This is a genomic window from Xanthomonas hyacinthi (genome assembly GCF_009769165.1).
GTDB classification, from domain to species: domain Bacteria; phylum Pseudomonadota; class Gammaproteobacteria; order Xanthomonadales; family Xanthomonadaceae; genus Xanthomonas_A; species Xanthomonas_A hyacinthi.
The window spans coordinates 2,775,341-2,833,011 of sequence record NZ_CP043476.1 but is presented as its reverse complement, the minus strand read 5'-3'; the positions used below and the strand labels follow the sequence as shown (position 1 = coordinate 2,833,011).

The 57,671-nt window shown below is 66.6% G+C and carries 46 protein-coding genes and 6 pseudogenes (2 of these 52 running past the window's edge); 21 read left to right on the top strand and 31 right to left on the bottom strand.

Annotated features, from left to right (window positions below; all coding sequences use genetic code 11):
* The 6 genes from FZ025_RS12505 to FZ025_RS12480 form a co-directional block, all read right to left on the bottom strand.
* Positions 1 to 441, bottom strand: partial view of an IS30 family transposase gene (locus tag FZ025_RS12505; RefSeq protein WP_158185509.1) — the beginning only. It extends 576 nt beyond the left edge of the window; the window shows 441 of its 1,017 coding nt (coding positions 1–441); the start codon lies at positions 439 to 441; its stop codon lies beyond the left edge, outside the window.
* Between the two features lie 9 nt (positions 442 to 450).
* Positions 451 to 2,316 carry a hypothetical protein gene (locus FZ025_RS12500; protein WP_146093589.1) on the bottom strand — a complete coding sequence of 622 codons (1,866 nt, stop codon included), beginning with the start codon at positions 2,314 to 2,316 and terminating at the stop codon, positions 451 to 453.
* 146 nt (positions 2,317 to 2,462) lie between these two features.
* Complete coding sequence (locus FZ025_RS12495; RefSeq protein ID WP_208803636.1) at positions 2,463 to 3,740, bottom strand: retropepsin-like aspartic protease; 1,278 nt, start codon at positions 3,738 to 3,740, stop codon at positions 2,463 to 2,465.
* A 49-nt stretch (positions 3,741 to 3,789) separates the two neighbouring features.
* Complete coding sequence (locus FZ025_RS12490) at positions 3,790 to 4,275, bottom strand: hypothetical protein (protein ID WP_146093590.1); 486 nt, start codon at positions 4,273 to 4,275, stop codon at positions 3,790 to 3,792.
* 531 nt (positions 4,276 to 4,806) lie between these two features.
* Positions 4,807 to 6,510: a hypothetical protein gene (locus FZ025_RS12485; protein ID WP_146093591.1), complete on the bottom strand. Its 1,704-nt coding sequence runs from the start codon at positions 6,508 to 6,510 to the stop codon at positions 4,807 to 4,809.
* A gap of 91 nt (positions 6,511 to 6,601) precedes the next feature.
* Positions 6,602 to 7,069: a hypothetical protein gene (locus FZ025_RS12480; RefSeq protein WP_046981304.1), complete on the bottom strand. Its 468-nt coding sequence runs from the start codon at positions 7,067 to 7,069 to the stop codon at positions 6,602 to 6,604.
* An 885-nt stretch (positions 7,070 to 7,954) separates the two neighbouring features.
* Between FZ025_RS12480 and FZ025_RS12475 the strand changes: the two genes are divergently transcribed.
* Positions 7,955 to 8,224, top strand: a complete 270-nt coding sequence (locus FZ025_RS12475; protein WP_046981303.1) for a hypothetical protein — start codon at positions 7,955 to 7,957, stop codon at positions 8,222 to 8,224.
* A 185-nt stretch (positions 8,225 to 8,409) separates the two neighbouring features.
* Here FZ025_RS12475 and FZ025_RS12470 read toward each other — a convergent pair whose 3' ends face one another.
* A complete protein-coding gene (locus FZ025_RS12470) occupies positions 8,410 to 9,168 on the bottom strand; it encodes a GH12 family glycosyl hydrolase domain-containing protein (RefSeq protein ID WP_046981302.1) in 759 nt (252 codons plus the stop codon).
* 388 nt (positions 9,169 to 9,556) lie between these two features.
* On the opposite strand from FZ025_RS12470, the gene FZ025_RS12465 reads away from it, so the two are divergent.
* The 3 genes from FZ025_RS12465 to FZ025_RS12455 all read left to right on the top strand — a co-directional run bounded on the left by FZ025_RS12465 (position 9,557) and on the right by FZ025_RS12455 (position 11,716).
* Positions 9,557 to 10,186, top strand: a complete 630-nt coding sequence (locus FZ025_RS12465; protein ID WP_046981301.1) for a 2-hydroxychromene-2-carboxylate isomerase — start codon at positions 9,557 to 9,559, stop codon at positions 10,184 to 10,186.
* 74 nt (positions 10,187 to 10,260) lie between these two features.
* Entirely contained in the window at positions 10,261 to 11,202 is a 942-nt protein-coding gene (locus tag FZ025_RS12460; RefSeq protein WP_046981300.1) for a DegV family protein, read from the top strand.
* A gap of 175 nt (positions 11,203 to 11,377) precedes the next feature.
* Entirely contained in the window at positions 11,378 to 11,716 is a 339-nt protein-coding gene (locus tag FZ025_RS12455) for a hypothetical protein (protein WP_104558790.1), read from the top strand.
* Between the two features lie 38 nt (positions 11,717 to 11,754).
* Here the strand turns inward: FZ025_RS12455 and FZ025_RS12450 are convergent, their stop codons facing one another.
* Both FZ025_RS12450 and FZ025_RS12445 read right to left on the bottom strand, forming a co-directional pair.
* On the bottom strand, positions 11,755 to 12,690 hold the full coding sequence (locus FZ025_RS12450) for a DMT family transporter (protein ID WP_046981298.1): 936 nt from the start codon (positions 12,688 to 12,690) through the stop codon (positions 11,755 to 11,757).
* Positions 12,687 to 13,478: a PhzF family phenazine biosynthesis protein gene (locus FZ025_RS12445; RefSeq protein WP_046981297.1), complete on the bottom strand. Its 792-nt coding sequence runs from the start codon at positions 13,476 to 13,478 to the stop codon at positions 12,687 to 12,689. The genes FZ025_RS12450 and FZ025_RS12445 overlap by 4 nt, the downstream gene beginning before the upstream one ends.
* Positions 13,479 to 13,606: 128 nt before the next feature.
* On the opposite strand from FZ025_RS12445, the gene FZ025_RS12440 reads away from it, so the two are divergent.
* A complete protein-coding gene (locus FZ025_RS12440) occupies positions 13,607 to 15,016 on the top strand; it encodes an aminotransferase-like domain-containing protein (RefSeq protein WP_046981296.1) in 1,410 nt (469 codons plus the stop codon).
* 879 nt (positions 15,017 to 15,895) lie between these two features.
* On the opposite strand, the gene fghA is transcribed toward FZ025_RS12440, so the two are convergent.
* The 5 genes from fghA to FZ025_RS12415 all read right to left on the bottom strand — a co-directional run bounded on the left by fghA (position 15,896) and on the right by FZ025_RS12415 (position 19,272).
* Positions 15,896 to 16,726: an S-formylglutathione hydrolase gene (fghA, locus tag FZ025_RS12435; protein WP_046981295.1), complete on the bottom strand. Its 831-nt coding sequence runs from the start codon at positions 16,724 to 16,726 to the stop codon at positions 15,896 to 15,898.
* 112 nt (positions 16,727 to 16,838) lie between these two features.
* Entirely contained in the window at positions 16,839 to 17,411 is a 573-nt protein-coding gene (gene gfa / locus FZ025_RS12430; protein ID WP_046981308.1) for an S-(hydroxymethyl)glutathione synthase, read from the bottom strand.
* 68 nt (positions 17,412 to 17,479) lie between these two features.
* A complete protein-coding gene (locus FZ025_RS12425) occupies positions 17,480 to 18,589 on the bottom strand; it encodes an S-(hydroxymethyl)glutathione dehydrogenase/class III alcohol dehydrogenase (RefSeq protein WP_104558791.1) in 1,110 nt (369 codons plus the stop codon).
* A gap of 42 nt (positions 18,590 to 18,631) precedes the next feature.
* Entirely contained in the window at positions 18,632 to 18,907 is a 276-nt protein-coding gene (locus tag FZ025_RS12420) for a metal/formaldehyde-sensitive transcriptional repressor (RefSeq protein ID WP_104558792.1), read from the bottom strand.
* 116 nt (positions 18,908 to 19,023) lie between these two features.
* Positions 19,024 to 19,272 carry a hypothetical protein gene (locus FZ025_RS12415; RefSeq protein ID WP_158185560.1) on the bottom strand — a complete coding sequence of 83 codons (249 nt, stop codon included), beginning with the start codon at positions 19,270 to 19,272 and terminating at the stop codon, positions 19,024 to 19,026.
* Between the two features lie 272 nt (positions 19,273 to 19,544).
* Between FZ025_RS12415 and FZ025_RS12410 the strand changes: the two genes are divergently transcribed.
* From FZ025_RS12410 to FZ025_RS22920, 3 genes and pseudogenes are all read left to right on the top strand, one after another.
* Complete coding sequence (locus tag FZ025_RS12410) at positions 19,545 to 20,261, top strand: response regulator (protein WP_104558793.1); 717 nt, start codon at positions 19,545 to 19,547, stop codon at positions 20,259 to 20,261.
* Positions 20,258 to 20,579: pseudogene (locus FZ025_RS22925) on the top strand (two-component sensor histidine kinase); the annotation flags it as partial. The gene FZ025_RS12410 and the pseudogene FZ025_RS22925, both read left to right, overlap by 4 nt.
* Positions 20,580 to 20,833: 254 nt before the next feature.
* Positions 20,834 to 21,793: pseudogene (locus tag FZ025_RS22920) on the top strand (ATP-binding protein); the annotation flags it as partial.
* A gap of 101 nt (positions 21,794 to 21,894) precedes the next feature.
* Here FZ025_RS22920 and FZ025_RS12400 read toward each other — a convergent pair.
* Both FZ025_RS12400 and FZ025_RS21865 read right to left on the bottom strand, forming a co-directional pair.
* Positions 21,895 to 22,065 (bottom strand): annotated as a pseudogene (locus FZ025_RS12400) (IS1595 family transposase); the annotation flags it as partial.
* Positions 22,066 to 22,537: 472 nt separating this feature from the next.
* Positions 22,538 to 22,672 (bottom strand): annotated as a pseudogene (locus FZ025_RS21865) (IS3 family transposase); the annotation flags it as partial.
* Between the two features lie 24 nt (positions 22,673 to 22,696).
* Between FZ025_RS21865 and FZ025_RS12395 the strand changes: the two are divergent.
* Positions 22,697 to 23,449 carry a DUF2236 domain-containing protein gene (locus tag FZ025_RS12395; RefSeq protein ID WP_167523858.1) on the top strand — a complete coding sequence of 251 codons (753 nt, stop codon included), beginning with the start codon at positions 22,697 to 22,699 and terminating at the stop codon, positions 23,447 to 23,449.
* Positions 23,450 to 23,471: 22 nt separating this feature from the next.
* Complete coding sequence (locus tag FZ025_RS12390; RefSeq protein ID WP_046980236.1) at positions 23,472 to 23,774, top strand: YciI family protein; 303 nt, start codon at positions 23,472 to 23,474, stop codon at positions 23,772 to 23,774.
* A gap of 76 nt (positions 23,775 to 23,850) precedes the next feature.
* Here the strand turns inward: FZ025_RS12390 and FZ025_RS12385 are convergent, their stop codons facing one another.
* Complete coding sequence (locus tag FZ025_RS12385; protein WP_046980235.1) at positions 23,851 to 25,215, bottom strand: glutamate--cysteine ligase; 1,365 nt, start codon at positions 25,213 to 25,215, stop codon at positions 23,851 to 23,853.
* Positions 25,216 to 25,435: 220 nt separating this feature from the next.
* Here FZ025_RS12385 and FZ025_RS12380 point away from each other — a divergent pair, with 220 nt between their 5' ends.
* The 3 genes from FZ025_RS12380 (at position 25,436) to FZ025_RS12370 (ending at position 28,208) form a co-directional block, all read left to right on the top strand.
* On the top strand, positions 25,436 to 26,131 hold the full coding sequence (locus FZ025_RS12380; RefSeq protein WP_046980234.1) for a VIT1/CCC1 transporter family protein: 696 nt from the start codon (positions 25,436 to 25,438) through the stop codon (positions 26,129 to 26,131).
* Between the two features lie 139 nt (positions 26,132 to 26,270).
* Entirely contained in the window at positions 26,271 to 27,101 is an 831-nt protein-coding gene (locus FZ025_RS12375; protein ID WP_046980233.1) for a helix-turn-helix domain-containing protein, read from the top strand.
* A 114-nt stretch (positions 27,102 to 27,215) separates the two neighbouring features.
* On the top strand, positions 27,216 to 28,208 hold the full coding sequence (locus FZ025_RS12370; protein ID WP_046980232.1) for an MBL fold metallo-hydrolase: 993 nt from the start codon (positions 27,216 to 27,218) through the stop codon (positions 28,206 to 28,208).
* Positions 28,209 to 28,623: 415 nt separating this feature from the next.
* Here FZ025_RS12370 and yihA read toward each other — a convergent pair whose 3' ends face one another.
* Positions 28,624 to 29,247 carry a ribosome biogenesis GTP-binding protein YihA/YsxC gene (gene yihA, locus FZ025_RS12365; RefSeq protein ID WP_046980231.1) on the bottom strand — a complete coding sequence of 208 codons (624 nt, stop codon included), beginning with the start codon at positions 29,245 to 29,247 and terminating at the stop codon, positions 28,624 to 28,626.
* Positions 29,248 to 29,376: 129 nt separating this feature from the next.
* Here yihA and FZ025_RS12360 point away from each other — a divergent pair, with 129 nt between their 5' ends.
* The 4 genes from FZ025_RS12360 (at position 29,377) to FZ025_RS12345 (ending at position 32,677) form a co-directional block, all read left to right on the top strand.
* A complete protein-coding gene (locus tag FZ025_RS12360; protein ID WP_046980230.1) occupies positions 29,377 to 30,198 on the top strand; it encodes a c-type cytochrome in 822 nt (273 codons plus the stop codon).
* An 86-nt stretch (positions 30,199 to 30,284) separates the two neighbouring features.
* A complete protein-coding gene (locus FZ025_RS12355) occupies positions 30,285 to 30,926 on the top strand; it encodes a thiol:disulfide interchange protein DsbA/DsbL (RefSeq protein ID WP_046980229.1) in 642 nt (213 codons plus the stop codon).
* A gap of 118 nt (positions 30,927 to 31,044) precedes the next feature.
* Positions 31,045 to 31,881 (top strand): thiol:disulfide interchange protein DsbA/DsbL, encoded by an 837-nt coding sequence (locus FZ025_RS12350; RefSeq protein WP_104558802.1) that lies wholly within the window; start codon positions 31,045 to 31,047, stop codon positions 31,879 to 31,881.
* A gap of 28 nt (positions 31,882 to 31,909) precedes the next feature.
* On the top strand, positions 31,910 to 32,677 hold the full coding sequence (locus FZ025_RS12345) for an endonuclease/exonuclease/phosphatase family protein (RefSeq protein ID WP_104558795.1): 768 nt from the start codon (positions 31,910 to 31,912) through the stop codon (positions 32,675 to 32,677).
* 150 nt (positions 32,678 to 32,827) lie between these two features.
* Here FZ025_RS12345 and FZ025_RS12340 read toward each other — a convergent pair whose 3' ends face one another.
* A complete protein-coding gene (locus tag FZ025_RS12340) occupies positions 32,828 to 35,713 on the bottom strand; it encodes a TonB-dependent receptor (protein WP_046980227.1) in 2,886 nt (961 codons plus the stop codon).
* 509 nt (positions 35,714 to 36,222) lie between these two features.
* Between FZ025_RS12340 and FZ025_RS12335 the strand changes: the two genes are divergently transcribed.
* From FZ025_RS12335 to FZ025_RS12325, 3 genes are all read left to right on the top strand, one after another.
* Positions 36,223 to 38,193: a transglycosylase SLT domain-containing protein gene (locus FZ025_RS12335; protein ID WP_046980237.1), complete on the top strand. Its 1,971-nt coding sequence runs from the start codon at positions 36,223 to 36,225 to the stop codon at positions 38,191 to 38,193.
* A 131-nt stretch (positions 38,194 to 38,324) separates the two neighbouring features.
* Complete coding sequence (locus FZ025_RS12330; protein ID WP_046980226.1) at positions 38,325 to 39,563, top strand: multifunctional CCA addition/repair protein; 1,239 nt, start codon at positions 38,325 to 38,327, stop codon at positions 39,561 to 39,563.
* A gap of 172 nt (positions 39,564 to 39,735) precedes the next feature.
* Positions 39,736 to 40,620: a hypothetical protein gene (locus FZ025_RS12325; RefSeq protein WP_146093594.1), complete on the top strand. Its 885-nt coding sequence runs from the start codon at positions 39,736 to 39,738 to the stop codon at positions 40,618 to 40,620.
* A 9-nt stretch (positions 40,621 to 40,629) separates the two neighbouring features.
* Here the strand turns inward: FZ025_RS12325 and FZ025_RS12320 are convergent.
* Positions 40,630 to 40,801, bottom strand: a pseudogene (locus tag FZ025_RS12320) (IS1595 family transposase); the annotation flags it as partial.
* A 71-nt stretch (positions 40,802 to 40,872) separates the two neighbouring features.
* A pseudogene (locus FZ025_RS12315) lies at positions 40,873 to 41,046 on the bottom strand (IS1595 family transposase); the annotation flags it as partial.
* A 401-nt stretch (positions 41,047 to 41,447) separates the two neighbouring features.
* On the opposite strand from FZ025_RS12315, the gene FZ025_RS21860 reads away from it, so the two are divergent.
* Entirely contained in the window at positions 41,448 to 41,585 is a 138-nt protein-coding gene (locus FZ025_RS21860; RefSeq protein WP_167523857.1) for a hypothetical protein, read from the top strand.
* Between the two features lie 154 nt (positions 41,586 to 41,739).
* Here the strand turns inward: FZ025_RS21860 and nagA are convergent, their stop codons facing one another.
* The 10 genes from nagA to FZ025_RS12260 all read right to left on the bottom strand — a co-directional run.
* Positions 41,740 to 42,885 (bottom strand): N-acetylglucosamine-6-phosphate deacetylase, encoded by a 1,146-nt coding sequence (nagA, locus tag FZ025_RS12305; RefSeq protein ID WP_104558796.1) that lies wholly within the window; start codon positions 42,883 to 42,885, stop codon positions 41,740 to 41,742.
* Positions 42,885 to 43,913, bottom strand: coding sequence for an SIS domain-containing protein (locus tag FZ025_RS12300; RefSeq protein ID WP_046979821.1), 1,029 nt, complete (start codon positions 43,911 to 43,913; stop codon positions 42,885 to 42,887). The genes nagA and FZ025_RS12300 overlap by 1 nt, the downstream gene beginning before the upstream one ends.
* Before the next feature lie 8 nt (positions 43,914 to 43,921).
* On the bottom strand, positions 43,922 to 44,989 hold the full coding sequence (locus FZ025_RS12295; RefSeq protein WP_046979822.1) for a LacI family DNA-binding transcriptional regulator: 1,068 nt from the start codon (positions 44,987 to 44,989) through the stop codon (positions 43,922 to 43,924).
* 42 nt (positions 44,990 to 45,031) lie between these two features.
* A complete protein-coding gene (locus tag FZ025_RS12290; RefSeq protein WP_104558797.1) occupies positions 45,032 to 46,312 on the bottom strand; it encodes a sugar MFS transporter in 1,281 nt (426 codons plus the stop codon).
* Positions 46,313 to 46,350: 38 nt separating this feature from the next.
* Positions 46,351 to 47,073: a GntR family transcriptional regulator gene (locus FZ025_RS12285; RefSeq protein WP_208803806.1), complete on the bottom strand. Its 723-nt coding sequence runs from the start codon at positions 47,071 to 47,073 to the stop codon at positions 46,351 to 46,353.
* A 104-nt stretch (positions 47,074 to 47,177) separates the two neighbouring features.
* A complete protein-coding gene (locus FZ025_RS12280; protein WP_046980514.1) occupies positions 47,178 to 48,332 on the bottom strand; it encodes an acyltransferase family protein in 1,155 nt (384 codons plus the stop codon).
* The gene (locus FZ025_RS12275) at positions 48,329 to 50,683 is read right to left on the bottom strand and encodes an alpha-N-acetylglucosaminidase (RefSeq protein WP_053057318.1); all 2,355 of its coding nucleotides are present in this window, start codon (positions 50,681 to 50,683) and stop codon (positions 48,329 to 48,331) included. Before FZ025_RS12275 ends, FZ025_RS12280 begins: the two co-directional genes overlap by 4 nt.
* Positions 50,684 to 50,687: 4 nt before the next feature.
* On the bottom strand, positions 50,688 to 53,573 hold the full coding sequence (gene galA / locus FZ025_RS12270) for a beta-galactosidase GalA (RefSeq protein ID WP_104558799.1): 2,886 nt from the start codon (positions 53,571 to 53,573) through the stop codon (positions 50,688 to 50,690).
* 111 nt (positions 53,574 to 53,684) lie between these two features.
* Entirely contained in the window at positions 53,685 to 56,384 is a 2,700-nt protein-coding gene (locus tag FZ025_RS12265; protein ID WP_046980516.1) for a TonB-dependent receptor, read from the bottom strand.
* Positions 56,385 to 57,612: 1,228 nt separating this feature from the next.
* On the bottom strand, positions 57,613 to 57,671 hold the 3' portion of the coding sequence (locus FZ025_RS12260) for a VanZ family protein (protein WP_208803805.1). Its footprint extends 361 nt past the window's final position; 59 of the gene's 420 nt are visible here — the last part of the coding sequence; its start codon lies beyond the right edge, outside the window; its stop codon occupies positions 57,613 to 57,615.

The window sequence follows — 57,671 nt, the reverse complement described above, 5'->3', positions numbered from 1 at the left end:
GCCTCGCGTGGGCTTGCTCTGGCGCAATGCATCGACCAGGGCCTGCTTCAGGCCGCCGCGCGGATGCGCGTAGATGGCCGCGTAGATCGTCTCGTGACTGACCCGCTGGCTGGCGTCGTCTGGATGCATGTCCCGCAGTGTGGCCGCGATCTGCTGCGGCGACCAGCGATCGAACACAAGACGGTCGTGGACGAACTCGAACAGCACCGCGCCCGCGATCAGCCTGCGTGCTCGTACGCTGCGCGATCGCCGCGATCGATACACCAGGGCTGCCGCATGCGCCGAGTACACGCCGCTGTCCAGACGCCGGATCTCGCGGCTCAGCGTCGATGCGCTACGCCCCAGGCGGCGACCGATCCCACGAAGACTCGTTCCCCGATCGCGTTCGACCTGAAGCACCGCGCGTTCCTCACTACTCAGATGACTGTACTGTCTTCCCATCGCAACACCCTACGCTCTGTGAGGTGTTGCACTTGGAAGTTGAGTCTGCCGTGCAGCCTCAAAGAGTTCGATATCGGAGGCGGTGTCGCCCCTGAGCAGGCATCCCTCAATCAAATCGTGGCTGAGTACCTCGTCATCACCGAGATACTTCCGAAGGATCACTGAAGCGCACTGGACACTATAAATACCCTTGCCAAGATAGCATCCTGACCCAATCAGGTCGTGGTAGAAATTTGGCGCTGAAGACTGGTATGCCTTGAGGCCGCCTCCGAACGCAGAGATTTTCTGATAGGGCGTCAGACCTTTTGTGAACGCGAAGGTGGTCATCGTCGGCTGGATGACGGCATTTCCCCATTCCACACGACTTCCATCCGCAGCCAGACGTGGTCGATTCAGTGGATGATGAATCGTCGAGATCAGCTTCCCGACGCATCCCCATGGCAGCTCGGTATCCTCATCAACCGTAACCACATAGACGACACCGCGCAGCCATTCGTCCTTTGAATAGACCGTGGCGAACTGCGTACCCCCTCCCTCGTGGAGATATGTACTAAGATCCTTCAGCTTCCCGAGCTTCCGCCCTCGGCCCATCCATCTACCTTCCTGTACACTCCATACGCGCGCACGGTGCAGAAGCGCGAATCCCCCGGTGCTCCACCCATGCTTTGCATTCATGCTTCCCAGGGTGCGGATGAGAGACCCGAGAAGGTTCTGATCATCGGTACTAACCTCCTGCTCCGAGTCGGCCCAGTCCGTCAGCAGGGCATAGCTGACGTGATCAAGTCTGTTGCGAAGGCGGTGCATCAAGATCTGCTCGCACAGCCGATCGACATCGCACAGCGCGCTGAGCAGGCATGGGATAACCACCAGCGTCTTAGCCTCCGGATCCATGCCCGGTTCAAAATTCAGCCTGGGCGTCCGATGTGGCTTTCTAACCAGTAGGGAAAAATGTTTTACGACTCCAAAGACACACGGACCGGCCGAGAATACCAAGAGGATTGAAATTGCCAATCCTGACGCGATGCCGCCCGTGGCGGATGATGCCACTTCCCATGACGCAATAAAGAGCGCCGCTACAAGCACAGCGCCTAGTCCGATGAATCCCGATGCAATCTGCTCTTTTGACCAGCCTGAAGATGATTCTCCAAAGAAGCGCAGTAGCTCCGACTTCCCGGGACCGATGAGATAGAAGCCAACGTGAGTGCGCTCCGGCTGATGGTTGCCGGAATCTGCCGAAGCAAACCTGACTGCAACCTCTGCAACCTCCCGTTCGCTGACACGGGCTTTCAAGCCTATAGCCGCGACCGCTTGCCGGTATGAATCCTTTACCAAAGGATCCATTCGCCCGTAGATGTGACTTGGGTCAGCATCCAGCACCCGTTCAATGGAAGAGATCCTTGGTACAACCCTGATCCACTCGGTGTTCTGAATCTCGGCAAGCAACCTGTGAAGGGATGCAATAGCAGCTGCGGCCTCTCCTTTCCGCTCCAGATATCTCCGACAGAGCTCATTGATCGCGGCGATCGTAAGCGCATTTGGAAGAGCCCAGATGTCGTAGGTCGAGAAATTCAGCTCTTGCGCCCCCTCGCTCAAATGGCTAATGAGCCCGTCGAGCGAGATTGGCCCGATGGTCTGCCTGACAAAGTCGTGCGAGAACGACACGATGCCCGGCTCACGCCCGGATCCGAGAGTGAGTACGTTAGGGCGTTCGCGCCTCAAATCCTGGCGCATCGAATCCAGGCGTGCCTGGACAATATGATTTCCTGCAACCACTTGACGGCCTTCCTCATCGGCCCCGCCATCCTTCGCGGAACTGTAGACACGCCGGTAGAGATTGCGAGCCTGCGCATGGGATGGGCCGAAGCGATAGCTCATCGTCGAAGCGTTCCCGCCAGCACCGTCTGCTGCACCTTCTTCGCGGCCAGCACCTGCCTCACGAACCGCGGCAGCTCGATCATCTCGACGGGTTGAGCTACTGCAGCCCTCTAGCACTAACATCACCTCAGTGGAACAGAAAACGGCTATATTTCCAGACGATCTTCGAAGCAGATCCGACGTGCAGAGAAGTCCAGGAATATGTTTTGGCTCTCCAGCAGGGCCGCACCGACATTGTAGTCAGCGCCATACTCTGATCCCTTCGCGCGTCTTATGGGTGCCGCCTTCTGTCCATTTACCGTGATCTGGCCTGCCTCGGGCACCGGCGCGCGGGCCTCACGGTCCTCATATTCTATGACCAGACTGGGATTGCCCGTATCTATGTCTGACAGAACCGGCCTTCCTTCGATTTCGACGCTGGCCACGAGAAATGAGTTGGTAGCTACCGCGTTTGACGCGACCATGAATTTTGAGTCACAGGACGAAGAGGCATCCATCTCGACCCTGTCTTTGGTCACCCTGAACGGTCTCATGTTTCGCATCACATTCAGGCCAATGACGTTCGGCATCTCTGGATCATCGCTCAGCAGAACCGTCATGTCCCTCGCCTCAAATGAGCCGAATCGCAAGCTCTTCAGGGCAACTAGGCGAGCGGCCACCTTCCGCCCCTGGAGATAGATGTTCAAGTTTATGTTTCCTGCGGCCGACTGCCCTGCGTCCAGGAAAAGCCGTTTCGCCAGCCTTCCACCGATGAGGGTCTGTGCTCCCGTGTCAAATATAAAATCTGCCAGCTCGCCATTTGCGTAGGCCTCAATTGTGAAGGGCCCATTAGGCGTTCCGTCTGAGGATGTCCCCTCATCAAGATATGGAACACGCTTGACAACCTCGCCCTCGTGCCCATACAAAAACGAGGGGGAGCCAGCGTCAACTTCCGGAAGAGTGACGGCTCCGGGAAGCGTCACGCGGGCGTCCGCCGCGAACTTGCCAGGGTACAGCTGATACGCCTGATCCCGGGCAAACTGCTCGACCGCAACCAGCGCGTGACGCATCAGGTCGATCCATCCGGCTGTGTCTCCGGCAAGCAGCCTGTTCCCTGCGAGCACCGAGCGGCACTTTGCTTCGCTTGCGTAGTACTGACGGATGTCCATTTGCGCCAAGTCAGAGCACCTTTCAGCATGGAGGTCTGAATCGGCCAGTCGGAACTCCAGCCTGGCCTTGTAGGCGGAAATGAGCTCACGCCTCACTGGGTCGCCAGCGGATGCGAGCAACGTGTCGAGCGTCTTCAGATCGCCCCTGCCCATCGCGCGGTCTTCCTCGCCTGCGGGTGGCGTCAGGGTGATGACACCCTCCTGGGCGGCTGCGCCTGAAGCGAGCACACAGCACGCCCATAGCATGGGCAATTTCAGGCACCGCAACCGGTCCATCATAAGAGTTCCAGTCGGGGCACCCAGGAATCGAGCGGGCAGCACTCGATCAGAATCCTATGTTAAAAATCGAACCAAATAGCGAATATCCGCTGCCTGAGTTGTAACTTGACGTGATGGCATAGCCCCAGCCACTTCCTTGACCTGCAAAGTTCAAACTCCATACATTGTTGGTATCTAGGCTGCCGGTCAGCTTTCCGGAGTCAAATTGATGCTCGAATCTACCCGTGACTCCATCCGGTGTAACACTGACGCTCTGGCTTCCAAATTTCGCGGTTGCGCTGCCTGTCAGGGCTCCAGAGGTGTTGAATCCCATTGCGAAGTCAAGATCGCCAATGCCCCCGGAGAGCATCGCTCCGATACCGTTGGGATCGTATTTCACCGTGGTCCTCAGAGGAGAATTCTGAACGTAAATCTCCGCCTGATCCGTCTGGGCGCTCGCCCCATAGGTCCATTGGTCGTTCTTTACGGTCACGTTGGAACCGATCGGATTGCCGTATTCATCACGCCTGATACCGGCTGTAACCTCACTCATGGTGCTTCTCCTTGCGTTGGTAAATTTGGTCTCGCCCGTCGTAGAACTTTCAGGAAGGTGGCCTCAGATGTCTGCCACCCGCGCTTACTGCCTTCAGACTGACACGAGAGCCGTCGCCCCTTTCAATGTCGCGTGTGCGCCTGATGCGCCACACTGGACCGTGATTCTTCGGTGCCCGCAATAGCAGGGCATGGTAGATCTCCAGCAGCCCGGACCTGCCAAGGCGCCGACTGCTGACTAAGTCCACTATCACCATTGGGCCATCCTCGCTCCAGTCACTTTCTGACAGTTCCAGCCCCCTCCCCTCAGAAATACGTCCCATCAAATAGGGATGAACAGTGGCCCAGACAAAGAAAGCGATTTCGCCGTGATGTGGTAACTTCAAAAATCCGATCTGACCATGCCTTACCGCGGGCCAGATGACGCGATTCACGTAGTCGAATGAGCGATCCTGGATTCCGCGATCCGCGAGAATGCTGACGGCGAAGCCCACACTTCTTAAATAGTTAGCCCTCCCTCTCGGAAATCTGATCACGCAGCAGTTGCCGTCTCGGCCAGCATCGAGTGCCTTCGGACGATTGCTTGCGTGATGCTCGGAAAACGGCGCGATGACCGCTCAACCTGCTCAAACCTTGTCCCAGCAATCGAGTCGCGCATTACCTGGTACACGATGCTTTCCCGCCCGGCACACAATGTGACATCCGGCGTCGTTCGAGGAGCCAGTGCCGTCTGGCCTTCCAAGACCAGTTGCGCAACGACTGGACCAACCGGGCTACCGCTATCGAGCGCTGCCTCCAGTCTCGAGTTCATTTCATCCGCATCAAGGCCTGGCACGTAGGCGGAGCGACGGGCAGCATCAAGTAACAGTCCCCGCACAGCCAACTCGGGGCTCGTACCACTGTCCGTGTATGAATTAAGGTAAGCGGCGCCGATCTCCAGCAGACTCGATCCGAATTTCTGACCGAGCTGATGCTTGCCCAAACTCTCTGGAGCAGCTATTCCACACATCACCCGGACGGCCTGCTCCGGGATGGTCGCCTCGACAGCATCTTCCTCGCCAGGCTTCCACGCACCGAACTTCTTTCCGGAACGCGCTGCGTCAAGCAGACCATTTCCCACAATCCGCAGATGCTCCATCAGCGGCGGCTTGGCGCCATCCAAGAAGCCGGCCTCGAATCCCAGAAGGCAGCAGGCCTCTCTGGCGAGAGTTCCCATATATTCTTGCCTGAACTTGTCTACAAGGCCGGAAAAAGTTTCCTGTCCTGCTATCAATCCTGTTGAGTGCAGTTCGGCGGAATGACATATATTTCCCAGACCATGAAGGAGATACTCATGCTCATTCCAAAACCCTAGAAGGAAAGCGGGACCGCATGAATAGTGCTCACTGTGTGAGGCCGAGGCAAAATCGATCCAGGCGCCGTCGATACATGCGTTTGAGGAAGATAGAGCGCCATGATTTATGCGTCTCATCTTCGCGCAAGCAAGCTGTTTGGCGTGGCGCAACGCGGATTTCTCCAGGGCTTCGAGCAGGCGCATGGCCACCGCTGGATCCGCGCTTTCGACATCCCCGCCGGCCAGGCGATCGATCCCCTCCTTCGTACGCAGAGAGTCGTGAAGCATGGGCCCCTTCCACTGCGGCTTGAAATGAGTGGCGCGCTCAAGCTGGGCAAGCCGAGCCCTGGATTCCCTTACTACAAGATAGCGACGGAAGCCTGCACCCCTCCTCGGGCAATAATCGATTCCCGTGTCAATGACAGCAAGGACCCGGGCAGAGCCATAGGGAAGAACAGATTCAGCCAGTTGTGACCAAACGTATTCTCTCAAGGCCTCCACTCCGCCCATGGCCCCAGTCCTGTAGGCCGAGGGGGTATCCCGTCCGAGGAGCGGGTTCAGACCAATTCCCTTGACCTGGAACTCGCCGCTTAACCCACATCGAACGCCGCCACCGTTATTGAATATCCCCAGACCGCCATAGCGCTCCGCGAAAAATACTTTTCTGCGGCCTCCCTTTTTTTTCCTATCGACGACAAACGCGAAGTCCCGTAGCAGCTGCTGGTCGTCTGGACCAGCCGCCTCATCCCGAAGGAATATGCGGGCATCCTCCAGCGCAACCATTTCGAAAGGAACGTGCAAGCCGCACATAAGCACTCCAGACAGGCGATGTTCCAGCTTGCGCGGACCGACATGGAGCTTTGCCAGATCGGCGCAGCCAAAAATCTGCCGCGTGGTTTTCAAACACCCCTAGCTGGGTAGCCAGTGCTAGTTGACCAGCATCATCGCGACCAGCTCGTCAGGGCTTCAGGCCGGATTGGCCACTGGCTACCGTTTAGATGGCATCAGTGCCGATCCGGAAGCGCAGCTTTTGATCCTCAAAAGTTGCGATACCGCCAGCGCCGGTCGTAATACTCCCTATGTCCCCACCAAGATCGTCGTAGATGCTTATCTTGAACGACCAATCCTGCGGCAGCGCACTCGGCTTCTCGACATCCAGCGCAATGAATTGGGACGACGGAATCTTCGTGCTGTTCTGAATATTTATGACCTGGTTATAGGGAATATTGACGAAATCTGCACTGTGCTCAATGCCTATTGCCGGGTCCAGAGACTCGATCCGGATACTGACACCGCCGAGTGTTTGTGAGGTTCCCGGGATCTTTCGTGCGACGTCGGCCTGATAGGAAGGCCCCGGTGTTTCGCTGGCCAGCGCGCTGGTGCCGGCACCAAGCATTACCGCCGGCATCACCGAGGCTGCTCCAACAAGCATTTTCCGCCTGGAAATCGAAACGTTTGACATGTCTAATTCTCCTTTCTGTCCCTAGAATGGTGGCATGAACCCGAGCTACACCACATTTACCGCGCTCATCATCAGCAGGAAGCCGATTGGCTAGAGCAAGAGATTCCGCATCAGCACTGCGCCAACCATTTAGTTCAGCTGAAAGTAGTTCAAGCTGGAAGTGAACATATTCAGCAGACAATCACGGTAAAGATTTATGTGCTTCTTTTTTAGCGCTGCGTCGCTGGTCCGACAAGAGGACTTCGTCACAGTTTGGCGATTGACCCCATGTTCAACGGGCTCGTTCGAACCCTAGATGCTGGAGCCTTGGCGCTCTAATTGGCCCAGCACGACGCGATGCTTCATGGCGCTCCTGTTACACTTCGTCTTGGACTCTGAGTCCACCTATGCCGGAAATCTTCCGCCACGCGCACTCCATTTCATCAATCGGGGTCGAGGCTTATGAAGCTGAAAGCGCTAGCTATCCTCTTGCTTTGCTCAGCATTTACCACCGGCTGCGCAATGTTTGATCCACTGCCTGTTTACCCGCCCGGGACGGGCTTCGTGGAGAGTTGCTCTTCTGAATTTTCCGGCGACCGCGGGTGCGACGAAGCGGCGTCAAAGCAATGTGCAAGTGAGCCCGTTCGGCGCGGGCAGTATAGCCAGCAGGACGCTGCGGGGCGTGAGGTCTTTACAATCCGGTATTACTGTCCCTGACCGTAAGATCCCAATGGGGTTCTGACCTCCCGCTGCAGCATCGGAATGGTCAGATGTTTGGCGTGGCCGATCCGCCGGTCGACAGCAACCACTGCATCAGCCCAAAATACCATCCCACATACTTCACCTAGCAATTGCCAGGCCAGCACCGGCTCGCGGCACAGCGCAACGCATCCGCAAGGAGACGACATGGACAGTTCGCGCAGGATCAGCCTGATACTTTCTCTCACGGCTATTGCTTGTTTCCTGCTCGCCGGCTGCGCATATCTTCAGGCGGCCGCTTCCTACACGCTATCGTTCTCCTTCTGCACGGCTCCTGGCACGGCCAATATGGCGACCCTGAGGTGCCGCATGCCGTTGCTCTATGGCGGTGCATTCTGGGCGCTGTTGGCCGGAGGCACCGTGCTCTCAGTTGTCGCCATGGTTCGCGGAAGGCGTCGCCTTGCTGCCATTCGCTGACCGTCCATTCACGTCGCGTCACGCGCCGATGCGCGCAGCCACGACAGCCTACTTCTGCAACGCGCAGCTGATCGCGATATAGGCCGCTTGGCGACGCCATGGCCCATATGCCGCCGGGCAGGCTGCACATGCATGTCCAGCCAACATGCGCTACACACCATGGGGTCACCGCGGACATTGCTCGCTCAATGCGCGTCGATGGTCGCGCCGACCTTGGCCCAGCCGTTGCCGCGCACCACCTCGAAGCCGGCCTCGACCACATGCAGGTACAGCGCGTTGCTGTAGCGGCCGTCCTTGCTGCGGTTGGCCTGCAGCCAGTTCAGGAACGGCTTGACGTCGACGTTGAGGTTGCCGCTGGTGGGCAGGTTGGCCTGGCCGGCGGTGCCGTGCGGAATGAACGTGTAGACGTAGTAACCGGCGGCGCTGTTGTTGCCTTCCCACAGATCGAAGGTATAGCCGCCGGCAGTGATCACGTTGCTGGCGCTGAGCGTGCCGATCGGCCCGGAATTGTGTCCGCCCCAGATCATCACTTCCAGCTGCGGCACGCCCTTGCTGGTATCGCGGCGGAAGAACAGGTCGTAGGCGAAATCGCCGCCCAGGTTGCTGCCGCCGGCGCTGTAGGTGAACTTGACCGGGATCGTGCTCAGCGACGACACCTGGCGCGGGAACAAGGTATCGCTGGTCGGGTTCCAGTCGTAGTGCCAGCCGCGCACGATCGCCGGATACCCGTACAGACTGGAATTGGCGAAATTGAAGGTCACCGTCAGCTCCGGCGTACTGCCGTTGCCGAATGTGCCCTGGATGACGTTGTTGGGATCGTTGAAATTATTGACCCACGCATAGTGGTTGCCGAAGATCTTGTAAGGCCCGGCCAGCGCCATCGGCGCGGCGGCCAGGCACGACACGGCGAACAACGCCTGCAGCAGGCGCCTGCGCAACGGCACCCGATGCGCGGCGGCGCGCAGCTGCGCGGTTCGGCGATCGGAGCGGTTTGGACGTCATGCATTACGGTTCTCCCTGGAAGTCGGCAAGCACGGCAGCGCACGTGCTGCCGCGGCGGACGCTAGCAAGACCCTCGTCGCGCGAGCTATGCAAAGAAGGCGTACCGGCATGCGCTGGGGCAATAGCGGCGTGCGATCGATCCCTGCAGCGTGCGCGCGTTCGCAGTTCCCACAGGCCATCGAGATGGGCGGCGAGGCATTGTCTACCGCAGCGTCCAGCATGCCGGTCGCGCTACGCGCAAGATCGCGCCATGCGCCGCAGTGCAGCACGCTGCGCCGCATGCATAGCGACAGGCGAGTAAGCTGGCGCATGTCCGAACGGAGTCCGCTCATGCGCTTGCGCTGGTATTTCGATTTCGTCTCGCCGTTTTCCTATCTGCACTGGCAAAAGCTCAAGGCGCTGCCCGAGTTCGCGCGGATCGAACCGGTGCCGATCGTATTCGGCGCGGTGTTGCAGCACTTGCACACCCGCGGACCGGCGGAAATCCCGCACAAACGCAGCTTCACCTATCAATTCGTGCAATGGCAGGCGCAGCACGAGGGCGTACCGCTGCGCTTTCCGCCGGCGCATCCGTTCAATCCGCTGGCGGCGCTGCGGTTGTGCATCGCCGCCGGCACCACGCCGCAGGCGATCGACGCGATCTTCGACTGGTTATGGCGCGATGGCCATGCCGGCGACGACGCGGCGTCACTGGCACCGCTGGCGCAGGCTTTGGGCATCGACGATGCGGCCGCCGCCGTCAGCGATCCGCAGGTCAAGGCGCAGCTGCGCGGCAATACCGAACAGGCCATCGCCGCAGGCGTGTTCGGCGTACCCACGCTGCAGATCGGCGAGGCCTTGCTGTGGGGCAACGACGCGCACCCGCTGATGCAGGCGGTGCTGGCCGATCCGCACCTGCTGCAGCGCGGCGAGATGGCGCGGCTGGCGGCGCTGCCGGTCGCCGTGCAGCGCGGCGGCTGAGCCAGCCGCGACGTTCCCGGGCGTCTGCGCTAACCTAGCCGGCATTGACGAAGCGCAACGCCGGAGGGGGCCAGATGCGTATCGGGATCGTGGTGGATTCTGCGTGCGACTTGCCGCAGGACTACATCGCAGGCAACAACATCGTGTTGCTGCCGATCAGCGTGCGCATCGGCGAGGCGCTGCTGGCCGACCACCGCGACGAGGAAGCCACGCTCAGCTTCCTGCACGCGCACGTGGCCGCGCACGGCGCCGAAGCGGAGACCATTCCGTTCAGCGTGGCGCAGATCCGCGAACTGTTCCTGAGCCGGCTGGTGATCGACTACGACCACGTGTTCTGCATGACCATCACCAAGACCCGCAGCCCGATCCACCAGCATGCGCTGCAGGCCAGCTTCGCCATCCTCAACGACTACAAGCCGATCCGGCAGGCCGCCGGGCACGCCTCGCCGTTCGCGCTGCGGGTGATCGACACCCAGAACCTGTTCGCCGCGCAGGCGGTGACCGCAGTGGAGGCGGTGCGGCTGCGCGCGGCCGGGGCCAGCGTGCAGGCGATCCGCGAACGGCTGGAGGCACTGGCCGGCAACGTGCACGGCTACATGATCACCCGCGACCTGTACTACATGCGTGCCCGCGCGCGCAGCAAGGGCGACCGCAGCGTCGGCCTGCTCAGCGCCGCGCTCGGCACCGCGCTGGACATCAAGCCGGTGCTGCACGGCTATCGCGGCGAAACCGCGCCGGTGGCCAAGATCAAGGGCTTCGACGCCGCGGTGCAGAAACTGTTCGAGTTCGTCGGCAAGCGCGTGGCCGCCGGACTGATGACACCGATCCTGTGCCTGAGCTACGGCGGCGAGCTGAGCGAACTGCGCGCCCTGCCCGGCTACACCGCGTTGCGCCAGGTCTGCGAAGCGCACGCAGTGGAAGTGCTGGAAAGCGTGATGAGCCTGACCGGCATGGTCAACGTCGGCAAGGGCGCACTCACTTTGGGCTTCGCCGATGTGCCGCATACGTTCGCCTAGACGTTGCGGATCGCAGGCACCCTCCACCTCTTGTAGGAGCGGCTTCAGCCGCGACATGCGTTACCGGGAAAACCCGGTCGCGGCTGAAGCCGCTCCTACAGGGATCGCGGTGTAGACAGCCCACTCACGACGCCGCCTGCTAGGCTGCGCCGCACCGCTCCACAGAGGAACCGCCATGGCCGTGACCTATTCGATCAGCCTGCCCGACCCCGCCCGCGCACGCGGCAGCGAACCCACGCTCAGCTTCAGCGCCAACGGCGCCGACGCCTTCGCCGAGCAGCTGCAGCAGGCCTTGAGCAGCCCCGCCTGGTTCGAGCGCTGGCGGGCGCTGCAGCCGGAGCCGGACGAGGTGGATCCGTCGCTGAGCATCGTCGATCCGGCAGCCGCGGTCAGCGGCAGGCAGGACGATCTGCGCATCGACCTGGTCGCCACCACCAGCATTCCCGGCGACATCCTCAGGCAGCGCATGCGCCTGCTCGCCGGCAGCGGCTGGGAACTGCGCAACGTGCGTTGAACCGCCACGCCGCCGCGCTTCGCGCACGGCGGCGTGTGCTACCTAGCGCCCGGCGCGCTCCCGGCCGCAGCGCCCGGCGCGCGCCGCGGCCAGCGCCATTTCAGGTTCACCGCCAGCGTGCCGAGCACGATCAACGCCAGGCCCAGCCATTGCACCGGCACCAGCCGATGGCCATACAGCAGGTAGTCCAGCAGCAGCGTGACCAGCGGATACACGAACGCCAGGATCGCGATCGTCGCCACCTGCAGATACCGGTAGGAAGAATAGAACAGCACGTAGACGATGCCGCTGTGGATCACCCCCAGCCCGGCCAGCCACAGCCAGTGCATGCCCGGATGCAGTGCGCTGCCGCTGGAAAATCCAACCAGCAGTAAGGTCCCCACCCAGCACTGCACCGTCACCACCGCCAGCGGCCGCTCGCGGCTGATGCGCCGCGACATCAGCAGCGACGCGCCGCAGAGCACTGCAGCCAGCAAGGTCAGCGCGATGCCGAGCAGATAGCCGCGATCGGCCGTATGCCAGAGCCGCGCCGGATCCGCCGAGCAGGCCACACCGACGAAGGCCAGCAGCGTCCAGCCCAGGTCGCTGCGGCGCGTGCGCTCGCCTTGCAGCAATGCCGCCAGGATCAGCATCACGAACGGAAACACGTGGTAGACCATCGTCGCCACGCCGATCGAGGAGCGCGCCATGCCGGCGAACAGCGCCACCCAGTTCAACACCAGCAGCACGCCGCTGATCGCAGCGTCGCGCAGCAACCGGCGCTCGCGCCACAGCCCGCGTAGCTGACCGCCGAGCAGCCCGCACACGGTGAGGAACAATGCGCCGAACAGGCAGCGGTAGAACACCGCGGTCACCGGGTCCTGGCCGCTCTCGTGCACGAACACGCCGACCGAGCCGATCAGCACCTCGGCCAGCAACAACTGCCACAGCGCGCGCCGCGCGGCGCCGACGGGAACGGCGACGGCCGCGCTCACAAGGCGATCGTCCCGTGCAAGTACTGCACTGCGCTGCCGCGGACATAGACGTGCTGCGCCTCGACCCGGCACCCAAGCTCGCCGCCGCGCGCCGAGGCCTGCAACGCAGTCAGCTGCGCCTTGCCCAGCGCCTGCGCCCACAACGGCGCCAGCGCGGCGTGGATGGAGCCGGTTACCGGATCCTCCGCACCGCCATTGGCCGGCCAGAAATAGCGCGACACGAAATCGTGGCCGCTGCCGGGCGCGGTGACCGCGACATCGCGCGGCGCCAACGCCAGCATCCGCGCCAGATCCGGCACCACCGCGCGCACCTGGCGTTCGTTCGCGTACACCGCGATATACGCCTGCTGGTTGGCATACACCGCCTGCGGCGCGATCGACAAGGCGTCATGCAAGGCCGGCGGCACCGACGCCAACAAGGCCGGCGCCTGATTCGGAAAGCGCATCTCGAAGCTGCCGTCGGCGAGCCGCTCCACACCGAGTTCGCCGACCGCGGCCGCGCGCAAGCGCAGCGGGAACGGCGCCAGCTGTTGGCTGGCGATCACGAACGCGCTGGCCAGCGTCGCGTGGCCGCAGAAGCCGACCTCCTTCAGCGGCGAGAACCAGCGGATCGCGAACACGCCATCGGCGTCGCGTACGAAGAACGCGGTCTCCGACAGGTTGTTCTCGCTGGCGATGGCCTGCATCAGCGGCTCCGGCAGCCAGGCCTGCAGCGGCACCACCGCGGCCGGATTGCCCTTGAAGCGGACCGTGGTGAAGGCATCGACGACGAACACGGCAAGCGGCATGGCCGGCCTCGCAAGGAATGAAGGAAACGCCGACGCGGTGGCCGGCACAGGACCAGTGTGCAGCGCCGCACCCGACCAGTACAGATTCAGATACGCTGTAAATGGACCGATACAGATGAGGCGCCCGCATGCTCTTGTACGAATCGCTCGCCGTGCAGCTGCGCGAGCAGATCGCGCACGGCACGCTGCGCGCCGGCGAGCGCCTGCCGTCGATCCGGCAGCTGGCGGCGAACCACGGCATCAGCACCGCCACCGCGGTGCAGGCCTGCCTGCAGCTGGAACGCGAAGGCCGGGTGCAGGCGCGGCCGCGCTCGGGCTATTTCGTGCGCGCGGCCGCGGCGCCGCTGCCGGCGGCCACCGCGCCTGCGCGGCGGCGCACGCCGGGCGCGGTCGACAACCCGGCGCTGCAAGGCGTGCTCGACATGCTCACGCGCTCGGACCTGGTGCCGCTGCACACCGCCACGCCGGCGCCGGCGCTGCTGCCGGGTGCGCAGCTGGCGGCCGCGCTGGCGCGGCAACTGCGCCGCCATCGCGGCGTCGCGCTCGACTACGCGCCGCCGCAAGGCCACGCCGCGCTGCGCCGGCAGATCGCGCTGCGCTACGCGCACTGCGCCACCACGGTGGCGGCGGACGAAGTGGTGGTGACCGCCGGCGCGATGGAGGCGATCAGCCTGGCGCTGCGCATGCTGACCGCGCCCGGCGACGTGGTGCTGGTGGAAACGCCGACCTACCACGGCATCCTGCAGGCGGTCGCGGCGCTGCGGCTGAAGGTGCTGGAAGTGCCCACCCGCGCCGGCCACGGCATCGACGCGGTGCGCCTGGAGGCGCTGCTGCAGCGCACCCCGGCGCGCGCGGCCGTGCTGATTCCCAACTTCAACAATCCGCTCGGCAGCCTCACCCCCGACAGCGCCAAGCGCGCCCTGCTCGACAGCTGCGCACGCCACGGCACCGTGGTGATCGAGGACGACATCTACGGCGAGCTGGATTGGTCCGGACAACGCCCGCGCCCGCTGCGCCACTTCGACACCCACGGCAACGTGATCACCTGCGGCTCGTTCTCCAAGGTGCTGGCGCCGGGCCTGCGCGTGGGCTGGCTGCTCGGCGGCGAGTGGACCGACGCGCTGGTCCGCGCCAAATACTTCTCCACCGTCGGCGGCGCCAGCCTGCCGCAGCTGGCGTTGGCCGACTACCTGGCGCAGCACGACCTGGAACGGCACCTGCGCAAGCTGCGCCGCACCCTCGCCGACAACGGCCAACGCCTGCGCGAGGCGATCGTGCGGCATTGGCCGGCCGGCACCCGGGTCGGCGATCCCGCCGGCGGGCTGTCGCTATGGCTGCAGCTGGCCGACGCCGGCAGCGGCCAGGCCTTGTTCGAGGCGGCGCTGGCCGCAGGCATCGGCACCTCCCCCGGGCACCTGTATTCCAGCCGCGGCGACTACGCCGACCACCTGCGCCTGACCTGCGGCCAGCCGTGGAGCGAGACCCTGGAACGGGCGATGCGGCGGCTGGGCGCATTAGCCGCGCGGCTGCCGCGCTGAGCCGCCGGTCGCCAATCCGGGCCGGGCCGGACTATAGGATGTAGCCGTGCCCTAGGGCAGGCGCGGCCGCGCGCTGAAAATCGCGCCGGAACGCCGCAGGCAGTGCACTCGATACCGGCGATCGCATCCAACGCAGAGTGGAGGCCATCGCATCGCTGGGTCAGGCCAGCGATGCGCCAAGCGTTTCTCTCGTCCAGTCGCAGGCGGCCAGCGCGGTGGCAGCAACGCGCGCGGGCCTGCAAGCGCACCGGATCGCCCGAGCCTGGGTCCTGCTTACGGCGTCGCCGCGCCGATCGCCAGTGCCGCACAGGCGCCGAACAAGGTACAGGCGAGCATGGCCAATGCGCTGAGCGGACTGCGCCAGCGCTGCCGCCAGAACAACGATGCAGGTTTGCGGCAAGCGCGCATGGCGCGACTCCAGTCCGGAAAGACACGATGGCGAAGGCCGGGGAATCTAGCGGCACCCCGTCTCAGCCGACGCGACGGCAATCGCACAACCGCGCATTGGACGATGCGCCGCGCATTTGTTTACGCGCGGCGCCAGCGCGCGAGCGGGATCGACATGCAACTGCCACTGCGTCGTCATCGTGCAGCAGCGATCGCGATGGCTCGGTGGCGGCGAGCGCTGGACGGTGCCGCAATGCCAGCGGCACAGCAACACGGCGCCAGAGCGGTTCTCTGTCTACTTACAGGCAACGTAACCTTGTGTGCGACTTCAGTCGCGACGGGCATTACCGGTAGAGCCCGTCGCGACTGAAGTCGCTCCCACAAGGATGCCCCGGCATGTACCTCGCCATCGTCTCCAATGCGGAGCACGCTGCGCTAGCGCATGCAACCGCCGGCGCTCGGCATGACCGGGGACACCGCCGCATTGCGCACTCAGCCCTGCAGCGCGCGCGCGTGGTGGGCGATGTGCTCGCCGATGAAGCTGCCGATGAAGTAGTAGCTGTGGTCGTAGCCGGGCTGCAGGCGCAGCGTCAGCGGATAGCCTGCGGCATCGGCCGCGGTCTGCAGCAACTGCGGCCGCAACTGCTTGTCGAGGAACTCGTCGCCGCCGCCCTGGTCGATCAGCAAGGGCACACGCTCGCTCGCCTCGGCGATCAGCGCGGTGGCGTCGTAGGCCTTCCAACTGGCGCGATCGTCGCCGAGATAAGCCGAAAACGCCTTCTCGCCCCACGGCACCTGCGACGGCGCCACGATCGGCGAGAACGCCGACACGCTGCGATAGCGGCCCGGATTCTTCAACGCGATCACCAACGCACCGTGCCCGCCCATCGAATGGCCGCTGATCGCGCGGCGGCCGTTGTGCGGGAACTGCGCCTCGATCAACCCGGGCAGTTCCTGCACCACGTAGTCGTACATGCGGTAGTGCCTGGCCCACGGCTCGTGGGTGGCGTTGACGTAGAAACCGGCGCCCTTGCCCAGGTCGTAGCCCTCGGCATCGGCGACGTCGTCGCCGCGCGGGCTGGTGTCGGGTGCGACCAGGATCACCCCGTGCTCGGCGGCGTAGCGCTGCGCGCCGGCCTTGGTGATGAAGTTCTGCTCGGTGCAGGTGAGCCCGCTGAGCCAGTACAGCACCGGCAGCGCGGCGTGCTCGGCCTGCGGCGGCAGGTACACGGCCACGTTCATCGTGCAGCCGAGCACGGCCGAGTCGTGGCGATAGACGTCCTGCCAGCCGCCGCAGCAGGCATGGTGTTCGATGCGTTCCATGGAGTGGATCCCGGAGTGGGGGGATGCGGCCGGGCAGACGCCGGCCGCATCCGGAGACGCTGCCTACCGCGCGCCGCCAGGCGGCACGCGGCGGGCAGCAGGCTTTCAGGCTTTATTGCAGCACGCCGCTCTTGCGTGCGACGTGGGTGGAGAGCGCATCCATCAGCGCCGGCGACAGGCAGTCGTACGGCTCCAGCTTCAGTTCGCGCAGCCGGCTGCGTACCGCGTCCATCGCTTCCGGGCGGGTGCCGCTCTCGATGATCGAGGACACGAATGCGGCGAAGCCCGGCGCCGACCAGCCCTGCTGCGGCGACAGTTCGGTATGGATGAAATCCAGCCCGTAGAACGCATGCTCGGTGTTCTCGATGCGCCCGTACATGTGCACGCCGCAGCCGCTGCAGGCGTGGCGCCGGATCGTCGCGCTCTCGTCGACCACCTTCAGCTTCTCCTCGTGCGCGGTGACCTTGACCTTGTCGCGGCTCACCACCGCGATCACCGAGAAGGTCGCCCCTTTCGGCTTCCAGCATTTGGTACAGCCGCAGGCGTGGTTGTGCGCGGTCTGCGCCCCCACGTCCACGGTCACCTTGTCGCTGGCGCAGTGGCATTCCAGGGTGCCGCCCTGGAAATTCTCCGCGCCTGTGCGCACCCCGCCGTCCACCGACGGATGAATCGTTACGGTACTCATCATGCCCTCCCGGGTTCGTTGCGTACCTGCATGCGCGGAAGCGGCCGCGCGCCGGACTGACCGTCAGGTCAGAAATGGATCACGGTGCGGATCGACTTGCCTTCGTGCATCAGGTGGAAGGCTTCGTTGATCTCTTCCAGCGGCATGGTGTGGGTGATGAACGGATCCAGATCGATCTCGCCATGCATCGCCTGCTCCACCATGCCCGGCAATTGGGTACGGCCCTTGACGCCGCCGAACGCGCTGCCGCGCCACACGCGGCCGGTGACCAGCTGGAACGGACGCGTGCTGATCTCCTGGCCGGCACCGGCCACGCCGATGATGACGCTCTCGCCCCAGCCCTTGTGGCAGCACTCCAGCGCCGAGCGCATCACGTGCACGTTGCCGATGCACTCGAAGCTGAAATCCACGCCGCCATCGGTCAGCTCGACGATGACCTCCTGGATCGGCTTGGTGTAGTCCTTCGGGTTGATGCAGTCGGTGGCGCCCATGCTGCGCGCCAGATCGAACTTGCCCGGGTTGGTGTCGATGGCCAGGATGCGCCCGGCCTTGGCCTGCACCGCGCCCTGGATCACCGCCAGGCCGATGCCGCCCAGGCCGAACACGGCCACCGAGTCGCCCGGCTTGACCTTGGCGGTGTTGTGCACCGCACCGATGCCGGTGGTGACGCCGCAACCGAGCAGGCACACCTTCTCCAGCGGCGCTTCCGGATTCACCACCGCCAGCGAGATCTCCGGCACCACGGTGTATTCGCTGAAGGTGCTGCAGCCCATGTAGTGGAAGATCGGCTGGCCGTTGTAGGAGAAGCGGGTGGTGCCATCGGGCATCAGGCCCTTGCCCTGGGTGGCGCGCACGGCCTGGCACAGGTTGGTCTTGCCGGACAGGCAGAACTTGCACTTGCGGCATTCGGCCGTGTACAGCGGGATCACGTGGTCGCCGACCTTGACGCTGGTCACGCCCTCGCCGATCGCCTCGACGATGCCGCCGCCTTCATGGCCGAGCACGGCGGGGAAGATGCCTTCCGGATCGTCGCCGGACAGCGTGAACGCATCGGTGTGGCACACGCCGGTGTGGGTGATGCGGACCAACACCTCGCCCTGGCGCGGCGGTTCGACGTCGATCTCCACGATCTGCAGCGGCTGGCCGGCTTCGAAAGCGACGGCGGCACGGGATTTCATGAGATTTCTCCTGGAATAACGGGTTGGGTCGTGGGGTTCGGGTCACTTGAGATAGGAGCGCACCAGCATGCCCATCTCGCGCACGCGCACGGCGCGCTGCGTGTCCGAGGCGGCGGCGTGGCCGAATTCTTCGCGGATATGCGCCTGCATCACTTCCGACATCAGGCCGTTGACCGCACCGCGGATCGCGGCGATCTGCTGCAGCACCGCAGCGCAATCGGCGCCGCCTTCCAGCGCGCGTTCCAGCGCCTCGGCCTGTCCGCGCACGCGGCGGATGCGGGCCAGGACGCGTTTTTTCTCGTGCGGGGTATGCGGCATGCGGTGCGACCTGGGAACTATACTGGGGGACAGTATATTCCTCCGCCCGGAAAAGAAAACGCCCGCGCCATCCTGGAGCGGAGATGGCGCGCGCGGGCGGCAGCGCGCCGCAGGACTCAGCGCTGCGCGGGCGGCGCAGCCGGAGATGGCGCGGCGCCGTCCTGCCGCGGACCGCGCCACGGCGGCGGCGCGCTGCCCTTGCCGCGCAGGCAGGCGTCGAGCTTGGCGAAGTTGGCGCGCATCGCCGGGTCCGGCCTGGCATCTGCCGGCCGCGCGGCCGTCGCATCGCGCGGGAGGTCGGCAGCGGCAGCGGACGGCGGGTCGGGTCGGGTCGGGTCGAGCCGGGCGGCGGCAGCGGCAGCCATGGCGGCAGGAACCATTCCGGATGGCACCGGCAGCTTGCGCTCGGCCGATGCGCCAATGCCAGGCAGCTCCGATGGCACGCCAGTCAATTGTGCCAACACATGTCGCAATACGGCACAAACCGGCCATGAGGCCGCCGTCGCCACTGCCTATCATGGCCCTGCGATCACGCGCCCCGCCTTGCACCCAGCGGCGATAGCCTGCACGCACCAGTTCCAAGCGGCAGCGGCCGCGTCTAGACTGGCTGAACTCCGAGCGGCCGCCCTTCAAGACCATGGATATGCAATCCTTCATTCTTGTCGTCGACGACGACCCCGATCTGCGCCGGCTCATCAGCGAGTTCCTGCAAGAGCACGGCTACCAGGTGGAAGCCGCGGAGAACGTCGCCGATATGCGCCGGTTGATGGTCGTGCGCCAGCCCGACCTGGTGATCCTGGACGTGATGATGCCGGGCGAGGACGGCCTCAGCGCCGCGCGGCAACTGGCCAGCGAGCGTGGCGCGCCGGCGGTGATCATGCTCAGCGCGCTGGGCAGCGACACCGACCGCATCATCGGCCTGGAAGTGGGCGCCGACGACTACCTGGCCAAGCCGTGCAATCCGCGCGAGCTGCTGGCGCGGGTGCGCGCGCTGCTGCGCCGCAGCCAGGCGGCGACGCTGCCGCCGGAAGCGCGCGGCAACGTCTACGAGTTCGCCGGCTGGCGCCTGGACGTGATCCGCCGCGACCTGCGCGACCCCACCGGCATCTTCATCAACCTCTCCGACGGCGAGTTCGCCCTGCTGCGCACCTTCGTCGAACATCCGCAGCGGGTGCTCAGCCGCGACCAGTTGCTGGATTACGCGCGCGGCCGCGACACCGAAGTCTACGACCGCGCGATCGACAGCCAGATCAGCCGCCTGCGCCGCAAGATCAACGAACGCCTGCAGACCGAACTGATCCGCACCGTGCGCAACGAGGGCTACATGCTGTTGCCGAGCGTCGCCCGGCTGTGAGTGCGCCCAAGCGGGATCGCCGCGGCGTCTCGATCTTCGCCCGCACCTTCCTGCTGCTGGCCGCCCTGCTGACCGCACAGCTGATCGGCATCGCCCTGCTGGTATTGCGCACGCCGGTCTACGAAATGCCGGTGCATCCGCCGGAAGTGATCGCGCTGCTGACCACCAAGATGCCGGCTGGCACGCAGACCTTGAAGGTGCACGACTCCAGGCAGGCGCCGCTGCCGGCGCCGGGACAGGTCCGCGACCGCTTCGCCGAGTTCCTGCTGACCAACTGGCTGGACGTGGCGCCGGAACGGGTCCGTTTCTATCGCAGCAGCGACGAGAAGCCGCCCGGCCCGAATTTTCCGCTGGAAGACCAGCCGCGCCTGCAACCGCAGGCCGGACCGCTCGGCGACGCGCGTTTCCTGAGCGAGGCGCCAACGCCGTTCGCCGATGCCGGTACTCCGCCGCAAGCCGCCTTCGGCGACGCCGCGACCCGGCAGCAGCCTCCGCTGCCCACGGGCGATGCCGGCAGGTTCGCCGCAGCGGTGCGCGCGGCGGGTTCGCGCTGGCGCGAGCGCGGACTCGCCCCCGCAGCGCCGCTGCTGGGCGGTTTCACCGCCGCCTTGCAGCAACCCGATGGTCGCTGGCGCAGCGTGGTGTCGCCGCCGCGGCGTTTCTCCACCGCGTTCAAGACCCAGGTCGCACTGCTGTTCGTCGCCGGCCTGCTGGCGATGCTGCCGCTGGCGTGGTGGTTCTCGCGCGCGCTGGCCGCGCCGATCCGGCGCTTCGCCGAAGCCGCCGACCGGCTCGGCCGCAATCCCGATGCGGAGCCGCTGCAGCGCAGCGGCCCCAGCGAAATCGTGCAGGCCGCCGACTCGTTCAACGCGATGCAGGCGCGCCTGAACCGCCTGATCAACGAGCGCACGCACATGGTCGCGGCGATCGCCCACGACCTGCGCACCCCGCTGGCGCGCCTGGCGTTCCGCCTGGAAGGCCTGCAGCCGCCGCTGCGCGACAAGACCATCGCCGACATCGACGAGATGAAGGCGATGATTTCCGCGGCGCTGGACTTCATCCACAACGACAGCCGCCGCGGCACCCGCGCGCCGCTGGATTTCCGCCTACTGGTGGAAAGCGTGGTCGACGACGCCGGCGACACCGGCGCGGACGTGGCGTTCGTCGCCGGCCAGGCCATCACCCTCGATGGCGACCCGCTGTCGCTGCGGCGGATGGTCATGAACCTGCTCGAGAACGCACTGAAGTACGGCAAGCGCGCGCGCCTGCAACTGCAGCGCGACGGCGCCGACTGCGCGCTGTGGATCGACGACGACGGCCCCGGCATCGACCCGACCCAGCACGAGAAGCTGTTCCTGCCGTTCTTCCGCGGCGAGAACTCGCGCAACCGCGACACCGGCGGCATCGGCCTGGGCCTGTCGGTGGCGCACAGCATCGTGCTCGCCCACGGCGGCGAGATCGCCCTGACCAACCGCCCCGAAGGCGGCCTGCGGGTGTGCGTGGAACTGCCGTGCCAGGCCGCGGCTGTCTGAGATAGCGGCGGCGTTGCGCGGCACCGAGTGCCGCGCGGCGGCGGCGCCACCCGATGCGCGAGCCGCTACCCAGGCTCCGTTGCGGCTCCTGCAAGCGGGACTTGCTTATGCTTGTGCTCGATCCGCCACGCCGCCGGGTCGCTCACACCCAAGTGCCGCATCAACGCCAGCGCCGACAGGGTGGTCTTGCGCTGTCCGAGCAGATACATCGCCAGCAGCCAGGTGCGCAACGGCACTGTGCTCTGCTCCATCGAGGTGCCCGAACGCAGGTTCATGGCCATCGGACGATCTCCTGTGGGTGAGATCGCATCCTGTCCCCTGCCGCGCTCAGCCGCTGCGACCGCGCTGAACCTTCGTGCCAATCAGCAAAGACGCTCTGCGAGACGCTAACTCCGATCCCGCTTCACGGCGCCAAGGCAATGCGCGATAAACAGCTCACTACGCCTTGTAAGACCACCATGTCGTCGCTGCACCAAAATCAAGCGAATGTTTGCGGCTGGTTCCGTGACCGGGCGTATTTCCAACCGGCCAGCCCACGACGCCGTCTCCATCGCCAGCGGCTGCGCGTAGAGGAGACATCCGAAGCTTTCTGCCACCAAGGCTCGGGCATGCTCGAAACGCAATGTGCGAAAACGGATGTTCGGTTCCACTCCCCCGGCTTCGAAAATCGAACGTGCGAAGGCCTCTCCCGGGGCGGCACTGAGGTGAACCGCCCCGGGTTTTCCGGAGGCCCCTTGGCTTGAGTCACGCCGACATGACGGACTCAGGGGAGTGCGAATAGTAGTTGGCCTCAGCCTCGGTGGGCGGGATATTCCCGATCGGCTCCAGCAATCGGCGGTTGTTGAACCAGTCGACCCAGGTGAGCGTGGCCCACTCGACCAGCCCTCGCTTGGCTCTGCGACATTGAATTACACCCGAAAGCTTGAATTGAAACCCCATCGGCGCTTTCAGGATGGTAACGACTATTTCATGGCCTGGATGGTGGACGGTCCGTCGAGTTCGAAAGGGAGAGAAGCCATCTCGCGGCTCAACCATATGCACATGGCTATTGCCAAGGCGACACCGGGCCTGCCTGGCAATTTCGATGACGTCGACGACTTCATCTTCCCATTGGCCATGCTCGCCACATTCGGCCATAACCTACAAAAGTCCCTCGGCCTTCCCGGCCTGCCAGGCTACATGCAGGTGGCCTGGCACCACTGGGCGGCGGCCGTTTTCCGGCAGTTCGAACGGGAATCGGGTCCCTTGACCAATGCGGCATTCCCACGAGACTTTGCCGCTCTGCAGGCGTTTTACCGTCAGTTCGACGCACGGGCGTATGAACAGACAGAAACCGGCCATATCGTTGCTTCCGCGATGTTGGATTTCTTTGCCGAGCGGTGGTTCCCAAGGCCTTTGCGCTGGCTCGGACGGGATATCTGCAGATATCTTGCCGGGGAAAGGGTATGCAATCTTCACCGGATAGGATGGCTGTCGCCCGGTCGGCGAAAGCTGGTGGAGCTTATCCTGAAACGTGCGTTAGCACGCCAGCCACGCGCGTCGGATGAGATCGTTCCGTTAACCGAAAAACTCGAGAAAACCCGGCTTTCAAACGATCAGTTGAAGGCGCTGGAGCCCTATCAGCCTGCTGTCAAACGCGCCGCATGTCGAGGTTAAGAGCAAGGACTACAACTACAAGATGAAACTTTACATTCTCTCGGTGAGCTACACGAAACCCTTTAGCGTCGTAGAAACGCATTTCCCCGCTCATGTCGAGTGGCTTCAAGAGCGTTATCGATCCGGCATGATCCTGGCGTTCGCCAAAAAGGTACCGCTGACGGGTGGAATAGTCATTGCAGCCGCGACAGACTTGGAGACCTTGCGCGGCGAAATCGAGAAAGATCCCTTCGTCATCGGCGCAGTCGCGGCGTATGACATCACGGAGATCGAGCCGACGCGCATCAATCCGCGCTTACTCGATTTTGCGCAGGACCGAGATTGACTATTCCAACCATCGCCGCACTTTCTAGCCACACCATCCCATCCGCAGCCGGCGCACACTGACCGGCGCACACCGATCAATAAGCGAACTCGCGAAACACCGGATCCACATCGCCCTGCCAGGCACCGTGGTACAGCGCCAGCTTGCGCTCGGCCGCGGTCTCGCCGGCGTGCAGGATGTCCACCAGCGGTTCCAGGAAGCGCGATTCGTCCTGGCCGTCGCCATTCAGGCGTGCGCGGCGGCGCAGGCCGTCCAGGGCGATCTTCACCGACTCCTCCGCCAGGTCCTGCAGCGTGCCATTGCGGAACGGCAGCTTCAGCGCCTGCCGCGGCACGCCGTCGCGCAAGGCGTGGCGTTCGATCAGGCTGAAATCCTTGACCAGGTCCCAGGCCGCGTCCAGCGCCGCATCGTCGTACAGCAGGCCGACCCAGTACGCCGACAGCGCACACAGCCGGCCCCAGGGGCCGGCGTCGGCGCCGCGCATCTCCAGGTATTTCTTCAGCCGCACTTCCGGGAACGCCGTGGTCATGTGATCGGACCAGTCGCGCAGCGTCGGCAGCGCGCCCGGCAGCGCCGGCAGCTTGCCCTGCATGAAGTCGCGGAAGCTCTGCCCGCTGGCATCGACGTAGCTGCCGTCGCGGTAGGAGAAGTACATCGGCACGTCGAGCAGGTAGTCGACGTAGCGCTCGTAGCCGAAGCCGTCCTCGAACACGAAGTCGAGCATGCCGGTGCGGTCGGCGTCGGTGTCGGTCCAGATGTGCGAGCGGTAGCTGAGGTAGCCGTTGGGCTTGCCCTCGGTGAACGGCGAGTCGGCGAACAGCGCGGTGGCGATCGGCTGCAGCGCCAGCGACACGCGGAACTTCTTGATCATGTCCGCTTCGCTGGCGTAGTCCAGGTTGACCTGTACCGTGCAGGTGCGGGCCATCATGTCCAGGCCGAGCGAACCGACCTTGGGCATGTAGTGCTTCATGATCTGGTAGCGGCCCTTGGGCATCCACGGCATCTCGTCGCGGCGCCACTTCGGCTGGAAGCCCATGCCCAGGAAACCCAGGCGCAGTTCGTCGGCGACCTGCTTGACCTCGTTGAGGTGGCTGCCCACTTCCACGCAGGTGTCGTGGATGGTCTCCAGCGGCGCGCCCGACAGTTCCAGCTGCCCGGCCGGCTCCAGCGTCACCGAGGCGCCGTCGCGCAGCAGCGCGATGGTGCGCCCGCCTTCGCGCACCGGCTCCCAGCCGAAGCGGGTCAGCCCGTTGAGCAGGGCTTCGATGCCGCGCTCGCCGTCGAAGGCGGGCGGGCGCAGGTCGTCCAGGCGGAAGCCGAATTTCTCGTGTTCGGTGCCGATGCGCCACTGCGCTCCGGGCTTTTCTCCGGAGGCCAGCACCTCGACCAGTTCAGCGCGGTCGGTGATCGGCGTCTCGGCAACGTGGCTGGGGCTCGACAAGGGCAGGCTCGCACGGAAGAGGAGGCGATGTGGGGATGGCCCGCCAGCATCGCAAGGGCCGCACTATAGCGTGACCGGCGCGAAGCCCACATCGCTACCGGCGGTGCTGCAGCATTCCACGATCCGCCCGCTTGGCAGCGGCGAGAGTGAGACGCAGCAGCGCCGGCCGCGCCGCGCTCGGCTAGGCTGCAGGCCTGTTCCCCAACCGTGCAGGCGTCCGATGCGTCCCACCCATTCCGAACTGCATCGCGGCGACCGCGCCGGCTGGCTGCGCGCCGCAGTGCTCGGCGCCAACGACGGCATTCTGTCGGTGGCCGGCCTGGTGGTCGGCGTGGCCAGCAGCGGCGCGCCTGCACCCGTCGTGCTGGCGACCGGCGTCGCCGGCCTGGTCGCCGGGGCGATGTCGATGGCCGCCGGCGAGTATGTCTCGGTGCAGTCGCAGGTGGATACCGAGCGCGCCGACCTGGCGATCGAGCGCCGCGAACTGCGCGAGGATCCGCACAGCGAACTGGACGAACTCGCCGCCATCTACCGCCAGCGCGGGCTGGATGCGGCGCTGGCGCGCCAGGTCGCCGAGCAGTTGACCGCGCACGATGCGCTGGGCGCGCATGCGCGCGACGAACTCGGCATCACCGAGACCCTGCGCGCGCGGCCGCTGCAGGCCGCGCTGGCGTCGGCGGCCGCGTTCTGCTGCGGTGCGGCACTGCCGATCCTGGCCGCGCTGCTGGCGCCGGCGGGCCTTCAGGTGTGGGTGACCGTGGCGGCGACGCTGCTCGCGCTGTCGCTGACCGGCGCGCTGGCGGCACGCGCCGGCGGCGCGTCCGGCCTGCGCGGCGCGGTGCGCGTGATGTTCTGGGGCGCGGCGGCGATGCTGGCCACCGCGGCTGTGGGCCGCTTGTTCGATGTGCAGGTCTGAGGCAGTCGCACGAGGGCAGTTTCCTTGCGCCATCGCTCGCGACGGCTTTATCGAGCAATGCCCGGTCGCGACCGATGGCCCGAGGCCACCCGGAGGCGCGCCCACAGGTGACGCGAATGCTGCTGTAGCATCGCCACCGATGGCCGACACCCACGACCCCGAATTCCTGCTGCTCGCGCAATTGACGACGCTGGCCGAGTGCGAGCGCGCCGAGGGCTACGCCTGCATCGCCGCACGCCGCGAACACGGGGCGCGCTCGGTCGATATTCCGCGGCCGCAGCTTGCGATCCTGCTGCAGGGCCGCAAGCAGGTGCGTACCGCGACGCAGGCGCTGGAGTTCGTGCCGGGCGATCTGTTCCTGGTGACCCGGCGCTGCCGCATCGACGTGGTCAATCGTCCCGACCCGCACAGCGGCCTGTATCTGAGCGCGGTGATCCCGCTGTGCGAGGAAGTGCTGAGTGCCGCACGCATGCTGTGGAACGAACCGTTGCCGGCCGCCGGCGCGGAACTGGCGCGGCTGCGCGCAATCGAGTTCGGCAGCGCCTTGCTGCAGTGGCGGCAGGCGCTGCAGGACGGCCACTACCCCGAAGCCAGGCTGGCGCTGGCGGCGCTGGTGGTCGCGTTCTGCCGCCGCGGCCATGGCGGCCTGCTGCTGCCGCCGGCGCCCAGCATCGCCGCGCAGGTGCGCGAACTGATCGCGGCACAGCCGCAGCGCGCATGGCGGTCGCACGACGTCGAGGACAGCCTGAGCCTGAGCGGTGCGACCTTGCGCCGGCATCTGGCCGGCGAGCACACGTCGTTGCGCGAGCTGATCACCGATGCGCGTCTGGCGCATGCGATGGAACTGCTCTACACCACGCGCTGGCCGCTGAAGACGGTGGCCGCGCGCGCCGGTTATCGCTCCACGCGCAGCTTCAGCCAGCGCTTCCAGCAGCGCTACGGCCTGGATCCGGCGAGCATCGGCAACTAGCGCCTGTTCGCGACATGGCGAGCGCCGCGCGCAGCCGAATGAGCGAATCGCGCCGCGCCGCCCGCGCAGCATGCAGGCACCGCGGCGAACGCCGCTTTGCGCTGGAACCTGCCGATGCCCGTTTCCGTCTCACGCCCGCTGGCCCTGCTGGCACTGGCCGCCGCCATTGCCCTGCCGCTGCCGCCGGCCGCCCATGCCGCCGCGCCTGCCGCGCCCGTGCAGCAAGTCCCCGGCGTCTACCGCCAGGCAATCGGCAGGCTGCGCGTCACCGCGCTGTTCGACGGCACGGTGCCGCTGCCGCGCGCGCAGTTGTCCAATCTGGACAGCGACGCGATCGCGCGCCTGCTCGACCATCGCTACGTACCGGAAACCGCGAAGGGCCTGCAGACCACGGTCAACGCCTACCTGATCCAGGACGGCACGCACCTGACCCTGGTCGATACCGGCACCGCCACCTGCTTCGGCCCGGGCCTGGGCCAGGTGCTGGCGAACCTGCGCACGGCCGGCTACGCGCCGGCGCAGGTGGACGACGTGCTGCTGACCCACGCCCACCCGGACCACATGTGCGGCCTGCTCGATGCGCAGGGACAGCTCGCCTACCCCAACGCCACGGTGTGGCTGAGCGCGGCCGATGCCGGGTACTGGCTGGATCCGGCCAGCGAGGCCGGCGCGCCGCAAATGCTGAAGTTCGCGTTCCCGCTGGCGCGCGCGGCGGCGGCGCCATACCAGGCCAGGGACCGGCTGCGCCGCTTCCACCCCGGCGATGCGCTGCCCGGCGGCGCGGTAGCACTGGATACGCACGGGCATACCCCCGGCCACGTGTCCTATCGTTTCGACGGCGGCGACGGCCAGCAACTGCTGGTGTGGGGCGATCTGGTGCACTACCACGCGGTGCAGTTCGCGCAGCCGCAGGCGTCCTACGAGGCCGACAGCGACCGCAGCGCGGCGATCGCCGCGCGCAAGCGGACCATGGCGCAGGCCGCCGACGGCGGCTGGTGGGTGGCCGGCGCGCATCTGCCGTTCCCGGGCCTGGGCCATGTGCGTCGCGAGGGCGACGCGTTCGCCTGGGTCCCGGCCGAGTTCGCGCCGTTGCCGACCACGCCTTGAGGGCGGTCTTCTCCCGATGGGAGAAGGAAGAACAGCCGCGGTGCGCCTGAGCCCCTCTCCCCTCGGGAGAGGGGTTGGGGTGAGGGTACGGCGCGAAGCGTCTCGCGGAGTTTGGATGCACGAGGCTGCGCCCGTACCCTCATCCGCCCCTGCGGGGCACCTTCTCCCGGCGGGAGAAGGGAACAGCCGCTAGCCCCTCTCCCCCCGGGAGAGGGGTTGGGGTGAGGGTACGGCGCGAAGCATCTCGCGGAGTTTGGATGCACGAGGCTGCGCCCGTACCCTCATCCGCCCCTGCGGGCGCTCGGCATCGCGCATGCGATGCAGCCAAAGCGGACAGGACGACCGCGTCCGCTGCTTGCGATCGATCGCAAGCAGCGTCGGCGCAGCAGATGCCAGAACTCCGCCTCCGCCGCGCTCACTGCGCGGCGGTCGGCTCCGCGTCCAGGCCCAGCCAGCCGCCGACGATGGCCCGCGCCTCGTCCACGCCCTGGCGGGTCTCGCCGGAAAACAGCTGCACGCTGACCGTGTCGCCGAAGGAGCTGGACAGGTCCTTGCGCACCTGCTGCAGCGCCTGCGCCTGCTGGCCGCGGCCGAGCTTGTCGGCCTTGGTCAGCAGCGCGTGCGCCGGCAGTCCGCGCTGCACCGCGTAGCCGAGCATCTGCCGGTCGTAGTCCTTCAGCGGATGGCGGATGTCCATCACCACCACCAGGCCGCGCAAGGCCTCGCGGGTGCGGAAATACTTGTCGATGAACGACTGCCAGTGCGCCTGCAGCTCCAGCGGCACCTTGGCGTAGCCGTAGCCGGGCAGGTCCACCAGATAGCGTTCGGGCTGGATCTGGAAGAACACCAGCTGCTGGGTGCGGCCAGGGGTCTTGGACACGCGGGCCAGCGCATTCTGCCGGGTCAGCGCGTTCAGCGCGCTGGATTTGCCGGCATTGGAGCGGCCGGCGAAGGCCACCTCCCAGCCCCCGTCCTCCGGCAGCTGCCGGGGGGTGTGGGCGGAAAGCAGATACTGGGCACGTTCGATGAGGAGCGACATGGCGCTAGGATCGCACGTCCGCCGGCCCGGGCGGGGTTCGTTGACCGGCAGGGCGCCGCACGGGGATAATCGCGCGAATGCGGTCGCCGGCCCGGCAGCCGCGGGTTGGGTCACACGGAGCTTCAGCTAATGCGCCACGCTCGCGTTCTTGCCTTTGCCGGTCTAGCCGTTTCCATCGCCGCCGCCGTCGCGTTCGCGCAGACCTCGGTGGTTCCCATTCCCGACAACGCGCCGGTCAGCACCGCGCCGCTGGAGGGCGACGTCGGCAAGCTCGCCTGGGGCGATGCCAAGGCCGGCCAGGCCAAGGCCGCAGCCTGCGCCGCCTGCCACGGCGCCGACGGCAACCCGGCGATCGCGATGTATCCGCGCATCGCCGGCCAGAGCGAGCGCTACAGCGCGCGGCAGATGGCCTTGATCGCGCACGGCGAGCGCACCGCCGGCGCGGTCGCGGCGATGCTGCCGTTCGTGCAACCGCTGAGCGCGCAGGACATGCGCGACATCGGCGCCTACTTCGCCACGCAGAAGGCCGGCGCCGGCATCGCCGACGACGCGGTGGTCAGCGAAGGCCCCTACGCCGGCATGAAGTTCTACGAGGTCGGGCAGCAGCTGTACCGCGGCGGCGATGCGGCGCGCGGGATTCCGGCGTGCATGGCCTGCCACGGCCCCACCGGCGCCGGCAACCCCGGCCCGGCGTATCCGCATCTGGGCGGCCAGCACGCCGACTACGTGGCGCGGCGCCTGCAGGAATACCAGGCCGGCACCACCCTGGAACGCGACCCGACCCTGTTCAAGATCATGGCGCAGGTGGCCAAGCCCTTGACCGAGCAGGAGATGAAGGCGCTGGGCAGCTACCTGCAGGGCCTGCACGATCGCGCCGACGATGCGGCCGCGGCGCAGGCTGCACCAGCGCAAGCCGCGCCACAACAGGCCGCGCCTGCGCAACAATCCTGAGCGTGCGCCGCCGCCGCGGCGCCGGACCGCTTCCCCCTTCGCGCCGGTCGTCACGACCGGCGTGCGTTTTTTGCCATGGAGATCGCATGAACCGTCTGCCCCGTCTGCTGCTGTGCCTGCTCACCCTGCTGCCGCTGAGCGCCTGCGCGCAGTCCAAGACCGCCGCCCTGGTCGAAGGCGAGGACTACACGCTGATCGCCAAGCCGCAGCCGTTCGCGCCGCTGGCCGGCAAGATCGAGGTGGTGGAAGTGTTCGGCTATACCTGCCCGCACTGCGCGCACTTCGAGCCGATCCTGGAAGAATGGACGCGCAAGCAGGGCAAGGACGTGCGGGTGACCCTGGTCCCGGCCGCGTTCGGCGGTTTCTGGGACAGCTTCGCCAGCGCCTTCTATGCCGCGCAGAAGCTGGGCGTGCAGACCCGCAGCCATCACGACCTGTTCGAGGCGATCCACGACAAGCACAGCGTGCCGGTGCAGAACGTGGCACCGGAGGAACTGGCCGCGTTCTATGCCGCGTACGGCGTCAAGCCGCAGGACTTCATCGCCGCCTACAACAGCCCGCAGGTGGCCGCGCAGGTCAAGGCCGCGCGCGACTTCGCCGCGCGCAGCGAGATCCCCGGCACCCCGGCGCTGGTGGTCAACGGCAAGTACCTGGTCAAGGGCAAGAACTTCCAGGACATGCTGCGCATCGCCGATGCGCTGGCCGCGCGCGAGCGCGCGGGCAAGTAATCGCGACCGGGGTCGCAGCACGGCGCTTCATCTGCGCCATGGCATCATGATGGGGTTGCCTGCCGCGCTGTTCGGCGCAGCCGGCGTTTTGCCCCCAATCCTGCTGGAGATGCCGCCGATGAAGACCCGCTTCGCCCTGACCCTGATGGCCCTGCTGCCGATCCTGGTCGCATGCAAGGCCCAGGACGGCACTGCCGACACCGTCGCCCCGGCCGCCGACGCGCCCGCCGCAGCGCCGGCGGCGCCCGCAGCCAGCGCCAGCGAAACCGCACCGGCTGCCGCTGCCGAGAACCCCTCCACCGCGGCCGCCGACGCCACCGCGCAGCCTGCCGCCGACACCCCGGCTGCACCGGTCGCGGCGCGGACCCCGAGCGGCGCCGAACCGGTCGCCGGCACCGACTACGTCGACATCGCGGGCGGCCAGCCGTTCCAGCCGACCAATGGCAAGATCGAAGTGGCCGAAGTGTTCGGCTACGTGTGCCCGGCCTGCGCGCGCTTCCAGCCGCAGATCGGCCCGTGGAAGGCCGGCCTGCCTTCGGACGTGCACTTCGTCTACGTGCCGGCGATGTTCGGCGGCACCTGGGACGACTACGCGCGCGCGTTCTACGCCGCCGAAGCGCTGGGCGTGCAGGAAAAGACCCACGAGGCGCTGTACAAGGCGATCCACGTCGACGAGACCCTGAAGGGCGAGCGCGGCCGCGACTCGGTGCAGGACATCGCCGGCTTCTACGCCAAGTACGGCGTGGATCCCAAGCAGTTCGCCGACACCATGGGCAGCTTCGCGGTCAGCAGCAAGACCAACCGCGCCAAGCAGTTCGCCACGCGCAGCGGCGTCACCGGCACGCCGTCGCTGATCGTCGACGGCAAGTACCTGGTCAAGGGCAAGAGCTACGACGACGTGCTGCGCATCGCCGATCACCTGATCGCACGCGAGCGCGCCGCGCTGGCCAAGTAAGCTCCCGCCCCCACCAGGCCGCGCCGCCGTGACTGCCCCCGCCACCCGCACGCTGCGCGTGCTCACCGCCAATATCCAGGCCGGCTCCAGCACGCGCCGCTACAGCGACTACGTGACCCGCAGCTGGTCGCATGCGCTGCCGGCGGGGCGCAAGCGCAGCAGCCTGGATGCGATCGCGCAATTGGCCAGCGAGCACGACATCGTCGGCCTGCAGGAAAGCGATCCGGGCAGCCTGCGCTCGGGCTTCACCAACCAGACCCACTACCTGGCCGAGCGCGCCGGCTTCAACTACTGGAGCCACCAGCCGAACCGGCGCATGGGCGGCGTGGCCTCCAGCGCCAACGGCCTGCTCAGCCGGCTGGAACCGGTCGAAGTGCAGGACCATCCCCTGCCCGGCCGGCTCGGCGGGCGCGGTGTGCTGCTGGCCAAGTTCGGCGACGGTGCGGAAGGATTGGCGATCGCGGTGGCGCATCTGTCGCTGGGCGCCAACTCGCGCGCATCGCAGTTGGCGTTCATCGCCGAATTGCTGTCCGATCACCCCAACGCGGTGCTGATGGGCGACTTCAACTGCGTCGCCGACCGGCCCGAGATGCAGGCCCTGTACAAACGCACCCGGCTGCAACCGCCGGGCTGCGTGGTGCCGACCTTCCCCAGCTGGCGCCCGCAACGCGCGATCGACCACATCCTGGTCAGCGACGGCCTGCGCTGCAACGAGCAGCGCGCATTGCCCGCCGCGTTCTCCGACCACCTGGCGGTGGCGACCGAGATCGAAGTGCCGCAGGCGATGCTGCGCTAGCTGCTGCGTTCCCTACCGCTGCATTCCCTGTAGCGGCTTCAGCCGCGACCGGGCGTTATCGGTAAAGCGTCGCGGCTGAAGCCGCCTACAAAAAAAGCGCGACGGCTTGCAGGAAATTGTGCGAGCGCCTTCAGGCGAATCGAAAGCGCGCTAGAACTTCAGATCCGCACGCACGTAAAGATAACGGCCGCCGGGGATGTCGTAGGTGGACGCGTCGTAGCCGTTGAGCGAGCACGACAGGCAGATCGGCGGATCCTTGTCGAAGACGTTGTTGACGCCGCCGCTGACGGTCAGGCCCTTGAGCCAGTCGAAGCGGTAGCCCAGTTGCACGTCGTGGTAGGTGATCGCGTCCAGCGTGTTGGTGCCTGCGGCCTGGTTGCTGCACACCGCGAACGCCACCGCGTCGCCGCACTGCTCGGTCAGCTCGGAAATGTGCCGCACCGTCCACGAGGCGTTCCAGCGGTTGAGCGACCAGTCCAGGGTCAGGTTGCTGGTCCACTCCGGGATCGCGCTGTCCACCACTTCCACGCCCGGTTCCTGCGGCTGCACCTGGCCGGCGGCGCCGGTGGCGACGTAGCGGGTGACGAAGGTGTTCTGCCAGCCGATCTTGAAGCGCCCGGCCGCGGTCTCCGGCGAGGTCCAGAACAGGTCCACGTCCCAGCCGTCGGTCTTGATCGAGCCCAGGTTGGTCAGGCGGTTGTTGAAGCCGTTGATGCCGCCGGTGGAGGCGCGGGTGATGCCGTCGCAATAGATCGCGTCCAGCGTGTCCACGCACAGGTCGAGCTGGGTCTGCGCGTTGATCGCCTGGATCGCGCCGTCGATGTCGTGTCGATAGAAGGTCACTTCGACATCGAAGCGATCCGACCAAGGCACGTTGCTGGCGAACCACGGGCTCCACACGAAGCCGGCGCTGAAGCTGCGCGCCTTCTCCGACTGCAGCGCGCGGTTGCCGCCGGTGGTCACCGAGATCTGCGAGTTGGCCTGCTGGTAGCCGGCCGGCACGCCGAGCGCGGCGCAGTTGGCCGCGCTGCCGCGCGGCGCGGTGCCGCCCAGGCCGATCGAGCACGGATCGGACAGGGTCAGGTCGGCGCGCGCGGCCGAGCCGTACAGCTCGCCGATGGTCGGGGCGCGGAAGCCCTGGGCATAGCTGGTACGCAGCACGACGTCCGGCGACACCTGCCAGCGCAGGCCGTACTTCGGGGTGAACTTGCCGCCGAAGGTGGAGTAGTCGGAATAACGCCCGGCCAGGCTCAGGTCGAGTTTGTCGCCCAGCGGCGAGTCGGCGAAGATCGGCACGCTCAGTTCGAGGTAGGCCTCCTTGACGTTGTAGCTGCCCTCGGTCGGCAGCGACGGCACGCCGTTGTAGTGGCCTGCCACGGTCAGCGGATCGGGCTGGTACCAGCCTTCGTACTTGCGGTACTCCACGCCGGTGGCGAAGGACACCGCGCCGGCCGGCAGGGTGAACAGCTCGCTGCTGAGGTTGGCGGTGAACTGGGTCAGCTCGTTCTGGCTGCGGTCGTGCACCACCGGCTGGATCCAGCGCAGCATCTCCGGGGTAATGCTGCCGGCACCGCCGAAGATGTCCAGCGGCACGCAGCCGGCCACCGCCGCGCAGGCGGCCGGGTCGCCCAGCGCCAGGTTGATGTTGTAGAGATTGTAGCTGCCGTAGTTGGTCTGCTCGGCCTTGTTCTTGCTGTAGGCGCCATTGACGTCCCAGAACCAGGTGCGGTCGGCGCTCTCGAAACTGCCGATGAAGCCGGTGCCCACGTACTGGGTGTCCACGCGCTGTTCGAACACGCGCGCGCCGCCTTCCACCGGCCGTCGCCCGATCATGATCAGGTTGCTGGACGAATCCAGGTCGAAGCCGAACGGGTTGTACGGATTGGCCGCGGAGATGACGATGTTGTCGGCCAGCGGATTGCCGGTGCCGGCATCCGGGCCGAGGAAGATCGGTTCCGGCGCGGCCTGGTTGGTCGACTCGCGGCGATTGCCGAGCAGTTTCAAATACCACTGCACGTCGTCGTTGAAGAAGTAGCGAAACTGGCCGAACACGCCCTTGCGCTCGGACGGGGTCAGCAACAGGTTGGAGGCGGCGAAGTTGTAGCGGTCGCTGGTGCCGAAGCAGTGGTAGTCGTCGCTGCGCGTGCAACCGGCGCTGCCGTCGTAGCTCGGGGTGCCGGCGCCGCTGTTCGGGGTCAGGTCCTGCTCGGCGCCGGTGACCGGATCGACGAAGATGAAGCGGCCGTCCGGCGTGGCCGAGCTGCCGAAGCTGAGCCCGGTGCCGGGCACCGGATACAGCGACTGCTTGCGGTCGCGCGCATACACCGGATCCTGTTTGGTGTAGCTGGCGCCGAGGAACAGGCTGGTGCGCTCGGTGCTGTGGCCCCAGGCCAGGTCCACGCCCTTGCTGGCGCCGTCGCCCTTGTCGTACTGGCCGTAGTTCAGCGTGACCTGGCCGCCGTCGAACTTGCGCCGGGTGATGATGTTGACCACGCCGGCGATGGCGTCGGAGCCGTATAGCGAGGAGGCGCCGTCCTCCAGCACCTCGATGCGCTCGACGATGGCCAGCGGGATGGTGTTGAGGTCGGTGGCCGCGCCCACGCCGGACGCCGAGGACTCGTTGACCCAGCGCATGCCGTCGACCAGCACCAGCACGCGTTTGGCGCCGAGGTGGCGCAGATCCACCTGCGCCGAGCCGGCGCCGACGCCGCTGCCGTCGGGCGGGAAACCGAAGTTGCCGGAGGAGTTGAACTTGGTGTTCAACGCCGAGCCGGAGGCGGTCAGTTCCTGCAGCACGTCGCCGATCGAGGTCAGGCCGGTGCGTTCGATGTCGGCGCGGCTGAGCGTCTGCACCGGCACCTGCCCCTCCAGCTCGGCCTTGCGGATGCGCGTGCCGGTGACCTGGACGCTGTCCAGGGTGGTGGCGGACGCGGGGGCAGCGGGCGCGGCCTGCTGGGCGACGGCCAGCGCGGGCGAACCGGCCAGCAAGGACAACGAAACCGCGAAAACCAAAGGATGGCGGTGCAGGCAATTCATCCGTCTCTCTCCAGAAAGGATGTGGGTCGGCCGCTGCGACCCCCCTGCACCGCGACGGCGTGGCCTACCTTGTAAACAAAACGTAAACCCTAAGCAAGCAATCGGACCGGGATTCGGAGAGTCCTGGACCGACTGGACGATTTCGTAGACGGGCTGCGGCCAGACCGGTCGCATCTGTGCCCGGCGCGGGACAGCTCGCACCCGACGTTACGCGGCCAGCGTTGCCGGCCGCGCGACGCATTGCCGTCTTGCGGCGCGTCGCCGGATACGCGCGATGCAGCACGAAGATCGTGGCGAGCGGCGCAGCGCCGTCGGCCCACGCCACCGATTCGCATACGCCGCCGGCAAATCACCTGGCGCCCGCCGCTATCGACGCCTCCGCCCGCGCCCGCGTTCCGGCCGCAGGCGGCCACAAAGCGCCCGCGCAAGGCTGCCCGCCGCTGCGCACGACAGCCGCGCCGCAGCGCCCTTGCCACGTCGATTCATCGGCGTTCGGTATAGTCCCGCGCATGAAATTGCGCATGTCCCTCCTGCTGCTCGCCGCCGCGTTGTGCGGCCCCGCTCCTGCCCTCGCTCAGACCCTGGATGCCCAGCGACCGGCGCTGCGCGCGGCGATCGACGCCGCCGAGCGCGGCCAGTTCGATCCCGCGCAGGCGGCCGCATTCAAGCAGCATCCGCTGTACGGCTGGCTCGAATACGCCAACCTGCGCCGCACCATCGACCGCGTCTCCGATGCGCAGGCGCAGGAGTTCCTCAAGCGCTACGCCGGGCAACCGGTGGCCGAGAGCTTCCGCACGCTGTGGCTGCCGGCACTGGCGCGGCGCCAGGATTGGCCGGCGCTGCTGGCCAACTGGAAGCCCACCGACAACACCGGCCTGCACTGCGCCCAGCTCAACGCGCGCCAGGCCACCGGCCGCGCCGATGCGCACTGGATCGACGAGGCGCAGGCGCTGTGGCGCAGCAGCGGCAAGTCGCTGCCGGATGCCTGCGATGCGGTGTTCGCGGTGCTGCAGGCACGCGGCGGCATGACCGATGCGTTGCGCTGGACGCGCGTGGAAGCGGCGGCCGATGCGCAGCAGCCGGCGGTGATGCGTAGCGCCGCGCGCGGCCTGCCCGCCGCCGAGCTGGCCTTGGCCAACGACTACGCGGCGTTCCTGGACGCGGTGCACGCGCGCGCGCTGTCCTGGCCGAAGAGCGAGCGCAGCCGCAAGGTGGCGGTGGATGGCCTGGAGAAACTGGCCAAGACCGATCCGGACGCGGCCGAGCGGCAGCTGCCGCAGTTCGCCCAAGCGCTGCAGTTGAGCGAGGCGCAGCGTGGCGAGGTGCTGTACCAGATCGCGTTGTGGACGGTGGCCTCGTACGGCCCGGATTCGGCGCGCCGGCTCAACGCCGTGCCCGAGTCCGCCTACGACGAACGCCTGCACGAATGGCGCGCGCGCGAGGCGATGGCGCGCGGCGACTGGCCGGCGGCGCTGGCCGCGATCCGCAAGATGGCGCCGGCGCAGCGCAACGATTCGCGCTGGCAGTATTTCGAGGCGCGGCTGGCGGAGAAGACCGGCAATGCCGGCGAGGCGCAGCGGCTGTACCGCGAGGCGGCCAAGTCCGCCACCTTCCACGGCTTCATGGCCGCCGACCGGCTCAAGCAGCCCTACGCGCTGTGCCCGTGGGAACCCAACGACAGCGCGCAGGCGCAGGCCGCCGTGGCCCGCGATCCGGCGCTGGTGCGCGCGCTGGAACTGTTCAAGATCGACCGCGCGTCCTGGGCGGTGGCCGAATGGAACGATGCGCTGACCCGCTTCGACGACAGCCAGCGGCGCATCGCGGTGGAAGTGGCGCGCGACAACGGCTGGTTCGACCGCGCGGTGTTCGCGCTGGGCAAGCTGCCCGACGAGCAGCGCCTGTATTCGCTGCGCTTCCCGCTGCACCACGACGCCACCATCCGCCGCGAAGCGGGCAGGAACGCGCTCGATCCGGCCTGGGTCGCCGCCGAGATCCGCGCCGAGAGCATCTTCAACCCGAACGCGCGTTCGCCGGCCAATGCGATGGGCCTGATGCAGGTGCTGCCGGCCACCGGCGCCAGCGTGGCCAGGAACCTCGGCCTGGCCGGCTACGGCGGTGCCGCCAGCCTGTACGAGCCGGACACCAACATCGCCATCGGCACCGCCTACCTGCGCCAGCTGTTGAACACCTACGGCCTGCCGTACCTGACCATCGCCGCCTACAACGCCGGCCCCGGCCCGGCCGCGCGCTGGCAGACCCAGCGTCCCGGCCACGACGCCGACTTCTGGATCGAGACGATCAGCTACAAGGAAACCCGCGAATACGTCGCGCGCATCCTCGCCTTCAGTGTGATCTACGACTGGCGCCTCAACGGCGACGCGTTGCCGGTCAGCGCGCGCATGCTCGGCAAGCTGGATGCGCCGCGCAAGACGTTTGTGTGTGCGACCGCGGCTGGGGCCGCGGCCGGGAATAGGGAATAGGGAATGGGGAATCGCAACGGCGCACCGCGCGAGATCGTGCCGGGCCTAGCATCCACACGCCCCGGTGGCATCCGGCCAAGCGAACCTGCTTTTACCATTCCCGATTCCCGACTCCCCATTCCCGGCCCCCAATGAACACCTACCTCGTCGGCGGCGCCGTCCGCGACAGCCTGCTCAAGCAGCCGCCCGGCGACCGCGACTGGGTCGTGGTCGGCGCCACGCCGCAGCAGATGCTGGAGCTGGGCTACAAGCAGGTCGGTCGCGATTTCCCGGTGTTCCTGCATCCGCACAGTGGCGAGGAATACGCGCTGGCGCGCACCGAACGCAAGTCCGGGCGCGGCTACCATGGCTTCGTGGTCGATGCCGACCCCTCGGTGACGCTGGAAGAAGACCTGCAGCGGCGCGACTTCACCATCAACGCGATCGCCCGCGACGAGGACAGCGGCGCGCTGGTGGATCCGTATGGCGGCGTACGCGACATCGAACGGCGCGTGCTGCGCCACATCGGCCCGGCCTTCGGCGAAGACCCGCTGCGCGTACTGCGCGCGGCGCGCTTCATGGCACGGCTGGCGCCGCTGGGTTTCAGCGTCGCGCCGGAAACGCTGGCGCTGATGCGCGCGATGGCGGCCAGCGGCGAACTGGACACGCTGGTGCCCGAGCGCGTGTGGCAGGAGCTGCGCCGCAGCCTCGCCTCAGCGCAACCCTCGGCGTTCCTGCGCACGCTGCACGACGCCGACGCGCTGCGCAGCGTGCTGCCGGAACTGGACGCGCTGTACGGCGTGCCGCAGCGCGCCGACTACCATCCCGAGATCGATACCGGCCGCCACCAGGAACTGGTCAGCGACATGGCCGCGCGGCTGGCGCCGGGCGATGCGCTGATCGGCTTCGCCGCGCTGACCCACGACCTGGGCAAGGCGCTGACGCCGGAAGCGGAATGGCCGCGGCACGTGATGCACGAGCAGCGCGGCGTGGGCCCGCTGCGTGCGCTGTGCGAACGCCTGAAACTGCCTCAGGAACATCGCCAGCTGGCCGAGATCGCCTGCCGCGAGCACTTGAACGTGCATCGCCTGGCCGAACTGCGCGATCGCAGCGTGCACGAACTGCTGCAGCGCTGCGACGGCTTCCGCAAGCCCGAACGCATCGCGCAGTTGGCGCTGGTGTGCGAGGCCGACAAGCGCGGCCGCCTCGGCAGCGAAGACGCCGACTACCCGCAAGGCCGCGAACTGCAACGCCTGCACGCCGCCGCGCTGGCGGTCAACGCGCGCGACCTGGCCGCGCAGGGCCTGAGCGGCCCGCAGATCGGCGAGGCGCTGGCGAAGGCGCGGATCGCCGCGATCGCTGTAGCGCGCAGCAAGACAGCAATGAACTGAAGCAATTGCGAAGAAAAGCGAATAAAGGCGTTTTGTCTACGAAAAAGACCACGCGGCGCATTGACTATGATGAGCCCATCACAATACGCTAAAAGACATTAAAGGAGCCGTTGAAATCCGAGCGACAGCAAGCGCTTGAATTTCACTCTTTATTCCACTCCGAAGGGCCGAGATGAAAAAATACTTAATCCCCGTCGCAGTGGGAAGTTCGATTTTTTTCGCTGCAATCTATTTTTCCGCATTCCACCTAAAAAAAATAAACAATGAAACCCATCCAGACAAAAAGAGCGCTGACCTAGCGATTTCATCCCCCATCCAAAATACAGAAAAAAAGAAATTTGATTCAGGCAATGCCAACCAAATCAAAGCATCGCGCTCCACAGAATATTACCTGAAATTCGAAAGCATAAAAAATAAAGCAACCGAAGGGGATCCCAAAGCGCAGTTCGAATTATCTAAAATTTATGACCGATGTTTTCCGGTAAGTATTTCATCAACGAAATTCTTATCCAGTATAAAAGCCATGGCCGCCCAGGCCGGCAATGCTGCAAGCGCGATGAACGCAACGGCAAAACGCATTGCAGATGACTGTGCGCTGATCGAAGGGGGATCAATAATTCCGCTGGAAGCACAGAAAGAATGGCTGAAAGCCGCTGCCGCATCAGGAGATATTTCCGCAAAAATCAAGCTGCGCAATATATACCCTGCCGAATCGAAAGAAAATATATCTGAACTGATAAATGAATCCATAAAAAGCAAGGATCCCGAAGCAATATTCGAACTCAGAGAGTTACTCTCACAACCACAGGAATCGGACCTTGGAGAATTTGAATCGGTTTCCGGCGATGCCATATCAGCATATGCCTGGGGCATCGTTGCATGCCAAATGGGTGCGGAATGCGGAGCTGAATCTGCGATCGTTGATGGGTATTGCTTAAATGGTGCTTGCGGCTCCAATTATGAGCAATTGGTTCGCAATTATTTACTCCCAAACGGCGCAACAAATAAACTAAACGAAAAGATAGATTACATTAACCGCATAATTAGACCTGATTAGCCCTGACTCTCAGCTGTGGAAATTGCTCGCCGCACGCAGAACCGGCTCTGGACAGGGTTTGCACCGTCATCGCCGTGGCGAGTCGTGGCAGCATCTCGCGCAGGCAGAATCGGCGATTGAAACGGTAGGCCGCCTCGGCCAGATAACGTCTTGCGTAGTTGCCTTGCGCGATGGCGTGATAAGCGCAGATCCTGCGACTGCTGGCTGAAGGTCAGGGCTAATCAGATAATTAGACCTGATTAGCCCTGACTCTCAGCTGTGGAAATTGCTCGCCGCACGCAGAACCGGCTCTGGACAGGGTTTGCATCGCATCATCGCCGTGGCGAGTCGTGGCAGCATCTCGCGCAGGCAGAATCGGCCATTGAAACGGTAGGCCGCCTCGGCCAGATAACGTCTTGCGTAGTTGCCTTGCGCGATGGCGTGATAAGCGCAGATCCTGCGACTGCTGGCTGAAGGTCAGGGCTAATCAGATAATTTAGATAACAATGGGGATTTTGATATGCTCACTGCAAAGCGCACTTGGCTTTCCATCTTTCTGTTGACCGCAAGCCTTACAGCAATAGCAGCAATCGTTAGCATAGACTCAAGAAAGGCACCATATAATCAAGTAGCTCCGGCGCAAGGGGTCGGCGCATCTGATATTCCCGAAGTACGTCAAGCTGGCATGTTGGGCTTGGTGGGAATGTATCGAATTTCCAAAGGCATTACTTCATTGCCGAATGGATCTACTGTGACAGTAATCTGGAATGATGGCTCCACTGAAAAAGCAACCATCGTTTGCCAATCGGGCACACCATGTGTGCAACCCATTCCTGGCTCTTTGACGGGTGGTGGCGGTGGCGGTGGCGGTGGCGGCGGTGGCGGCGGTGGTGGTGGCGGTGGCGGTGGCGGTGGCGGTGGCGGTGGTGGTGGTGGTGGTGGTGGTGATCTATCGCCAGGCTGCATCGGCAATTGCGGTGTTGTGACTGTCGGTCAGTCTTGACCAACGTATAGTCAATTACAAAATTAAGCCGCATGCATATTTGTCGGCTTACACATAGGAACCACGCCCACTTAATCCGCGCGCATGCGCGGATTAGTTTTTGCTTGCACTCAAGCTATATGCTTGGCGCATCCAGGCTACTCCACCGCCCCACCAATCCAGGTCTGCCGCACCTGCAGCGCGTCGTCGAGCAGCACCAGGTCGGCCTGGTAGCCGGGCGCGATGCGGCCGTAGCGATCGTCCAGGCCCAGGCATTGCGCCGGATACAGCGAGGCCATGCGGGCCGCCTCGTCCAGGGTCACGCCCAGCCATTGCACGCTGTTGCGCACTGCGCTGGCCATGTCCAGCGCCGAACCGGCCAGCGCGCCGGCGGCATTGCGCACCACGCCATCCACCGCGGTGATGGTTTCGCCGTACAGGTCGAAGCTGGGGCTGTCGGCGCCGACCATCGGCATCGCGTCGGTGACCAGGAACAGCGTGCCGCGCGGCTTGGCCGCCAGCGCCACGCGCAGGCTGGCCGGATGCACGTGCACGCCATCGACGATCAGCCCGCACCAGGCGTGGCGGTCTTCCAGCGCGGCGCCGACCGCGCCGGGATCGCGTCCCTGCAGCGGCGACATCGCGTTGTACAGATGGGTGAAGCCGCACACGCCCGCATCCAGGCCGGCACGGATCTCGTCGTAGCTGCCGGCGGTGTGGCCGGCGAACACGCGCGCGCCGGCAGCGGCCAGGGTGCGGATACTCGCGGCCGGCAGCCGTTCCGGCGCCAGCGTGATCAGGGTGACGCCGTTGTCCAGCGAGGTGGCCAGCGCCAGTTCGGCGGCATCGGGCACGCGGAACTTGTCCACGTTGTGGGTGCCCTTGCGCGCCGGCGCCAGGTACGGCCCTTCCAGGTGGATGCCGAGCACGCCCGGCACGCCGGCGGCGATGGCCTGGCGGGTCGCGGCGATCGCCACGCGCATCACCTCCAGGTCGTCGCTGATCAGCGTCGGCAGGTAGCCGGTGGTGCCGTAGCGGCGGTGCGCCTGGCCGATGCGGCGCAGCGCCGCGACGTCGGTGCGGTTGTTGAACAGCACGCCGCCGCCGCCGTTGACCTGCAGGTCGATGAAACCCGGCAGCAGCGTGCCGCCGCCCAGGTCCAGTTGCGTCGTCGCCGCAGCCACGCGCGCGTCGCCGTCGTCGAGCAGCGCGGCGATGCGCCCGCCGTGCAGCAGCACGCTCACGCCATCGAGGAAGCCGTCCTCGCCGAGCACGCGCGCATTGCGCAGCGCCGTCGTGGTCATTACACCGTCTCCGTCACTTTGTTCAGATGCGGCGGCAGATCCGGGTTGTAGCCGCGGCGCAGCGCCAGCGCGTTGATCGCGCGGTAGAAGCTCTGGATGGTCAGCAGCGGCGCGCACACCGGGTGCGGCGCGGCGACCAGCGGCAGATCGCCGTCGGCGCCGGCCAGCCAGACCTGCGCGCCACGGCCGCGGAATTCCTCGGCCAGGCTGCGGGTGCCGGCGCCGGTTTCGTCGGGCTGGGCGAAGGCCAGCGCCGGGAAGCCGGGGCCGACCAGCGCCATCGGCCCGTGCTTCACTTCCGCCGAGCTGTAGGCCTCGGCATGCAGGCCGCAGGTTTCCTTGAACTTCAGCGCCGCTTCCTGCGCCGCGGCCAGGCCCAGACCGCGGCCGAGCACGAACAGATTGTGCGCATCGACCAGGCCGTCGGTGAGTGGCCGCCAGTCCGCCTGCCAGGCCGCGCGCAGCGCCGGCGGTAGCGCGTCCAGCGCGGCGTACAGCGCCGCATCGTTCTTCCAGTGCGCGCCGAGCTGCAGGATCGCCGCCAGCGAGGCCAGGTAGCTCTTGGTCGCCGCCACGCTCTTCTCCGGGCCGGCGCCGAGCGCGATCACCGTCTCGGCCAGTTGCGCCAGCGGCGAATCCTCGACATTGACCAGCGCCACCACGCGCGCGCCGGCAGCCTTGGCGGCCTCGGCGTTGCGCAGTAGATCCGGGCTCTTGCCGGACTGCGAGATCACCACGTACAGCGCGCCGCGCAACTGCAGCGGCGAGGCGTACACCGAGCCCACCGACGGCGAGGCCGAGGCGGTGACCACGCCGAGCTGGGTCTCGAACAGGTACTTGGCATAGGTCGCGGCATGGTCGGAACTGCCGCGTGCGCAGGTGACCACGAACGGCGGCGGATCGGCGCGCAGCGCCGCGGCCAGCGCGCTGACCACGGCATGGTTGCGCGCGAACTGCGCGGCGACGACATCGGCGGTTTCCGCCGCTTCGCGGAACATCAGGGTTTCGGTTTCGGTGGGCAATGCCATGGGCAGGGTCATGTGGGATCGGGGGAAGGAGGGCGGCGGGAATGCGGCTGCATCGGCGCGGTGGAGCCGCGCACCACCAGCTGCGGCACGAAGCCCCGGTTGTGCATCGGCGCCGGATGCTCTTCGTAGGCGTCGCTGCGCAGCTGGCTGATCAGCAGCCGTGCGGCGTGGCGCGCGATGTCTTCGGTGGCCTGCTTGGCGGTGGTCAGCGCCGGCCACGACTGGCGCGAGAACGGGCTGTCCTCGAAGCCGGCGATGGACAGGTCGTAGGGCACGTTCATGCCGGTCGACTTGGCCGCGGCGAGCACGCCGGCGGCGATCTCGTCGTTGGAACCGAAGATCGCGGTCGGCGGCTCGCGCAGCGCCAGCAGCCGCCGCGCGCCGCGGAAGCCGTCGTCGAAGGTGTAGTCGCCGGGCACCACCAGGTGCTTGTCCAGGGTGATGCCGTAGTCCTTCAGCGCCGCCTCGTAGCCGGCGTAGCGCTCGCCGCTGGAGCGGTGCGAGGTGCCGCCCCACAGGAAGCCGATGCGCTGGTGGCCGAGCTGGATCAGGTGCTCGGTGACCTCGTAGGCCGCATCGCGGTCGTCGACGTAGACGCAGGGGCCGTCCTTCGGATCTTCGGTGGCGGCGATGATGCGCACGGTCTTGATCCCGCGCGCGGTCAGCGCCGCGACCAGTTCGGCGCGCTCGGACATCGGCGCGGTCAGCACCAGCCCGGCCAGGCGCGAGCGCTGGGTCCATTCGGCCAGTTCCTCGGCCAGCATCGGCGAGGTCGAGTCGCAGGGATGGATCTGCAGGCCGAAGCCGGTCTCCCGGCACGCCGCCAGCACGCCGTTCTGCACGCCGATGATGTGGTATGGATTGGGGTTGTCGTACACCAGCCCGATCACGAACGGGGTGCCGCTGCGCAGGTTGCGCGCCGACGGATCCGGTTCGTAGTCCAGCTCGGCGATGGCGTGCAGCACGCGCGCGCGCGTGGCCTGCATCACCGACGGTTCGTTGTTGATGACCCGCGACACGGTCTTCAGCGACACCCGCGCCCGCTCGGCGACATCTTTGATGGTGGGTCTACGCATACTGCGGTCCTGCACGTCGGGAAGTACGCCCATGATGCGCGATCACGCGCGGGCGGAGGCTTGACCGGCGCGGTGGCCGACCAGGGAATAGAACAGGATGTACAGGTAGCACGGCACCATCAGCAGCAGGAACACCAGCTGGAAGTCGAAGTGCTGCTTCAGCACCGCGAACAGCTGCGGGATGATCGCGCCGCCGACGATGCCCATCACCAGCAGCGCCGAACCGATCTCGGTGTGCCGGCCCAGGCCCTTGATCGCCAGCGGGAAGATCGCCGGCCACATCATCGCGTTGGCGAAGCCCAGCGCGGCGACGAAGCCCACCGAGACGTAGCCGTGGGTGAAGTAGGCGCCCACGCAGAACAGCACGCCCAGGCTGGCGGACACGCTCAGGTAGCGCGCCTGCGAGATCAGCTTGGGGATCAGCAGCAGGCCGGCGACATAGCCGGCCAGCATCGCGCCCAGGGTGAACGAGGTGAACAGCTTGGTCTGGTCCAGCGGCAGGTGGAAGCCGTTGCCGTAGGTGCCGATCGCATCGCCGGCCATCACTTCCACGCCCACGTACACGAACAGGCACAGCACGCCCAGCCACAGGTGCGGGAACTGGAAGATGCTGGTCTTCTGCGCGGGACTGCCGGCACCGACCGGGGCGGCGTTGACCTCCGAGGCCTTCAACTCCGGCAGCGGCGAGAACAGCACGCCGATCGCCACCAGCACCAGCACGCCGGCCATCACCAGGTACGGCAGGTGGATCTTGGCGGCGAACGCGGTGAGCAGCGCTTCCTTGGCCACCGGGTCGGCGGCCTGCACCTGCGTGGCCAGGTCGCCGACGCCGTGCAGCACCAGCGTGCCGATCAGGAACGGCGCCAGGATGCCGGCGATCTTGTTGCAGATGCCCATCACCGCGATGCGCCGCGCCGCGCTCTCGATCGGGCCGAGGATACTGATGTACGGGTTGATCGCGGTCTGCAGCAACGCCAGGCTGCTGCCGATCACGAACAGGCCGGCCAGCGCGCCGGGATAGAAGCGCTGCGTGGCGAACTGACCGAACGCCGCCGCGCCCGCCGCCATCACCACCAGGCTCAGCGCCAGGCCCTTCTTCATGCCGGTGCGCTTGAGGATCCACGACGACGGCAGCGCCAGGAAGAAGTACGACAGGTAGAACACCATCAGCACCAGGAACGCATTGACCTCGTTGAGGTCGAATGCCAGCCGCACGAAGGTGATCAGCGGGCCATTGATCCAGGTGAAGAAGCCGATGATGAAGAACAACAGCCCGACGATGGCGATCGAGGCGTAGGGACTGGCAGGCCGTGCGGTGGTCATGGGCGGGCGGGCTCCGGAAGGGCGCGTGGGTCGGTCGATCAGCGTCGCAGTTCGGCGACGAAGTCGTAGTAGTCGTTGTGGCAATAGGTATCGGTCAGCTCGATGGCGCTGCCGTCGCGGGTGTAGCCGACCCGCACCACGTGCAGAATCGCCTCGCCTTCCTTCATGCCCAGGTGCCCGGCCAGCCGCGCCGGCAGGTTGATCGCACGGAAGTACTGCAGCGCGCGCACCACCGGGGTGCCCTGCGCGTCCAGGTAGGCGTACAGCGAATCGCCGATGGCCAGCGGATCGGGCACGGTGCGCTGCGGCAGCACCGCTTTTTCGTAGGCCATGACCCGGCCGTCGGCGCTGCGCAGGCGGGTCAGCGCCGCCACCACGGTGTCCGGCGACAGCCCCAGGCGCAGGATCTCTTCGCCGTGCGCCGGGCGCACGCGCCGCTCCAGCCAGCGCGTGCCCGGCTCCAGGCCCTTCATGCGCAGGGTCTCGCTGAAGCTGGCCAGACCACTGAGCTGATGCTGGATATGCGAGGTGATGAAGGTGCCGGCGCCCTGCCGGCGCGAGACCAGGCCCTGTTCGACCAGCGCATCCACCGCCTGGCGCAGGGTCACCCGCGACACCTGCAGCTGCTCGCACAGCTGGCGCTCGGCTGGCAGGGCCTCGCCGGGCTTCCATTGGCCACCCTTGATCGCCTCGACCAGCTTGCTCGCCAGTTGCAGGTACAGCGGGGTCGGCGCGCTCGGGTCCACGGCCAGGCCGGCCAGTCTGGGGTCGGCTTCCGGCTTGGGCTTGGTCATCGTGCTCCCTCCGGACCGTATGGATTCATTATGTCCAATATAGTACCAATCTGCGGCCTATGCACGCCGGGTCAGAGCCGCAGGTACAGGCGCCGCCGGTCCATCCACCAGCCCACCGCCCAGCACAGCAGCGTGTACGCCACGGCGCAGGCGAGGCTGCCCCAGGGGCCCGGCAGCAGCCGCTGGAATACCGCGATGCCCACCCATTGGTACGGGTCCATTCCACTGGCGCCGACCTGGACCAACCGCAGGCTGATCACGAACAGTTCGGAGAACAGGTAGATCGCCAGCGGATTGCGCCCGAGCACGGTGAAGAAGCCGCTCCCGGCCTGCCAGCGGCGCACTTCGATCGCCCATAGCAGCGCGCCCAGCAGCAGCTGGTCCAGGCCGACCGTCAGCAGCACGAACGAGCCGGTCCACAGCTTCTTGGCCAGCGGGAACCACGGTTGCCAGGCCAGGGCCAGCAAGGTCAGCGCGATGCCGGCCAGCAGCAGCCAGCGCACCGTGCGCGCCTGCTTGCCGACGCGGCGCACGTACAGGCCGGTCAGATAGCCGGCGATGACATTGACCGTGGCCGGCAGCGTGCCGAGCAGGCCTTCCGGATCGAAGCCGCCATCCTTGCGGTACAGCTGCGCCGGATCCAGCAGCCACAGGTCCAGGCGCGTGCCGGCGTTGCCGAGCTTGCTCAGTTCCGCGCCCGGCTGGCCCCACAGGTACAGCGCCGCCCAGTAGCCGAGCAGCAGCGCGACGCAGGCGGCCAGCAGGCCGCGCGGCGGCAGCCAGCGGCACAGCAGCGCGGCCAGCGCGTAGCACAGCGCGATGCGCTGCAGCACGCCCGGCACCCGGGTCTGGTCGATCGCGGTGAAACTCCAGGCGCCGTCGACGCCGTGGTGCACGAACGGAAACCAGTACATCAGGAAACCGAGCAGGAAGATCAGCGCGCTGCGCTTGCCGACCCGGCGCAGGAACGCGCCGAGCGGCTGGCCGCGGTCCAGCGCGAAGCTCATCGCGTTGCCGACCGCAAACAGGAACGACGGGAACACCAGGTCGGCGGCGGTGAAGCCGAACCACGGCGCGTGCCGCAGTTGCACGAACGCATCGGCGCCGGCACCCGGCGTGTTGACCAGGATCATCAGGAAGATGGTCAGGCCGCGGAACACGTCCAGCGACAGGAAGCGTTCGCGCGACGGCGCCGCGGCGGGAAGGCTCACGGAGGCGGCGCTCATCGGGCATCCACCTGTTGCAGCAGGCGGCGCACCGCGGCGACCGGATCGGCTGGCGCCTGCCGCGTGTAGTGCATGTCACGCGCGACCCAGGCCTGCTCCCACGCGCGCAAGCGCTGCTGCAACGCGGCCTCGTCCACAGGGCCGCCGCCGACCGCCGCCTCGCGCAACGCCTGCAGCGCCAGCGCCCAGCGCGGCAGGTAGTAGTCGGCGTACATGCCCTGCCAGGCCTTGGACGCGTAGTCGCCGAGGTTGCCCTCGCCGCCCCACACGCTGACCTGCGCCTTGGCGTCGCGCCGGTAGTAGGCCGCGTCCTGCGGCGTCTTCGCATAGCCTTCGGCATCGCCGAGCCAGCTCGACAGGGTTTCCTGCTGGCCGCCGACTAGGCCGTCGAGCTGCTGCACCGCCACCTGCACGCGGGCGAAGGCGGCATCGCCGGCGGCGACGTCGCCGCGCTTGTACGCGGCCACCGCCTGCTGCAACTGCGCATCCACGCGGCCAGTGGCGTAGTGGCGCGCGAAGTCGACCAGGTCATAGCGGTACAGCGGCGCGTCGGCGTACTCCGGCGCCAGCGCCAGCAGTTGGTCCAGCGCGCGGCGCAGGCGCGGCGGATCGCCGGGCGCGCCTTCGAATTCGCCGATGTCCAGCGTCGGCCGCTTGAACAGCAGGTAGGCGCCGGCACGGCTGCGCCACCAGCGCGGCGTCCAGTAGCGCGTGGACAGCACCGAGACCTGCAGGTCGTCCCAGGCCGCGCGCAACGCCGGCGAGGTATGCCCGTAGCGGGCGCGGGTGTAGTCGCCGAGCCAGTCCTGCAGCGGGCGCTGCTGCGCGCCCCAGGCCAGCGCGTACATGTATTCGTAGACCACCGAGTTGGTGTGCAGGCCTTCCGGAAATGCGCCGAAGCCGACCAGCTGCTGTTTGTCCTTGTCGGCAAGCAGCGCGCGCAGATCGTCGCGGTAGAACGCCAGGTCGCCGTACACCGGATTGCTGCCGCCGTAGTTGTGCACGTAGCCGTAGATCCACTGCTTGCCGTCGAACGCGTCGGACAGTTTCCAGGTACCCGGGTAGCGATCGTTGCCGATGTCCAGCACCAGCAGCTTGTCGTTGGGCACCTCGCGCAGGAACGCGGCGATCGCCTGCGGCGTCCAGAAATGGCGGTCGGCGCCGAACAGCCAGCCCTGCATCACCCACACCGCGTCGGGGTTGGCGCGATGGATCGATGCGTACAGCGCACGTCCGTAGTCGGCCAGGCGCTTGTCGCGCTGTGCCGGCGACACCTCGGGCGGTACGGTCTTGGCGGTGTTGGCGGTGCTGTCGCCATAGCTGGCCAGGCGCGCGTCGCTGCCGTCGGCGGCGATCGGCGGCAGCATCTCGTTGAACGCATCGGCCAGGTAATAGGTGCCCTTGCCGTAAGTGCGGTCGTAGAGCTGGATGAAACGCTGCGCGATCTTGGCGAACAGCGGATCGGCCGGATCCAGCCAATAGGTTTCGTGGAAGCCTTCCCAGGCGCGCATGCGGTAGATGCGCGCCTGCGGATGCGCCTGCGCGAACGCCTTCGGCACGTAGCCGGCGAAGGCCGGCAGCACCGGCTTCATGCCCAGCGCGCGCATGCGCTGCAGGATGCGCTGCTGCAGCGCGTGCTTGTCCTCGATCCACTGCTGCGGCAGCGGCGCGTCGTAGCCTTCGATATTGCCCATGCGCTGCCACGGCGCGAACGCCGGACCGGAGAAATGCTGCGCCAGGTCCGCGTCGGCGACGCCGAACTCGCGCCACAGCATCTGCCACACATAGTCCTGGCCTTCCATCGCCAGCGGCATGTCGATGCCGTGCAGCGCCATCCAGTCGATCTCGCGTTCCCAGCGCGCCCAGTCCCACCACGGCGTGGTGTAGCCGTAGGTGCACACATTGAGATAGGCGCGGTAGGCGAACGGCGTGACCACACGCTGCCCGCGGAAATCGGCATAGGCCGCAGGCAGCGCGACGCGGCTGCCCTCCCAGCTCACCGAGGCGGCGCCGATCGATTGCAGATAGCTGTAGGCGCCGTGCGCCAGCGCCACTTCCGAGGAACCGGACACGCGCAGCGTGCCGGCGTCGGCGGCGATCTGGTACCAGTCGTTGCCGCTGCCGCGCGGCTGCCGTTGCAGGGTCAGCGCAGCGGCGCGCGGGCCGAGCGTGCGCAGCAGCACGCCGCGTGCGGCGTCGCCCTGCGTGTCCTGCGCCGCCGCGGCGAACGCGCCCGGCGCCAGCAGCACGCAGGCCAGCAGCAGTGCGACCTGCACACGCAGCGGCAACGCGCACACGCGGCGCAGCCAGGCATGGCCGTGCGGGACGGCATGGCGGAAAGCTCGTTTCATTCGATCAATACTCCACTATCGCGACATCGTCGAAGCCGAAAGGCATTCCGGCCGTCACCTGCATCACCACCGCCAGCACCCGTTCGCCGTCCGCAGGCGGCAAGCGCAGTTGCGCCTGCTGCCCCTCGGCGACGTTGGCGACCAGCTGCCGGTCCAGATACACCTGCGCCGCGCCGGTCGCGCGGCCGAGCCGCAGCCGGCCGCCGCGCTGCTGGATCCCGGCCCAGGGCGTGAACGCGGTGCGGTACAGCACATAGCCATCGCGCTCGGCGCGCGTCTCCAGGTTGCCCGGCTGGCAGAAGCTCCAGCTGTTGTTGTCGTTGGGCGCGCGCGGCAGCGCCGGATCCGGCGGCGCGGCGAACGGCAGCGTGCGCCGCCAGCCGGGCACCACCATCGCCGCGGCGGCCGGCGGCAGCGACGGCGGCAAGGCCACCGCATCCAGGCCGATCGTGGCCTGCGCAGATCGCAGGCCCGGCGCGCGCGCCTCGATGCGCAGCCGGCGCTGGCTGGTGCCGGCCTCGACGATGGCCTGCGCCAGGCCGTTGAACAACTGCACCTGCGGCACGTTGTCGGCCGCGTGCCGGTTCGGATCGCCGTTGCCGACGCCGAGCAGGCGACCGCCTGCGACCTGCAGCGCGATCTGCGCATCGGCGAACGGCACGTGGCGGCCTTGCGCATCCACCGCTTCCAGGGTGATCGGCTGCGCGTCGCGACCATCGCCGCGCATCCGCGCGCGGTCCGGCGTCAGCCGCAGCGCGACCGGCGCGCCGACCGTCTGCACCCGCTGCCGCGCCACCTCGCGGCCATCGCGATACGCCACCGCCTCCAGCACGCCGGGCGCGTATGCGACCTGCCAGGCATTCATCTCGATCCGGTCCACCGCCTGCCGCCCTTGCGACTGGCCGTTGAGCCACAGCTCCACCTGCTGCGCGTTGCAGAACGCCATCACCTTGATCGGCGTGCCCTCGCGGCCCGGCCAATTCCAGTGCGGCAACAGTTGCAGCACCGGCGCAGCGTCGATCCACTGCACCTGGCGCAGCCAGTAGGCGCCCTTCGGGAAGCCGCACAGATCCATGATGCCGAAGAACGAGGACACCGACGGCCACTCGAACGGAGTCGGCTCGCCGCGATAGTCGAAGCCGGTCCAGACGAAACTGCCGGCGAGATACGGGCGCTCGTTCACCAGCTTCCAGGACGTGCGATGGGTGTTGCCCCACGGCGCGGCGACCGAATCGTCCTCGGCGATGACGTGCGCGTCCATGTCGGTGAACCAGGCGCCGCGGGTCTGGAACGCGCTGGTGTCCTCGCTGGACAGCAGCGGCGTGTGCGGCATCGCCGCGCGCACCCGGTCGTAGTTGAACTGGCGGTAGTTGAAGCCGACCACGTCCACCGCATCGGCGGCATTGCGCTGGGTCAGCATGCCGTCGTTCATCGCCGCGGTCACCGGGCGGCTGTCGTCCAGCTCGCGCACCAGCGCCACCGCGCGGCGCACCATCTGGTAGCCGGCGGCGGTGCCCTGCATCGGCTCCTCGTTGAACACCGACCACAGGAACACGCAGGCGCGGTTGCGGTCGCGGCGCACCAGCCAGCGCAGCTGCGCGGCGTAATCGGGCGCCGGATTGAACACGCGGTTTTCGGCCATCACCAGCATGCCCAGGCGGTCGCAGACATCGAGCAGTTCGCTGGCCACCGCGTGGTGCAGGCGGATCGCATTGCAGCCCAGCGCCTTGAGCCGGCGGATGCGGAATTCCAGCAGGCTGTCCGGCACCGCCACGCCGACCCCGGCATGGTCCTGGTGCAGGCAGGCGCCCTTGATCTTCAGCGGCCGCTCGTTGAGGAAGAAGCCCTGCTGCGCGTCGAAGCGCAGCGTGCGAAAGCCGATCGCGCACTCGCGCCGATCGCGCTCGCGGCCATCGCTGCGCAGCACCGCCGCGACCCGGTACAGATGCGGCGCGGCCACGTCCCAGCGCTGCGGCTGCCGCACCTGCAGTTCGACCTGCGCCACCGCCTGCGCCAGCGCGCCGACCTGCAGCGCGCTGCTGCCCTGCGCCATCAGCGTGCCGTGCGCGTCGTACAGCGCCACCTCCAGCAGCGCCGCGTCGGCCTGCTCGCCGGCATTGGCGACGGTGACCGCAACCGGCAGCGTCCAACGTTCGCCGTCGCCGATCCGCGGCACCGCGTGCACGCCATCGCCGACGATATGCAGCGCATCGCGCACCGCCAGCCAGGTGTGCCGGTAGATGCCCGCGCCTTCGTACCACCAGCCGTCCATCGCCTCGGCATCCACGCGCACCGCGATGCTGTTGAGGTCCTGGCCGTAACGCGCGATCGCGCTCAGGTCGATGGCGAAGCCGTCATAGCCGCTCCAGCTGCGCGCCATCAGCAAGCCGTTGACCCACACCGTGGCGCGGCTGGAAATGCCGTCGAAACGCAGTTCCAGCGCCTTGCCGCGCTGCGCCTCGTCCAGCCGCAGGCTGCGCCGGTACCAGCCGATGCCGCGGCGGCGATAGCCCTGCGCCACGTTGGCGCCGGCCTCGATCGGCTGCTCGATGGCGAAATCGTGCGGCAGCCGCAGCTGCCGCCATTGGCTGTCGTCGTAATCGCCCGCGGCCGCGCCCCAGGCCTTGCCGGCCTTGGCGTTGTCGTAGCTGGCGTCCTGGCCGACGATCGGCGGAAACGGGATGTCGCCTTCGTGGAAGCGCCAGCCTTCGTCCAGGCACAACAGGCCGGGATCGACCGCCAGCGTCAGCGCCGGCACCGCAGCTGCGGCGGTGCCGGTGGCGGTGGCGGCGATGCCGGCATCCGCCGCGCTACCCGCCCAGCTCAACCGCGGCGCCGCCAGCAGCAGGCCGGCGCCCGCGCCGCCTGCCAGGAATTCTCGTCGTTGCATGCGCTCGCCTTAAAACCTGTGAATGCGATCGGGATAGGCCACGTTGCCATGCCCGGCGCCAGCGCGGCGCCGGGCAGGCTGCGGACTACCCTGCAAGCGACCGTACCGCCCTCACAGGATGTCCCACTGCATCGACACGTAGAAACTGCGGCCGGTGACGCCGGTCATCTGCCAGCGGCTGCTGATGTCCTTGTACGCCTCTTCCTTCTTGTCGGTCAGGTTGAGTCCGCCGAGCTGGAAGCTGAGCGTGTCGGTGGCCTGGTAGCCGAGCACCGCGTCGAGCTGGGTGCGCGCCTTCATGGTGTGGCCTTCGCGGGCGAAGAAGCTGTCGCTGCTGTCCTGCTCGTACTCGCTGCGGTGGTTCAGCGACAGCCGCGCGGAGAACATCGCGTTCTCCCAGTAGCCGGTGGCGTTCCAGGTCTTCTCCGACAGGTTGCGGATCTTGAAGTCGGTGTCGCGCTGCGGGAGTACCCGGGTGAAGTTGGCGGTCAGGCCGAAGCCGGCGATCGGCAGCCACGCATCGAACGACTGCGTCCAGCCCAGCTCGTAGCCCTTGATCTTGACCTTGCTCGGATCGTTGCGGGTGGCGGTGATCTCGTAGATGTTGCCGCTGCCGTCCACGCAATCGCCGGAACTGTTGCTGGACAGCGCCGCGCCGTTGAACGTGGCCGGGCAGACGATGCTGTTGAAGGTGCCGTTCTTGACGTTCTTCCAGAAGCCGGCCAGGGTCAGCCCGCCGCCTTGGCCGTAGTACCACTCCAGGCTGAGGTCGGCCTGGTCGGCGGTCAGCGCCTTCAGGTCGGTCTGGCCCAGCGACACGTCGTAGGTGGTGGTGCCGCCGGTGTTGCTGCCCGACGAAATGGTGGTGGCGATGGCGGTGTTGCTGTCCAGGATCGGCCGCACCAGCACCTTGCCGGCGGCGAAGCGCAACAGCAGGTCCTCGCGCAGGTCCAGCACCAGGTTCAGGCTCGGCAACCAGTTGTGGTAGTCGTACGGCGCGCGTTCGGTGCCGACCACCTCGTTGGCGTCCTCGCTGTACTGCGAAGCGGTGGTCAGGTAGGTGTCGGTGGTGCGCCTGGTGTTCTCGTAGCGCACGCCGACGTTGCCGCGCAGACGCATGCTGCCCAGTTCGGTGTCGATCTTGGCCAGCGCGTAGGCGGAGAAGATGTCGTTGCGGATGTGGTAGCTGGCCTGCGGCGCGAACAGCACCGGCACGGTGATGCCGGAAGCGGCCAGCGCGTCGGCGTAGGCGTACACGTCCGGCGCCACCCAGCCGCTCTGCGAGGCCAGGTTGCCGTCGAGGAAGTTGCTGACGCTGGAACTGGCCGCCGACAGCTCGGGGAACATGGCGTAGCCGGAGACCGCGCCGGAGTTGATCAGGTACAGGAAATCGCGGCGCCAGACGTTGCGGTCGAAGGTCTCGCGGCGGAACTTGGTGCCGAACTTCACCGAGTCCAGGAAGCCGGCGCCGACGTAGCGTTCGGCATCGAACTGCAGCGACCATTCCTTGTTGCTGAGCTTGGTGATCGCGCCGTTGGGGTATTCGTCGCGCACCAGGTTGGCCTGGTCCCAGGCGCTGGCGTCGTTGGCGTCGGCATCGGTGGTCAGCGAGATCGCGCCGGGATTGGACATGTCGAACAGCGTCGCCGACGGCAGGCGGCCAAGGATCACCGCGCGCTCGTCCTCGTCGGTCTTGCCTTCGGTGTAGTTGGCCACGCCGCTGAAGGTCCACGCGTCGCCCTTCCACTTGGCGTCCCAGGTCAGCAGCTGCGAAGTGAGGTCGTGGCGCTCGAGCTGGCGGTTGTTCTCCAGCCAGTAGTTGGACGCCGACACCTTGGTCGCGGTCAGGTCCTTGGTCTCCAGCACGGTGAGGTAGTTGCGGTCGAAGGAATAGACCAACTGCTTCATGTCGTTGTCGGTCTTGTCCTGCGAGTACAGCGCCGTCAGGTTCATCTCCAGCCGGTCGTTCGGCTTCCACTGCAGGCCGGCGGTGAGCATCTTGCGGTCGGTCTCGCGCTCGATCGAGCGGTAGCGCGGGCGGCGCGGGATGTACACGGTGCCGTCGTCGGTGTCCTGGGTGTACCAGCGGTCGATCCACAGGTAGTCGGCGCGGTCCTTGAGCTTCTGGTAGCCGGCGTTGACGAACACGCCCAGTTCGCCGCCGTCGGCCAGATGGAACTGGTCGATATAGGTGAGCACCGCCTTCGGCGTCGGCGCGCCGCCGGCGAACTCGGAGTACTGCTCCTTGGCCGACAGGATCAGCTTGCGCTGCTTGTAGTCCAGCGGCTTGGTGGTCTCGATGTTGACCGTGCCCGACAGCCCGCCGGCGTCCATGTCCGCCGACGGCGACTTGATCACCTCGATCGCCGCGGCCACTTCCGGCTGGATGATGTCGTAGCGGAAACCGTCGGTGAAATCGGCGCTCTTGATGGTCTGGCCATTGATGGTGGTGGCCGAATACTGCGGGCCCAGGCCGCGGATGCTGATGGTCGAACCGCGGCCGTTGATGGTGGAGATCTGCACGCCGGGAATGCGCTGGATCGCCTCGGCGATGTTCTCGGCCGGGAACTTGCCGATGTCCTCCGAAGAGATGCCGTCGGTCATGCGCGCGTCTTCGCGCTTGTTGTCCAGCGCGGTGATCAGGCTCTTCTGGTAGGAGCTGGTGACGCTCACCGTATCCAGCTGGGAGATCGAATCGGATGCGGGCGCTTGCTGCGCCTGCGCTCCGGCACTGAGCAGACCGAACGCGATGGCGCTGGCGAGGACGGACAGGGAACAACCGTGCGGACGGGAGCGGGCGGCATATGGCATTGGGCTATCCTGGTTGATGGCTGATCGGCACGGCACGTCTGACATCCAGCGGCAGCGATCGGCAGGCAGCACCCTCCATTGCGCCCGACGCGACGCGCAGGGCGATGCCGTCCGTGCGGGCACGGAGTCGATGGAGCGTGCTGTCTGTTGCTGCGCCTCGTGTTGCGGAAGGCGCGTCCCCGTCCCTACCCCGGAGCGGGCGCTTGCTTGCTGCTGCTGGACTCTGATCGATCCCGAATTGGCAAAGACCAATTCCAGGCGCTTCGATTCTTATGGTCTTAGAAAGATTGTGTCAACGCCGCAAGGCCCACAATCGCCAAATGGCGCCTGGACTCGCCACGGAATCCAAAAAAATCCCTTTTAAATCAGCATTTTGATAATCGAAAATATTTTCTGCGCGGCCCGTTTCACGCATCGTTGTCACGATACCTATGTCGCACCAATTCTACGAATGAGACCAATTTTGTGCGCCGCGCCATGACTGCGCCGCGTTCTCATTTGCACGGCGTCGCCAGGGTCGCCGTGATCCTCATAACTCTTTGATCTATAAAAATTCCTGGCACTTCGACGGCAGCCTCCCGGCACCGGTATGGCTTGCGCGCAGCCGGACCAGCACCAGACGAATTTTCCGAAAAGGACTTGATATCGTTGTCATCGCCTCGCAAGAATCGGTGCGCACGGGGTGGGGCCGCGCATACGCGGCGCAAAAGCGGGACAGGGGAGGCATGCGATCGCAATGCTCCGTCCGCGCCAGTCGCGTGCCGCACTCGGCACGCCGTTGCAACGACCGACACTTTCCGCGCCCTGCCCGCCAGCGTGGCCGGCGCGCGGCGCGCTGGCGCCGCCGTCTGCCGCAGATGCCCACGGCGAGAACAACACCGGCGCTCGCCAGCCCTGCCCGTCGCGCAACAGCGTGGCCTTCAGGCCCTGCCTACTAGCCTTCAGGCCCTACTACGAGAAAGGACCGTGGAATGCACGACTGAGCCTGAACTGGCGCGACAGCGATCAAGTCGCTGTGGGAGCGACTTCAGTCGCGACGAGCGAAGCGGCGGGCCTGCCGAGTCCGATGCAGTCGGGACTGAAGTCCCTCCCACAGTGCATGCAGTCGGTCACAACGGCGTTCCCGCATCTAGATGCTGGACGCAGTCGGGGCTTTTTTTGAAGCCCTCCCACAGTGGCCCCGGCAAACTTTGCAGGCAGCCGGATTCCCACGTGTTCGTGAGCAGCCTCAGCCGCGCGCGCGCCGCCCCGCGCCGGTCTCCAACCGCCACAGCAGATCGCGCAGCG

Coding starts and splice junctions, on each gene's coding strand:
- FZ025_RS12340 (WP_046980227.1), bottom strand. CDS start 35,713: ATGAATTGCCTGCACCGCCATCCTTTGGTTTTCGCGGTTTCGTTGTCC.
- FZ025_RS12490 (WP_146093590.1), bottom strand. CDS start 4,275: ATGAGTGAGGTTACAGCCGGTATCAGGCGTGATGAATACGGCAATCCG.
- nagA (WP_104558796.1), bottom strand. CDS start 42,885: ATGACCACGACGGCGCTGCGCAATGCGCGCGTGCTCGGCGAGGACGGC.
- FZ025_RS12495 (WP_208803636.1), bottom strand. CDS start 3,740: ATGGACCGGTTGCGGTGCCTGAAATTGCCCATGCTATGGGCGTGCTGT.
- FZ025_RS12360 (WP_046980230.1), top strand. CDS start 29,377: ATGCGCCACGCTCGCGTTCTTGCCTTTGCCGGTCTAGCCGTTTCCATC.
- FZ025_RS12425 (WP_104558791.1), bottom strand. CDS start 18,589: ATGAAATCCCGTGCCGCCGTCGCTTTCGAAGCCGGCCAGCCGCTGCAG.
- FZ025_RS12500 (WP_146093589.1), bottom strand. CDS start 2,316: ATGAGCTATCGCTTCGGCCCATCCCATGCGCAGGCTCGCAATCTCTAC.
- FZ025_RS12420 (WP_104558792.1), bottom strand. CDS start 18,907: ATGCCGCATACCCCGCACGAGAAAAAACGCGTCCTGGCCCGCATCCGC.
- FZ025_RS12330 (WP_046980226.1), top strand. CDS start 38,325: ATGAACACCTACCTCGTCGGCGGCGCCGTCCGCGACAGCCTGCTCAAG.
- FZ025_RS12265 (WP_046980516.1), bottom strand. CDS start 56,384: ATGCCATATGCCGCCCGCTCCCGTCCGCACGGTTGTTCCCTGTCCGTC.
- FZ025_RS12440 (WP_046981296.1), top strand. CDS start 13,607: ATGCTCTTGTACGAATCGCTCGCCGTGCAGCTGCGCGAGCAGATCGCG.
- FZ025_RS12295 (WP_046979822.1), bottom strand. CDS start 44,989: ATGCGTAGACCCACCATCAAAGATGTCGCCGAGCGGGCGCGGGTGTCG.
- FZ025_RS12300 (WP_046979821.1), bottom strand. CDS start 43,913: ATGGCATTGCCCACCGAAACCGAAACCCTGATGTTCCGCGAAGCGGCG.
- FZ025_RS12280 (WP_046980514.1), bottom strand. CDS start 48,332: ATGAGCGCCGCCTCCGTGAGCCTTCCCGCCGCGGCGCCGTCGCGCGAA.
- FZ025_RS12415 (WP_158185560.1), bottom strand. CDS start 19,272: ATGGCTGCCGCTGCCGCCGCCCGGCTCGACCCGACCCGACCCGACCCG.
- FZ025_RS12455 (WP_104558790.1), top strand. CDS start 11,378: ATGGCCGTGACCTATTCGATCAGCCTGCCCGACCCCGCCCGCGCACGC.
- FZ025_RS12460 (WP_046981300.1), top strand. CDS start 10,261: ATGCGTATCGGGATCGTGGTGGATTCTGCGTGCGACTTGCCGCAGGAC.
- FZ025_RS12480 (WP_046981304.1), bottom strand. CDS start 7,069: ATGTCAAACGTTTCGATTTCCAGGCGGAAAATGCTTGTTGGAGCAGCC.
- FZ025_RS12465 (WP_046981301.1), top strand. CDS start 9,557: ATGCGCTTGCGCTGGTATTTCGATTTCGTCTCGCCGTTTTCCTATCTG.
- fghA (WP_046981295.1), bottom strand. CDS start 16,726: ATGGAACGCATCGAACACCATGCCTGCTGCGGCGGCTGGCAGGACGTC.
- FZ025_RS12350 (WP_104558802.1), top strand. CDS start 31,045: ATGAAGACCCGCTTCGCCCTGACCCTGATGGCCCTGCTGCCGATCCTG.
- FZ025_RS12375 (WP_046980233.1), top strand. CDS start 26,271: ATGGCCGACACCCACGACCCCGAATTCCTGCTGCTCGCGCAATTGACG.
- galA (WP_104558799.1), bottom strand. CDS start 53,573: ATGCAACGACGAGAATTCCTGGCAGGCGGCGCGGGCGCCGGCCTGCTG.
- FZ025_RS12410 (WP_104558793.1), top strand. CDS start 19,545: ATGGATATGCAATCCTTCATTCTTGTCGTCGACGACGACCCCGATCTG.
- yihA (WP_046980231.1), bottom strand. CDS start 29,247: ATGTCGCTCCTCATCGAACGTGCCCAGTATCTGCTTTCCGCCCACACC.
- FZ025_RS12445 (WP_046981297.1), bottom strand. CDS start 13,478: ATGCCGCTTGCCGTGTTCGTCGTCGATGCCTTCACCACGGTCCGCTTC.
- FZ025_RS12325 (WP_146093594.1), top strand. CDS start 39,736: ATGAAAAAATACTTAATCCCCGTCGCAGTGGGAAGTTCGATTTTTTTC.
- FZ025_RS12370 (WP_046980232.1), top strand. CDS start 27,216: ATGCCCGTTTCCGTCTCACGCCCGCTGGCCCTGCTGGCACTGGCCGCC.
- FZ025_RS12380 (WP_046980234.1), top strand. CDS start 25,436: ATGCGTCCCACCCATTCCGAACTGCATCGCGGCGACCGCGCCGGCTGG.
- FZ025_RS12475 (WP_046981303.1), top strand. CDS start 7,955: ATGGACAGTTCGCGCAGGATCAGCCTGATACTTTCTCTCACGGCTATT.
- FZ025_RS12275 (WP_053057318.1), bottom strand. CDS start 50,683: ATGAAACGAGCTTTCCGCCATGCCGTCCCGCACGGCCATGCCTGGCTG.
- FZ025_RS12290 (WP_104558797.1), bottom strand. CDS start 46,312: ATGACCACCGCACGGCCTGCCAGTCCCTACGCCTCGATCGCCATCGTC.
- FZ025_RS12335 (WP_046980237.1), top strand. CDS start 36,223: ATGAAATTGCGCATGTCCCTCCTGCTGCTCGCCGCCGCGTTGTGCGGC.
- gfa (WP_046981308.1), bottom strand. CDS start 17,411: ATGAGTACCGTAACGATTCATCCGTCGGTGGACGGCGGGGTGCGCACA.
- FZ025_RS12355 (WP_046980229.1), top strand. CDS start 30,285: ATGAACCGTCTGCCCCGTCTGCTGCTGTGCCTGCTCACCCTGCTGCCG.
- FZ025_RS12390 (WP_046980236.1), top strand. CDS start 23,472: ATGAAACTTTACATTCTCTCGGTGAGCTACACGAAACCCTTTAGCGTC.